The 57,004-nt window shown below is 69.3% G+C and carries 54 protein-coding genes and 2 riboswitches (2 of these 56 cut by a window edge); of the genes, 33 read left to right on the top strand and 21 right to left on the bottom strand.

Features of this window, described 5'->3' with window-relative positions; all coding sequences use genetic code 11:
• Positions 1–108, top strand: partial view of a hypothetical protein gene (locus EOV43_RS13975; RefSeq protein ID WP_206611335.1) — the 3' portion only. It extends 354 nt beyond the left edge of the window; the window shows 108 of its 462 coding nt (coding positions 355–462); its start codon lies off the left edge, out of view; the stop codon is at positions 106–108.
• 29 nt (positions 109–137) lie between these two features.
• Here the strand turns inward: EOV43_RS13975 and EOV43_RS13970 are convergent, their stop codons facing one another.
• The 5 genes from EOV43_RS13970 to EOV43_RS13950 all read right to left on the bottom strand — a co-directional run bounded on the left by EOV43_RS13970 (position 138) and on the right by EOV43_RS13950 (position 5,060).
• Positions 138–617: a hypothetical protein gene (locus EOV43_RS13970; RefSeq protein ID WP_128221836.1), complete on the bottom strand. Its 480-nt coding sequence runs from the start codon at positions 615–617 to the stop codon at positions 138–140.
• An 85-nt stretch (positions 618–702) separates the two neighbouring features.
• Positions 703–1,017 carry a DMT family transporter gene (locus EOV43_RS13965; RefSeq protein ID WP_128221835.1) on the bottom strand — a complete coding sequence of 105 codons (315 nt, stop codon included), beginning with the start codon at positions 1,015–1,017 and terminating at the stop codon, positions 703–705.
• A gap of 16 nt (positions 1,018–1,033) precedes the next feature.
• A riboswitch (guanidine-III (ykkC-III) riboswitch) is annotated at positions 1,034–1,098 on the bottom strand.
• Positions 1,099–1,155: 57 nt separating this feature from the next.
• Positions 1,156–1,995, bottom strand: a complete 840-nt coding sequence (locus EOV43_RS13960; RefSeq protein WP_164878660.1) for a helix-turn-helix transcriptional regulator — start codon at positions 1,993–1,995, stop codon at positions 1,156–1,158.
• Positions 1,996–2,146: 151 nt separating this feature from the next.
• On the bottom strand, positions 2,147–3,241 hold the full coding sequence (locus EOV43_RS13955) for a TY-Chap domain-containing protein (protein WP_128221833.1): 1,095 nt from the start codon (positions 3,239–3,241) through the stop codon (positions 2,147–2,149).
• A gap of 106 nt (positions 3,242–3,347) precedes the next feature.
• Positions 3,348–5,060, bottom strand: a complete 1,713-nt coding sequence (locus tag EOV43_RS13950) for a phytoene desaturase family protein (RefSeq protein WP_239022140.1) — start codon at positions 5,058–5,060, stop codon at positions 3,348–3,350.
• A 325-nt stretch (positions 5,061–5,385) separates the two neighbouring features.
• Here EOV43_RS13950 and EOV43_RS13945 point away from each other — a divergent pair, with 325 nt between their 5' ends.
• The 3 genes from EOV43_RS13945 to EOV43_RS13935 are packed head-to-tail and all read left to right on the top strand — an operon-like array spanning position 5,386 to position 9,294.
• A complete protein-coding gene (locus tag EOV43_RS13945) occupies positions 5,386–6,183 on the top strand; it encodes an HAD family hydrolase (protein ID WP_128221831.1) in 798 nt (265 codons plus the stop codon).
• On the top strand, positions 6,183–8,774 hold the full coding sequence (locus EOV43_RS13940; RefSeq protein ID WP_128221830.1) for a glycoside hydrolase family 65 protein: 2,592 nt from the start codon (positions 6,183–6,185) through the stop codon (positions 8,772–8,774). Before EOV43_RS13945 ends, EOV43_RS13940 begins: the two co-directional genes overlap by 1 nt.
• Before the next feature lie 31 nt (positions 8,775–8,805).
• Complete coding sequence (locus tag EOV43_RS13935) at positions 8,806–9,294, top strand: hypothetical protein (RefSeq protein ID WP_128221829.1); 489 nt, start codon at positions 8,806–8,808, stop codon at positions 9,292–9,294.
• A gap of 74 nt (positions 9,295–9,368) precedes the next feature.
• On the opposite strand, the gene cls is transcribed toward EOV43_RS13935, so the two are convergent.
• Together cls and EOV43_RS13925 are read right to left on the bottom strand one after the other, a co-directional pair.
• Positions 9,369–10,856 carry a cardiolipin synthase gene (cls, locus tag EOV43_RS13930; RefSeq protein ID WP_239022139.1) on the bottom strand — a complete coding sequence of 496 codons (1,488 nt, stop codon included), beginning with the start codon at positions 10,854–10,856 and terminating at the stop codon, positions 9,369–9,371.
• A gap of 84 nt (positions 10,857–10,940) precedes the next feature.
• A complete protein-coding gene (locus EOV43_RS13925) occupies positions 10,941–11,936 on the bottom strand; it encodes an alpha/beta hydrolase (protein ID WP_164878661.1) in 996 nt (331 codons plus the stop codon).
• Between the two features lie 202 nt (positions 11,937–12,138).
• Here EOV43_RS13925 and EOV43_RS13920 point away from each other — a divergent pair, with 202 nt between their 5' ends.
• Entirely contained in the window at positions 12,139–13,365 is a 1,227-nt protein-coding gene (locus EOV43_RS13920) for an oxygenase MpaB family protein (RefSeq protein WP_128221827.1), read from the top strand.
• A 122-nt stretch (positions 13,366–13,487) separates the two neighbouring features.
• On the opposite strand, the gene EOV43_RS13915 is transcribed toward EOV43_RS13920, so the two are convergent.
• Entirely contained in the window at positions 13,488–13,898 is a 411-nt protein-coding gene (locus tag EOV43_RS13915; RefSeq protein WP_128221826.1) for a RidA family protein, read from the bottom strand.
• A gap of 169 nt (positions 13,899–14,067) precedes the next feature.
• A riboswitch (TPP riboswitch) is annotated at positions 14,068–14,194 on the top strand.
• Between EOV43_RS13915 and EOV43_RS13910 the strand changes: the two genes are divergently transcribed.
• From EOV43_RS13910 to EOV43_RS13885, 6 genes are all read left to right on the top strand, one after another.
• Positions 14,186–15,271 carry a thiamine ABC transporter substrate-binding protein gene (locus tag EOV43_RS13910; protein WP_128221825.1) on the top strand — a complete coding sequence of 362 codons (1,086 nt, stop codon included), beginning with the start codon at positions 14,186–14,188 and terminating at the stop codon, positions 15,269–15,271. It overlaps the preceding riboswitch by 9 nt.
• A gap of 49 nt (positions 15,272–15,320) precedes the next feature.
• Positions 15,321–16,985 carry an ABC transporter permease gene (locus EOV43_RS13905; protein ID WP_239022138.1) on the top strand — a complete coding sequence of 555 codons (1,665 nt, stop codon included), beginning with the start codon at positions 15,321–15,323 and terminating at the stop codon, positions 16,983–16,985.
• Positions 16,985–18,049: an ABC transporter ATP-binding protein gene (locus EOV43_RS13900; RefSeq protein WP_128221824.1), complete on the top strand. Its 1,065-nt coding sequence runs from the start codon at positions 16,985–16,987 to the stop codon at positions 18,047–18,049. The genes EOV43_RS13905 and EOV43_RS13900 overlap by 1 nt, the downstream gene beginning before the upstream one ends.
• A 75-nt stretch (positions 18,050–18,124) precedes the next feature.
• The gene (locus tag EOV43_RS13895; protein ID WP_239022137.1) at positions 18,125–19,249 is read left to right on the top strand and encodes a phosphatase PAP2 family protein; all 1,125 of its coding nucleotides are present in this window, start codon (positions 18,125–18,127) and stop codon (positions 19,247–19,249) included.
• A 384-nt stretch (positions 19,250–19,633) separates the two neighbouring features.
• On the top strand, positions 19,634–20,503 hold the full coding sequence (locus EOV43_RS15595) for a C40 family peptidase (RefSeq protein WP_206611334.1): 870 nt from the start codon (positions 19,634–19,636) through the stop codon (positions 20,501–20,503).
• Positions 20,504–20,599: 96 nt separating this feature from the next.
• Positions 20,600–22,600 carry an acyl-CoA dehydrogenase family protein gene (locus EOV43_RS13885; protein ID WP_128221823.1) on the top strand — a complete coding sequence of 667 codons (2,001 nt, stop codon included), beginning with the start codon at positions 20,600–20,602 and terminating at the stop codon, positions 22,598–22,600.
• Between the two features lie 160 nt (positions 22,601–22,760).
• On the opposite strand, the gene EOV43_RS13880 is transcribed toward EOV43_RS13885, so the two are convergent.
• On the bottom strand, positions 22,761–23,246 hold the full coding sequence (locus tag EOV43_RS13880; RefSeq protein WP_128221822.1) for an inorganic diphosphatase: 486 nt from the start codon (positions 23,244–23,246) through the stop codon (positions 22,761–22,763).
• 194 nt (positions 23,247–23,440) lie between these two features.
• Here EOV43_RS13880 and dacB point away from each other — a divergent pair, with 194 nt between their 5' ends.
• The 11 genes from dacB (at position 23,441) to EOV43_RS13825 (ending at position 33,704) form a co-directional block, all read left to right on the top strand.
• On the top strand, positions 23,441–24,895 hold the full coding sequence (gene dacB, locus EOV43_RS13875) for a D-alanyl-D-alanine carboxypeptidase/D-alanyl-D-alanine endopeptidase (protein ID WP_164878662.1): 1,455 nt from the start codon (positions 23,441–23,443) through the stop codon (positions 24,893–24,895).
• A 39-nt stretch (positions 24,896–24,934) separates the two neighbouring features.
• Complete coding sequence (locus tag EOV43_RS13870) at positions 24,935–26,026, top strand: zinc-dependent metalloprotease (RefSeq protein WP_239022136.1); 1,092 nt, start codon at positions 24,935–24,937, stop codon at positions 26,024–26,026.
• Positions 26,023–27,036, top strand: coding sequence for a tRNA lysidine(34) synthetase TilS (gene tilS / locus EOV43_RS13865; RefSeq protein ID WP_128221820.1), 1,014 nt, complete (start codon positions 26,023–26,025; stop codon positions 27,034–27,036). Before EOV43_RS13870 ends, tilS begins: the two co-directional genes overlap by 4 nt.
• Positions 27,037–27,104: 68 nt before the next feature.
• Complete coding sequence (gene hpt, locus EOV43_RS13860) at positions 27,105–27,656, top strand: hypoxanthine phosphoribosyltransferase (RefSeq protein WP_128221819.1); 552 nt, start codon at positions 27,105–27,107, stop codon at positions 27,654–27,656.
• Positions 27,657–27,951: 295 nt separating this feature from the next.
• Entirely contained in the window at positions 27,952–30,012 is a 2,061-nt protein-coding gene (gene ftsH / locus EOV43_RS13855; RefSeq protein WP_378528876.1) for an ATP-dependent zinc metalloprotease FtsH, read from the top strand.
• Between the two features lie 5 nt (positions 30,013–30,017).
• Positions 30,018–30,635: a GTP cyclohydrolase I FolE gene (folE, locus tag EOV43_RS13850; protein WP_128221818.1), complete on the top strand. Its 618-nt coding sequence runs from the start codon at positions 30,018–30,020 to the stop codon at positions 30,633–30,635.
• A 4-nt stretch (positions 30,636–30,639) separates the two neighbouring features.
• Positions 30,640–31,503, top strand: a complete 864-nt coding sequence (gene folP, locus EOV43_RS13845; protein ID WP_465263383.1) for a dihydropteroate synthase — start codon at positions 30,640–30,642, stop codon at positions 31,501–31,503.
• Between the two features lie 60 nt (positions 31,504–31,563).
• Positions 31,564–31,995 carry a dihydroneopterin aldolase gene (folB, locus tag EOV43_RS13840; RefSeq protein ID WP_378528877.1) on the top strand — a complete coding sequence of 144 codons (432 nt, stop codon included), beginning with the start codon at positions 31,564–31,566 and terminating at the stop codon, positions 31,993–31,995.
• Positions 31,992–32,561, top strand: coding sequence for a 2-amino-4-hydroxy-6-hydroxymethyldihydropteridine diphosphokinase (gene folK / locus EOV43_RS13835; RefSeq protein WP_128221817.1), 570 nt, complete (start codon positions 31,992–31,994; stop codon positions 32,559–32,561). Before folB ends, folK begins: the two co-directional genes overlap by 4 nt.
• The gene (locus EOV43_RS13830) at positions 32,558–33,091 is read left to right on the top strand and encodes a DUF3180 domain-containing protein (RefSeq protein WP_164878663.1); all 534 of its coding nucleotides are present in this window, start codon (positions 32,558–32,560) and stop codon (positions 33,089–33,091) included. Before folK ends, EOV43_RS13830 begins: the two co-directional genes overlap by 4 nt.
• Positions 33,092–33,101: 10 nt before the next feature.
• Positions 33,102–33,704, top strand: a complete 603-nt coding sequence (locus tag EOV43_RS13825) for a hypothetical protein (RefSeq protein WP_128221815.1) — start codon at positions 33,102–33,104, stop codon at positions 33,702–33,704.
• A 227-nt stretch (positions 33,705–33,931) separates the two neighbouring features.
• Here the strand turns inward: EOV43_RS13825 and EOV43_RS13820 are convergent, their stop codons facing one another.
• The 3 genes from EOV43_RS13820 to EOV43_RS15485 form a co-directional block, all read right to left on the bottom strand.
• On the bottom strand, positions 33,932–35,116 hold the full coding sequence (locus tag EOV43_RS13820) for a glycosyltransferase family 2 protein (RefSeq protein ID WP_128221814.1): 1,185 nt from the start codon (positions 35,114–35,116) through the stop codon (positions 33,932–33,934).
• Between the two features lie 53 nt (positions 35,117–35,169).
• On the bottom strand, positions 35,170–35,619 hold the full coding sequence (locus EOV43_RS13815) for a hypothetical protein (RefSeq protein WP_128221813.1): 450 nt from the start codon (positions 35,617–35,619) through the stop codon (positions 35,170–35,172).
• Positions 35,620–35,726: 107 nt separating this feature from the next.
• Positions 35,727–35,894 carry a hypothetical protein gene (locus EOV43_RS15485; RefSeq protein ID WP_164878664.1) on the bottom strand — a complete coding sequence of 56 codons (168 nt, stop codon included), beginning with the start codon at positions 35,892–35,894 and terminating at the stop codon, positions 35,727–35,729.
• A 76-nt stretch (positions 35,895–35,970) separates the two neighbouring features.
• Here EOV43_RS15485 and EOV43_RS13810 point away from each other — a divergent pair, with 76 nt between their 5' ends.
• From EOV43_RS13810 to EOV43_RS13775, 8 genes are all read left to right on the top strand, one after another.
• Positions 35,971–36,882: a Rossmann-like and DUF2520 domain-containing protein gene (locus EOV43_RS13810; protein ID WP_128221812.1), complete on the top strand. Its 912-nt coding sequence runs from the start codon at positions 35,971–35,973 to the stop codon at positions 36,880–36,882.
• On the top strand, positions 36,879–37,847 hold the full coding sequence (panC, locus tag EOV43_RS13805) for a pantoate--beta-alanine ligase (protein WP_128221811.1): 969 nt from the start codon (positions 36,879–36,881) through the stop codon (positions 37,845–37,847). The genes EOV43_RS13810 and panC overlap by 4 nt, the downstream gene beginning before the upstream one ends.
• A gap of 37 nt (positions 37,848–37,884) precedes the next feature.
• On the top strand, positions 37,885–38,301 hold the full coding sequence (panD, locus tag EOV43_RS13800) for an aspartate 1-decarboxylase (protein WP_128221810.1): 417 nt from the start codon (positions 37,885–37,887) through the stop codon (positions 38,299–38,301).
• 100 nt (positions 38,302–38,401) lie between these two features.
• The gene (locus tag EOV43_RS13795) at positions 38,402–40,102 is read left to right on the top strand and encodes an L-aspartate oxidase (protein WP_128221809.1); all 1,701 of its coding nucleotides are present in this window, start codon (positions 38,402–38,404) and stop codon (positions 40,100–40,102) included.
• On the top strand, positions 40,099–41,088 hold the full coding sequence (gene nadC, locus EOV43_RS13790) for a carboxylating nicotinate-nucleotide diphosphorylase (protein ID WP_128221808.1): 990 nt from the start codon (positions 40,099–40,101) through the stop codon (positions 41,086–41,088). The genes EOV43_RS13795 and nadC overlap by 4 nt, the downstream gene beginning before the upstream one ends.
• The gene (locus tag EOV43_RS13785) at positions 41,088–41,873 is read left to right on the top strand and encodes a type III pantothenate kinase (RefSeq protein ID WP_128221807.1); all 786 of its coding nucleotides are present in this window, start codon (positions 41,088–41,090) and stop codon (positions 41,871–41,873) included. The genes nadC and EOV43_RS13785 overlap by 1 nt, the downstream gene beginning before the upstream one ends.
• A gap of 197 nt (positions 41,874–42,070) precedes the next feature.
• Complete coding sequence (locus EOV43_RS13780) at positions 42,071–42,406, top strand: histone-like nucleoid-structuring protein Lsr2 (protein ID WP_128221806.1); 336 nt, start codon at positions 42,071–42,073, stop codon at positions 42,404–42,406.
• A gap of 344 nt (positions 42,407–42,750) precedes the next feature.
• The gene (locus tag EOV43_RS13775; RefSeq protein WP_128221805.1) at positions 42,751–45,318 is read left to right on the top strand and encodes an ATP-dependent Clp protease ATP-binding subunit; all 2,568 of its coding nucleotides are present in this window, start codon (positions 42,751–42,753) and stop codon (positions 45,316–45,318) included.
• 153 nt (positions 45,319–45,471) lie between these two features.
• Here EOV43_RS13775 and EOV43_RS13770 read toward each other — a convergent pair whose 3' ends face one another.
• The gene (locus EOV43_RS13770) at positions 45,472–46,338 is read right to left on the bottom strand and encodes an HhH-GPD family protein (RefSeq protein WP_128221804.1); all 867 of its coding nucleotides are present in this window, start codon (positions 46,336–46,338) and stop codon (positions 45,472–45,474) included.
• A gap of 148 nt (positions 46,339–46,486) precedes the next feature.
• Between EOV43_RS13770 and EOV43_RS13765 the strand changes: the two genes are divergently transcribed.
• Positions 46,487–47,353, top strand: coding sequence for a hypothetical protein (locus EOV43_RS13765; protein WP_128221803.1), 867 nt, complete (start codon positions 46,487–46,489; stop codon positions 47,351–47,353).
• Between the two features lie 28 nt (positions 47,354–47,381).
• Here the strand turns inward: EOV43_RS13765 and disA are convergent, their stop codons facing one another.
• The 5 genes from disA to EOV43_RS13740 all read right to left on the bottom strand — a co-directional run bounded on the left by disA (position 47,382) and on the right by EOV43_RS13740 (position 52,413).
• The gene (gene disA / locus EOV43_RS13760; protein ID WP_378528882.1) at positions 47,382–48,467 is read right to left on the bottom strand and encodes a DNA integrity scanning diadenylate cyclase DisA; all 1,086 of its coding nucleotides are present in this window, start codon (positions 48,465–48,467) and stop codon (positions 47,382–47,384) included.
• 118 nt (positions 48,468–48,585) lie between these two features.
• Positions 48,586–49,980, bottom strand: a complete 1,395-nt coding sequence (gene radA, locus EOV43_RS13755; RefSeq protein ID WP_128221802.1) for a DNA repair protein RadA — start codon at positions 49,978–49,980, stop codon at positions 48,586–48,588.
• A gap of 70 nt (positions 49,981–50,050) precedes the next feature.
• On the bottom strand, positions 50,051–50,785 hold the full coding sequence (locus EOV43_RS13750; protein ID WP_128221801.1) for a class I SAM-dependent methyltransferase: 735 nt from the start codon (positions 50,783–50,785) through the stop codon (positions 50,051–50,053).
• Positions 50,786–50,810: 25 nt separating this feature from the next.
• Positions 50,811–51,449, bottom strand: coding sequence for a VOC family protein (locus tag EOV43_RS13745; RefSeq protein ID WP_128221800.1), 639 nt, complete (start codon positions 51,447–51,449; stop codon positions 50,811–50,813).
• A gap of 202 nt (positions 51,450–51,651) precedes the next feature.
• A complete protein-coding gene (locus EOV43_RS13740) occupies positions 51,652–52,413 on the bottom strand; it encodes a DUF3109 family protein (protein ID WP_128221799.1) in 762 nt (253 codons plus the stop codon).
• A gap of 47 nt (positions 52,414–52,460) precedes the next feature.
• Between EOV43_RS13740 and EOV43_RS13735 the strand changes: the two genes are divergently transcribed.
• Positions 52,461–53,390, top strand: a complete 930-nt coding sequence (locus tag EOV43_RS13735) for a Ppx/GppA family phosphatase (protein ID WP_128221798.1) — start codon at positions 52,461–52,463, stop codon at positions 53,388–53,390.
• A 61-nt stretch (positions 53,391–53,451) separates the two neighbouring features.
• The gene (locus tag EOV43_RS13730) at positions 53,452–54,243 is read left to right on the top strand and encodes a sugar phosphate isomerase/epimerase family protein (protein ID WP_239022135.1); all 792 of its coding nucleotides are present in this window, start codon (positions 53,452–53,454) and stop codon (positions 54,241–54,243) included.
• An 87-nt stretch (positions 54,244–54,330) separates the two neighbouring features.
• Here EOV43_RS13730 and EOV43_RS13725 read toward each other — a convergent pair whose 3' ends face one another.
• The 3 genes from EOV43_RS13725 to EOV43_RS13715 form a co-directional block, all read right to left on the bottom strand.
• Complete coding sequence (locus tag EOV43_RS13725) at positions 54,331–54,645, bottom strand: hypothetical protein (protein ID WP_128221796.1); 315 nt, start codon at positions 54,643–54,645, stop codon at positions 54,331–54,333.
• Positions 54,646–55,841: 1,196 nt separating this feature from the next.
• Positions 55,842–56,294, bottom strand: a complete 453-nt coding sequence (locus tag EOV43_RS13720) for a hypothetical protein (protein WP_128221795.1) — start codon at positions 56,292–56,294, stop codon at positions 55,842–55,844.
• A gap of 382 nt (positions 56,295–56,676) precedes the next feature.
• Positions 56,677–57,004 carry the 3' portion of a DUF6318 family protein gene (locus EOV43_RS13715; RefSeq protein WP_128221794.1) on the bottom strand. The gene runs 206 nt beyond the window's last position, so the window shows 328 of its 534 coding nt (coding positions 207–534); its start codon lies off the right edge, out of view; its stop codon occupies positions 56,677–56,679.

The raw sequence follows: 57,004 nt of genomic DNA, 5'->3' as shown, positions 1-57,004 counted from the left end.
CGCCGCGACCCCGACGGTCTGCTCAAGGCCGAGTCCGAGGACGACATCGAGAAGGCGCTCGCCGACTTCCAGGTCCCCGACTCGCTCGAGGGCCTCGAAGGGTTCTGACGCCTCAGGTCACTGCTGCTGGAGCAGTCTCAGGCGGGTTCGCCGATGGTGATCTTCAGTGGCGCCGGGGTCGCCGTGCCATCGCTGCCCTCGATGGTCGCGGTCACGGTGGTGACGGCCTGACGCCCCGCCTCCTCACGCCACCAGCACCAGCCGTTGGTGCTCTGGCCTGCACGGATGGTGCCACGCAGCAGGAACTCGGTGCTGGTGGAGACCTGGGTGAACCCTTCGAAGCCCGAGTAGGACATCAGCGAGGACGGGGTGTCCTCGTCCGGCACCGGGCTGAAGTTGAGCGTGACGGTGAGGTCCTCGGCGCTGGGGTTGGTGACGGTGATCTCGCCGGCCTCGTGCGGGTCGGTGCTCGAGGGGGTGAAGGCAACCTTCGCCTGCCCGGCCGAAGGAACGGTGGAGGTCGCGAACGCGGGGGCCGTCGCGGCCACGGTCACGGCGGGCATGGTCCAGGCTGCTGCACGCAACAGTTGACGGCGGGAGGTCTCGGATTTCGTCACACGAGCGATTTTGTCACCGTTCGCCGTCATTCGTGGACGGAATGCAGGGATTGCTCGTGTCCTGTTCGCGACACCCGAAACGTCTTCAGTGAGCCAGCTTGAGGCCGATGACGCAGCCGATCAGACCCACGATCAGGGCGATCTTGAGCAGACTCACGGTCTCGTCGCCGGTGGCCATCGCCCAGGTCACCGTCAGAGACGCACCGATCCCCACCCACACTGCGTACGCCGTCCCGATGGGCAGGGTGCGCATCGCGTAGGCCAGTCCGGCCATCGAGGCCAGGATCGCGACGCCGAAGACGACGCTCGGGCCGAGTTTGCTGAACCCTTCGGAGCGGCCCAGGGCCGTGGCCCACACGGCTTCCAGGACTCCGGAGATCACGAGAACGATCCAAGCCATGACGCTTCACCTCTTCGGTGGCCGTCTTGTCGCTGTCCGGGTACGGCTCGCCTCGTCCGGGGCGCCGGTGGCGGCACCGCTGTCGACGGTAGCAAAAAGGCCGCACCGGGTCATCCCGGTGCGGCCTCCTGCGTCAGGTCACTTGTCGAGCAGGCCCCACTGGACGGCGGTGCGGGCTGCGATGGTGCGGTTGGAGGCACCGAGCTTGCGCATCGTCGAACGCAGGTAGGCCTTGACCGTCTCGGGGCTGAGCCCGAGCTCGGCCGCGACCTCGACGTTGGTGGCACCGAAACCGACGATCCGCAGGACGTCGATCTCACGCGGGGTGAGCTCGGCGAAGTCGGGACGCTGCGGCGGCAGCGAGCCGCCGAGGTCGGCGTGGATCCGGTTGAGGCGCATCCGCATCGCGGGGTCCGGGGTCTCGGCGATCAGGCGCGCGAGGTCGGCCAGTGCGGCACGCGGGTTGGGTCCGGCGGGTGCGGGTTCGCCGCGCAGCGACTTCTCGACGTCGCGCTGCAAGCCACGTGCCACGGTGTGCGCGGAGCGGATCGCACGCATGCTGACGGGCTCGTTGTCGCGGTTACCGCCGTAGAGGACGCCCTGGACGAGGCCCTGGACCATCACCGGGACGGCGACCAAGGACGTCAGTCGTTCCTGGTCGACGATCACGGAGTCGAAGTCGTGGGTGATCTCGTCGTTGTCGGCGTAGAGGTCGACGCGCGCCTCCGTGCCCTCCTTGATGACGCGGCCACCGAGGCCACGTCCGGGCTCGATGACGAGCCCGTCGAGTCCGTCACCCTGGGCTCCGACGAGACGGCTGATCACCAGGCGTGCGCCGGTGCCGTCCCAGCGGATGGCGCCACCGAAGACGACCGGCAGTCCGCTGGCGCGGTGCAGTCGCTGGAGGCGTTCGGGGAGGAGTCGACAGATGAGCGCATGCGCTTCTTCGCGCTGCGACGGTCCCTGCGTCGTGGTCACCCGATTCATTTTGACCGCAAAGGGTCGCCCCGTCACTTCCGCGAGGCGGTTTTGGAAACATTCGTGCAACAACGGGACTCGGATCACACCCCGCTTGGGGGTGGCATCGCCTGAAGGCCTGTCCAGACGGACGTGTGTCGCTCACAATCCGTCAGCGGCGGACGGGTTCGAGCAGTGCCGGACGCGCCGAGGACAGTAGCGCGAGCCGGTCGGAGGCGCGCACCGAACGTCCCCCCACGTGCAGGGTGATCGCCAGGTGCTCCGGCGTCGCGACGCCGAACGTGGTGCGCAACGCTTCGACCGAACGGTCGACGTGCCGCGACAGGCCACTGAGGTCACCGAGCAGGACGTGGGCCTCGCCGGCGTCGGCGAGCTGCCAGCCGTGACGGACCAGACGACGTTGCGCGAGCTGGCCGGGACGCAGCTCCGGCAGCACCTGGTCGTTGCTGCTCAGCTCGGACTGCACCAGGCCGGAGTCGTAGGTGGCCAGGATCAACGTCGGACGTCCGGTGTCACGGGGGCAGCCCGAGACGGGGTCGAGGTAGGTCAGGGAGACGACGGTGCGGCCTTCCTCCGCCCGGTGCGTGGCGTCGGCCAGATGGACCCCGAGACGGCTGACCAGCGCCCGCCACGGATCGTCCAGGTCGTCGGCACCGTGTACTCGACGGGTGACGATCGTCTGCTCGTCGACCTGTTCCACCAGTTCGGCCAGCCCCGGGAGGTCGCTCACCTCCACCGTCGGTGAGGCGAACGGACCCTTCGGGAGGCCGAAGGAGTGCGGGAACCAGCCGTAGGCCTCGCGCACCTCGAACCGCCCGTCGGGGAACTCCCGCAGCAGTTCACGCACCGACTCGTGGTCGTCGGCCTGCACGGCGGCGTGCAGGCGCGGGAGCGGGGCGTCGGCCGTGGGCAGGACATGGTCCTGCGGGGACAAGGTGCGTCGGGCGAGGTCGACGGTGCCCGGCGTCAGGTCGCAGCGCTCCCCGCCGTCGACCGCGGTCACCACCACCGGGCCGTGCAGCACCGGCACCGGCCGCATCCGCAGGGCGTACATGAACTCGTGGGCGTCGATGTTGATCGCCCACTTCAAGGCCGAGGCGCGCGGGTTGACGTGCGCGAGGAGACCGTCGATCAGCTCGAACGAGTCGTAGGGCCCGCGCAGCAGATGGCCGAGTTCGTCGTCGGCCGCCGGGCACAGGTACGGACCCGTCCCCCCGGTGGTCATCACCAGAGCCGTCGCGCGCATGTGGGGGTGGTCCTGCCTCGTCGTTGAGCTGCACCTGGGCGGGGCCCCGTACAGCCGGACCCGCAGGCAGAACTCTAGGTCGCAGGCGCAGACCGGCGTGGCCGTTTCACCTCACCGGGTGACGGTCGGGACGCGTGTCCCGACGCACCACCGATCCCGGCTTGGAGACCACCAGCGGATCCCAATCGGGGCCGTCGACGGGCAGGACCTCGGGCCGCCCGTACCGCCGCCCGTCAGCCATCTCGGCGAACAGGTCGCGGCCCAGCACCGCGCCTGCCGTACCGGCGCCACCGTTGAGGGTGGAGACGATCCCGTGCATGTGCTTGGTGCCGGCGCCGGCCAGGAACAGTCCGGGGACCGGCGAGGTGACGTCGGGACGGAACGGACCGATCTGGTCCCACGTCATCTCCAGGCCGTAGACCGTGCCGTGGGTGGCCAGGGTGAAACGTTCCTGGGTGATCGGGGTGGAGGCCTCCACGTGCACCAGGTGCTCGCGCAGGTCCGGCACCACCAGGCAGGCGGTGTCGATGACGGCCTGGGTGATGCGTTCCTTCAGCTCCAGGTACTCGGGATGGCGGGAGTACTTCTCACCCGCGTGCGGGCCACCGGCGCGCAGGGACCACGCGTAGTACTGCGGCGGCGCGATCGTCACCAGTTCCAGCGTCGAGAAACCGGCCGGCGCGGTGTGGGTCGAGGTGGGGTCCTTGAGGGTGCCCGAGGTCATGAAGACCGGCACCTGCTCACCGATCCGGCCCTCGTAGGCCTCGGTGTAGAACGCCTCGAGGTCGGAGTGCGGGTAGATCCACTGCGTCGCGTTGGACAGCAGGTCCCGGACGTCGACGTCGAGCGCGAGGTAGACCGTCACCAGCGGCAGCGCGGGCGTCCAGTTCTCGGCCTTGCGCAGCAGCGGCTTCGGCAGGTGCTCGCGACCCACCAGGCCCAGGTAGGTGCGCTGCGGGTCGGCGTTGGAGACCACCGCCTCGGCGCGGATCTCGGTGCCGTCGAGCAGGGTGACGCCCACGGCGCGGCCCTTCTCGATCATGATCCGGTCCACCAGCGTCTTGGTGCGGACCTCGCCGCCGTGAGCCTGGATCACCTCGACCAGGCGGGCCGGGATCACCTGCCCGCCGCCGTGCGGGTACCAGGCGCCCGAGATCAGGTAGTGGTCGAGGAACCCGGCGTGCACGCCGACGGTCGCCTTCGACGGGGGCGCGGAGTAGTCGCCGCACTCGCCCGCGATCACCGTGCGCGCCACCTGCGAGAGCTGGTACTTGTCGAAGAGCGTCGCCAGTGGGCGCAGGCCCCAGCGCAGCAGTGACGGCGAGGAAAGGTTCTTGCGGACGCCGCCGAGGGGGCCACGCGGGGTGTCGCGCTTCATCTCGGTCGCGACCTGGCGCAACGTCGAGACGACGGCCCGGACGTTGGCGGCCTCGTCGGGGAAGGTCTCCTCCAGGCGTCGGGCATACGCGTCCCAGCCGGCGGGGACCCGGAAGCTCACCTCGGGGGTGGTGATGACGGAGAAGCCGTCGGGGTCGAGGCGGCACCACTCGATGCGGTCGTCGATGCCGAGGGCGCCCATCAGGGTGCGGACCTTGCCGCCCGGTTCGCACTCGCCGATGTAGTGGACGCCGACGTCGAACTCGAACTTGTTGCCCTTGCGACGGAACACCTGCGAGCAGCCGCCGACCACCTGGTTCTGCTCCAGCACGAGCACCTTCTGGCCGTTGGTGGCCAGGAACGCGGCGGTGGACAGGCCTCCCAGGCCCGAGCCCACCACGACGGTGTCGTAGTGCTTGTCGCTGCTGCTGGTGCCGATCACGCGTGCGCTCCGCTCGTCCGGGGTGTCCCTCCAGGGGACAGTGTGACCTGCGGCACCCGATGTGGCGACCGGACCCTGCTCACCCCCTGCGTCGCACCTCTGGGTCGCACCTCTGGCGGACGTCATCAGGATCGCGGGCCCAGAGCCGCGATTCCTATGACGTCCCGCCGCCGTGATCTCCGGGACGTCATAAGGATCGAGGGCTCAAGGACCCGATTCCTATGACGTCCCGGAGGTGGGGTGTGGGGGAGGGACGGTGTTGCAGGTGTGTGAACTCGCGTGGAACGCCCTCGCCCATCCACCAGCACCGATCTAGGGTCGGGGAATGAGCCAGACGGTGAACCTGCGGGTGGGTGCGTTCCTGTTCGACCTCGACGGGGTGTTGACCCCCACGGCCCAGGTGCACATGCGTGCCTGGGGCGAGATGTTCGACGAGTTCCTCACGCGTGACGACGTCGGGCTCGGCGGGGCGCTCGACGTCGACGCCCGCCCCTGGAGCGACGCCGACTACCACGCCCACGTCGACGGCAAGGCGCGCTTCGACGGGGTCCGCGACTTCCTCGCCACCCGCGGGATCGCGCTCCCGGAGGGCTCTCCCGACGACGGCCCCGGCGACGTCACCGTGCGTGGGCTCGGCGCCCGCAAGAACGACGCGTTCAACGCCGTCCTGGCCCGTGACGGGGTGCAGGCCTACCCCGGTTCGGTGCTGCTGCTCGACGCCCTGCGTGATGCCGGAACCCCGGTCGCGGTGGTGTCGTCCTCGCGCAACGCGCCCGTGGTGCTCGCCGCAGCCGGGCTCGCGGACCGGTTCGAAGTGGTCGTCACCGGCGCCACCGCCGAGGAGCGCGGGCTGCCCGGCAAACCTGCCCCCGACATGTTCCTGCACGCCGCGGCGCTGCTGGGGGTGCCGTCGGCCGACTGCGTCGTCGTCGAGGACGCCGTCTCGGGGGTCAAGGCCGGTGCCGCGGGCGGGTTCCGGGCCGTCGTCGGCGTGGACCGGGGTGCTGGCCCCGACGTGCTGTTCGCTGCCGGCGCCGACCTGGTGGTCTCCGACCTCGCCGAACTGCTGCCGGCCGACGTCGTCGCTGCCGCGCGTGCTGCCTCCGAGCAGGGAGAGGCCTGATGCGCACCGAGATCCCCGAGCACCGGTTCGGCTCCGACCCGTGGCGGCTGGTCCAGGAGGTCGTCGACCCGGCCCACTTCGGCACCGACGAGACCCTCTTCTCCCTCGGCAACGGCTACCTCGGGGTCCGGGCGACGCCCGAGGAGGGCCGCGTCGCGGTCGCACCCGGGACGTTCCTCAACGGCTTCCACGAGACCTGGCCGATCAAGCACGCCGAGGCCGCCTACGCCTTCGCCCGGACCGGTCAGACCATCCTCAACGCCCCCGACGCGACCGTGATGAAGGTGTACGTCGATGACGAGCCGCTCGTCATCGGTGAGTCCGAGGTCGAGACCTTCTCCCGCGTCCTCGACATGGAGGCGGGGCTGCTGCGTCGCTCGTTGGTGTGGCGCACCCCGTCGGGGCGTCGGGTGCGGGTGGAGTCCACCCGGATGGTGTCGATGGAGCAGCGCCACCTCTCGGTGCTCACGCTGGAGGTGACCGTCCTCGACGGCGACGCCCCGGTGGTCGTCTCCTCCCAACTCCTCAACCGCCAGGACGGACAGGACGACTACCACGTCAACCGCCCCGAGGACGGGGAGTTGCCGGTCGAGGCGCTCGCCGACCCGCGCAAGGCCGGTGCGTTGGAAGGACGTGTCCTGCACCCCGCGCACCACGGCCACGATGACGGACGTCTGGCGCTCGGCTTCGTCACCCACTCCTCCCAGGTCGCGGTCGCGGTGGCCGCCGAACACCGCGTCCACGGGGTCGCCGACGACGACCTCGACCTCCGTCTGGGTTCCTCCCACGACCGCGCCAAGGCCGTCTTCCGGTTCACCGGTCGTGAGGGCGCCCCGGTGCGGATCGAGAAGTTCGTCGTCCACCACACCGCTCCGGAGGTCGCCGCCGGAGAGCTCGCCGACCGGTGCGACCGCACCCTCGACCGGGCCCTGGAGGCCGGGGTCGAGGCGCTGCACGCCGAGCAGCGGGCCTGGTTCGACGGCTTCTGGGACGTCGCCGACGTCCGGGTGCAGACCGACGGCGCCGACGCCGACCAGGCCGGCCGCATGCAGCAGGCCGTCCGGTTCAACCTGTTCGCGCTGGTCCAGCAGTCCGCTCGCGCCGACGGCCTCGGGATCGCCGCCAAGGGTGTCAGCGGCTCCGGGTACGAGGGCCACTACTTCTGGGACACCGAGATCTACGTCGTCCCGTTCCTGACGTACACACTTCCGCACGCAGCCCGCAACGCCCTGCACTTCCGGCGCACGATGCTGCCCGCTGCCCGCAATCGGGCCGCAGAGATGGCGCAGTCCGGAGCCCTCTTCCCATGGCGCACCATCAACGGCGAGGAGGCCTCGGCCTACTACGCCGCCGGCACCGCCCAGATGCACATCAACGGCGACATCGTCTACGCGTTGATGAAGTACGTCCTCGCCTCGGGCGACATCGAGTTCCTGCGTGGCGAGGGCGCCGACATCCTCGTCGAGACCGCCCGGATGTGGCACGACCTCGGGTTCTTCTCCCGACGCGAGGGCAAGGAACGCTTCGAGATCCACTCCGTCACCGGACCCGACGAGTACACGACGGTGGTCAACAACAACCTCTTCACCAACCTGATGGCCCAGTTCAACCTGGAGGCCGCCTACCGGGTGCTGCGACGGATGCGGGTCAGTGACCCTGACGGGCACCGGATGCTGGTGGAGCGTCTCGGTGTCACCCGCGCCGAGGTGGACAGCTGGGAACGCTGCGCGACGTTGATGAAGATCCCGTTCGACGAAGGCCTCGGCGTCCACCCCCAGGACGACGCGTTCCTGGACCGCGAGGTGTGGGACCTGACCCGCACCCCACCGGAGAAGCGCCCACTGCTGCTCAACTACCACCCGCTGGTGATCTACCGCTTCCAGGTGCTCAAGCAGGCCGACGTCGTCCTGGCGTTGTTCCTGCACGGCGACCGCTTCACCTCCGAGCAGAAGCGTGCCGACTTCGAGTACTACGACCCGATCACCACCGGCGACTCCACGCTCTCGGCGGTCGTGCAGTCGATCATGGCCGCCGAGGTCGGGTACCACGAGGTGGCATCGGCGTACTTCGCCAAGGCTCTCGACACCGACCTCGGTGACCTGCACTCCAACACCGTCGACGGGATCCACGTCGCGTCCGCGGGCGGGGTGTGGAGCGGGCTCGTCTTCGGGTTCGGTGGCATGCGCGACCACGCCGTGCGGGACGAGAACCTGCCCGACTACGGAGCTCGCCTCGCCTTCGACCCACGTCTGCCTGCGGACTGGACGTCGTTGTCGTTCACCGTCGCGTGGAAGGGGTCGCGGCTCGACGTCGTGGTGCGTCAGGAGGCGATCGACCTGATGGTCCGCGACGGTGGTCGAGCGATGACGGTGTGGGTGCGCGGGAAGGCTGTCGAGGTCCTCCCGGGAGAGACCACGACGGTGCCGCTGGCAGACCACGGGCCGCGGATCGACGGGTTGCTGGGCGACAAGCCGCACATCGGTGGCCTGCGCGCCGACGGCTCGCGGATCACCGCCGGGGTGCCGAGCAGCGCCGAGGACCGTCACGAGACGCTGGACCCGTACGCGGACTGGCACGACCTCGCCGACTGATCGGTCAGGTTGTACGGGTTATTTTGGGGTGGTGACCCAGCACCTCACCGACATTCACCTCCAGGTCCTCGTCTTCATGTCCCTCTTGGGTGAGGCGACTGAGTACGACGTCGCGCACGTCAGCGACCTGCCCGCGGAGGACTGCGAGGCGGAGTTCCTCGACCTCGCCGCGACCGGCCTGGCCAAGTGGGGCGGCGGTTCGGCCGGGTGGCGGATCACCGACCTGGGCCGAGCCGAGCACGCCAAGCGGGTCCGTCGTGAACTCGACGCCCTCGAGCACGACGAACCCGGCACCGAGGCGCTCGTGCGCGCCACCCTGGACGCCGTCACCCGGGCCGGGGGCGACTCCGGCGACGACCAGGCGGCGGTGCTGGCTGCGACCGACGCGTTGGTGGCCCGGATGCGCCGCTTCGGCGCCTACTCGCGTCGTCTGGCCGCTGCCGCGCGCGGTGAGGGCGACGAGAAGTGGGCCGACGTCCGGGACATGCTCGTGACGGATCTCGAACTCACCCTCGGCTGACCCCTCCGCCACGAACCCCACCGGTTTGAGTCGTCATTTCGACGAAATCACGACTCAAACCGGTGGGGTCCGAGTCACTGCAGTGCGCTGGTGAGACGGAAGACGTTGTCGAGGTACTTCTGACGTCGGGGACGGCTCTCCCACGCCGCCAGCGTCAGCTCCCGCGACAGTTCGCGGTAGGTGTCCTCGACGCCCCGCATCGCGGTCACGGCCCGATCGTCGAAGAGCACCAGCGACAGTTCGTAGTTGAGCGCGAACGAACGCGGATCCATGTTGGAGGAGCCGATCACCGCGACGTCGTCGTCGACGCTGAAGTGCTTCGAGTGCAGGACGTACGGCTTGGGGTAGAGGTGGATCCGGACCCCGGCCTCCAGGAGTTCGCGGTAGTACGACGCCTGGGCGTGGCCCACCATGAACTGGTCGGCCTGCTCGCAGACGAAGAGCTCCACCTCGACGCCCCGTTGGGCCGCCGTCGTCACCGCGTAGAGCAGCGACTCGTCGGGCACGAAGTACGGGCTGGTGATCGAGAGACGTCGTTCGGCGGCGTACATCAGTGACGTGAACAGCCGCAGTGTGTTGTCGGTGGGGTAGCCCGGGCCCGAGGGCACCAGCTGGGTGGTGACCTCGCTGATTGCTCCGTCGAGTGCCGCCACCTGACCGGTCGCGCCCTGGTGGCGCACGTGCAGGACCTCGTCGGTCTCGACCCACCAGTCGGAGGCGAAGACGGCCTCCAACGACGCGACCGCCGGGCCCTCGAGTTCGACGACGAGCTCGACCCATTTCCGTCCGGCCTTGTGGTTCTTCGGCTTGTTGTAGCCGGGCTCGGTGAGGTTGAGCGACCCGGTGAACCCCACCTGTCCGTCGACGACGACGAGCTTGCGGTGGTTGCGCAGGTCGGGGCGGCGGAACTTCCCCTTGAGTGGCTTGATCGGCAGCATCGCGTGCCAGTCGATGCCGGCCTCGTCGAGGAACTTCACCATGTGTTCGTGCCCGGGGATCCCGCGTGAACCGATGTGGTCGAAGAGGAACCGCACCGTCACGCCGCGCTGCACGGCGTCGGCCAGCGCGGTGAAGAACGGGCGGGTCTCGTCGTCGAGGGCAGCGATGTAGAACTCGACGTCGACGTAGTGCTGGGCGGCCTCGACCCGACGGGTCATCGCGGCGAGTGCGGCGGTGTAGTCGGGCTCGAACCGGATCGTGTTGTCGGCCAGCAACGGGAGTGCTCCGAGCTGGCGGTTCAGGGCGACCGTGCCGTGCACGGCGGGCCGGAAGTGTGACGCGGTGGCGGGTTCGGGGACGTCCTCGGTCCGGCTGCGGATGAGTTCGTTGACCTGCGCGATCTTGTCGTGACGACGACGCCCCACCCGGTTGGTGCCGAAGAACGAGAACCCCAGCAGGCCGATGACGGGGTTGAGCAGCACCAGCAGCAGCCACGCCATGCCGGTGGACGGTTTGCGGCGCCCCGGGATCACCCCGAGCGCGACGAAGCGCATGGAGAGGTCCACCACCACCCAGGTGGCGGCGGCGAGGACGGGCCAGGTGGTCCAGTCGGACAGCTGCACGGCGCCGAGCCTAGGGGTGCGACGGCCTCGGCGGGGCGGCTGTGGCCGTTCCGTGCCCTCGCGCGAGCGGAGCGAGCGGGAACCTCAGGCCAGGAAGTCGAGCACCTGGGTGAACGCACGCCGTGCTTCGGGCACGAACGGCGGGAAGATCGAGTAGACGTGCAGCAGGTCCGGTTCCTCGATCGAGGTCAGGTTCCAGCCGGCCGCGTCGGCCCGCTTCTGCAGGAGTCGGCAGCCGGGCATCAACAGGTCGCGGGTGCCGTAGAGCTGCAGCGCGCGCGGCAGCCCGGTGAGGTCACCGAAGACGGGGGAGAGTTCCCACCGCGCGAGGTCGTCGCCGCCGGCCCACCATGCGGCCTGGACGTTGCCCTCGTCGATGTCGAGCCACGGGTCAACCTTCGCGACCTCGTACGTCTCTGGCGTGGAGACCGTCAGGTCCACCCACGGCGCGTGCAGCAGGAGTCGCTCCGGCTGCGGGCCGCCGTGGTCGCGCAGCCCCTGGGCGATCGAGAGCGCGTAGCCGCCGCCCGCGGAGTCGCCCGAGAGCGTGACCGGACGCTCGCCGACCCGGGACGCGTGTGCCGCCCACCGGGCAGCGGTCTCCACCAGCGCGGAGTGCGAGTCACGCCAGGTGTGCACGGGCGCGAGCGGGTAGTCGGGCAGCACGATCCGGGCGTCGAGAGCGTTCGCGAGCCGGCTCGTCCAGAGCAGGTGGAACGGGCTGAGTCCGGAGACGTAGCTGCCGCCGTGCAGGTGCATCACCGTGCGGGTGGGGGTGCGTCCCGCGGGCGCGAAGACGTAGGTGGGGAAGCCGGCGGAGTCGTCGACGACGAGGTCGAAACGACGGCGGAAGCCAGGGACGACGCCGGTGGGCAGGGGCCGGGGGCCGTGTGCGGTCTCGCGGATGTGGCGGGCGGTGAAGGCGCGCAGCATCGCGTCGGGGTCGGGGTCGGTGGTGCCGCGTCGCGGTCGGGACACGACGCGCCCGACGACGGCATGCGCACGGCTGGGGCGGGTGCGTCCGGCACGGCCCGCGGCGGGGGGTGCGTCGGGGGCGTTGCGTCGGGTCTCTCTGGCCACGACGACACCGTAGCGGCCGCTGATGCGGGGGCGTTTCGGTGAACAGTGAATCTTCTTGTTCATCATGAAAAAGGGTCATCCGAACAGTGCATATTCCGAAAAAAGTACATTGCGATTCACGTTCGGCCGCTGATAGTCCTGAAAAGGCGCATACGTATCCGCTCTCGCTTTGCTCCCTGACCGCTCTTTGAGGACGGAACACATGGAAGAACTCAGCAGACGCAATCTCCTGCGAGCCTCGGGGGCCGCAGCGGCCGTCGGGACCGTCGGCATGGCCGCGCCCACCTGGGCGTGGTCACCGGCCGGATCCCTCGCCGGAGCCAACGCCGGAACAGCCGCCCAGACCGACCCCAAGCACGTCTGGGACGACGAGGCCGACACCGTCGTCCGTGCCCTCTTCGAACGCGGTGAGGTCGCACGCGTCAACGACCTCCTCAAGAAGTGGGTCAAGAACAGCGACCCCCTGCCAGCCGGCCTCCCCGCCGACCTCGTCGCCTTCCTCGAGAAGGCCCGCAAACTTCCGTCGTGGGCGGACGAGAAGAAGCTCGCCGACGCCGTCACCTTCAACACCAAGCGCGGCCTCTACCTGGGTGTTCTGTACGGGTTCGTCTCCGGGATGGTCAGCACCGTCATTCCCCAGGAAGCCCTCGCCGTCTACTACTCCAAGGGCGGCTACAACCTGAAGGACCGCATCTCCAAGACCGCCAAGTTCGGCTACGACATCGGTTCACTCAACGCCTACAAACCCGGCGGCGAGATGATCGTGACCGCGGTCAAGACCCGCCTGGCCCACGCCGGTGTCCGGTACCTGCTGCCGCAGTCGCATACCTGGACCGGCCGTGCCCCCGAGGACGTCCCGATCTCCCAGGCCGACCTCCTCGTCACCTGGCACAGCCTGCCCACCCTCGTCATGCGGATGCTCAACGACTGGAAGGTGCCGATCCCGGCCAAGGAGTCCGAAGGGTTCCTGCACTCCTGGCAGGTCAGCGGCTACATGCTCGGACTCCGGGAGGAGTACATCCCCAAGAGCTGGGCCGCCGCGGAGGCGCAGGCCAAGATCGTCTTCGACCCGATCCTGCGTCCCACTCCTGAAGGTCTCAAGCTCGCCGACGCGCTCCTCGACCTCGGCAAGCAGATCGACGGCACGCTGCTGACCCGCGGCGTGCTCGAGGCCCTGACCCGCTACATGCTCGGTGAACAGATCGCGTCCTGGCTCAAGCTCACCCGGCAGCCGCTCTGGGACACGCTCCTGAAGGTGGCGTGGCGGCCGTTCGTCGCGGTCCGTGAAGGCATCCTGCCGCTGCCGTTCATGCCGGCGATGGCCTGGGCGTTCGACGAGATCCTGCGGCAGTTCGTCCTGCTGTACATGAGTGAGTTCCGCAAGATCCAGATCCAGATCCCGGTGGTCAACAACCCGGCGCACCCGTGAGGTCTGGGCCCTGAGGCTCTCGTGTCGGGGCTCGGGCTGAAGGCGAACGACAGGGCCCCCGGGGCGACCGGCATGGTCGTCCCAGGGGCCCTGGTTCTGCCCTGGTTCTGCTCGGGTCGTGCTCAGGCTGCGTCAGGGACGCAGGCGATCACCTTGATCTCGACGAGCTGGCCGGGGAAGGTCAACTCGGTGATGCCGATCGCGGTCCAGGCCGGGGGAACGTCCTGACGCGGGATGAACTTGTCCTTGACCGCGAGGAACGTGGGCAACTGCTCCTGCAGGTCGACGTGGAAGGTGGTCATCTCGACGATGTCCTCGTAGCCGCAGCCGGCGGCGGCCAGCACCTTGCCGACGTTCTCCCACGCCGCGGTGATGTGGTCCTCGAGCGAGGAGTCGATGACGTTCATCTCGGAGTCGCGTCCCACCTGACCAGCGGCGTAGACCATCTGGCCGACCTTGACCGCGGGGGCGTAGTTGAAGCGCTCGACGAGGTGGGCCATCTCTTCGGGGCAGACGAGTTCGCGCTGGGCCATGGGAGGGTCCTTTCGGTGGGGGGCACCCGGTGGAGGAGAACCGGACGAAAGAATTGTTGAACTTTGATGTTTCAACAATGTTGTGGCTCTGGTCCGGTTGCATGAACACTCCCCGCGTCCGGTGAACAACCCGTTTCCGGCGGGCCCGAGGCCCACGGCTAGGGTGTGCGGCAACAGACAGGGGAGCACGTCGGCCGGCAACGGTCGGCCAAGCGTGCTGAGAGTGCGGAACCGCCGCAGACCCTCCGAACCTGATCCGGTTAGCACCGGCGATAGGGAGTCCATCGATGACCGTGCGCACGCATGCCCACCTTCGTCCCACCGGCCGTCTCGCGGCCCTCACCGCCACGCTCGTCGCGGCCACGCTGTCCGTCAGCGGGTGCAGCGTCCTCGGCGGCAACGACGGCGACGCGCCGCAGGAGAACGTCGTCAGCCTCCTCACCCACGAGTCGTTCGAACTGCCCGACGACGTGATCGCGGAGTTCGAGTCGACCACCGGCCTGGAGCTCCGGGTGATCGCCGCAGGCGACGCCGGGTCGATCGCCACCGAGCTCGCACTCAACCCCGACAACCCGCGAGGCGACGTCGTCTTCGGGATCGACACCACCTTCGCCTCCCGGGTCCTCGACGCCGGCGCGTTCGCCGCTCACGGCGTCACCCTCCCGGCGGGCGCGGAGAAGTACGCGCTCGCCGAGGGTGCCGACCGTCTCGTCCCCGTCGACGAGGCCAACGTCTGCGTCAACGTCGACACCGACTGGTTCACGAAGCAGAAGATCGAGCCCCCGAAGACGCTCGACGACCTCCTCGACCCCACCTACCGCGACCTGCTCGTGGTGCCGGGCGCGAGCACGTCGTCTCCGGGTCTGTCGTTCCTGCTCGCCACGATCGCCGCGCAGGGCGACGACTGGCAGGAGTACTGGGCCGGCCTCCTCGGCAACGGCGCGAAGGTCGTCGACGGCTGGACCGAGGCCTACTACACCGACTTCACCGCCGCGTCGGAGAAGGGCAACCGGCCGATCGTCGTCTCCTACGACTCCTCGCCCGCCTTCACCCTCGACGGCGACCGCAGCACCACCGCGGCACTGCTCGACACCTGCTTCGCGCAGGTCGAGTACGCCGGAGTCCTCCGCGGCGCCGAGCACCCCGAGAACGCGAAGAAGCTGCTGGATTTCCTGCTCAGCAAGGACGTCCAGGACGTCCTCCCGGACTCGATGTACGTCTTCCCGGTCTCCGACGACGCGACCCTGCCCGCCGACTGGGCCAAGCACGCCGTTCAGCCGGACCCCGAGAAGGTGCTGGCCGTCAGCCCTGCCGAGATCGCTGAGAACCGCGAGACCTGGCTGCGGGCCTGGAACGACGTCGTCACCCGCTGACGACGCGCTCGACATCGGTGACGGCCCCGATCCGTGATGGTCTGGTGACGTGAACGCACCCCTCGGGTGGCGTCGTCCACTCACGTTCGTCGTTCTGGCGGCCCTCCCGGTCGCGGTGCTGGGGATCTTCTTCCTCCTGCCCGTGGCCGGGATGGTCGCCCAGGGCTTCGTCGTCGACGGCTCCTTCACCCTCGCCCCGGCGCTCGACGTCCTGACCCGCGAACGCACCGGGCGGGTCCTGGCCACGACGCTCGGACTCGCGGTCGCGGGCACGTCCTTCTCGTTGCTGTTGGGGCTGCCCGCGGCGTACTGCCTGAGCCGCCTCGATCTGCCCGGACGACGGGCGTTGCGGTCACTGCTGCTGGTGCCGTTCGTGCTGCCCACCGTGGTGGTGGGCGCGGCGTTCCGGCAGTTGCTGGGGGAGGGCGGTCCGCTCGGGTTCCTCGGGGTCGACGGCACCCTGACCGCGATCGTGCTCGGCCTGGCCTTCTTCAACGCCTCGGTGGTGATCCGCACTGTCGGTGCGGCCTGGGAGTCGCTCGACCCGCGTCCTGCCGAGGCCGCTGCAGCGCTGGGGGCGACCCCGCTGCAGGTGCTGCGGACGGTGACATGGCCGTCGCTGCGCCCTTCGGTGGTCTCCGCCGCGTCGGTGGTCTTCCTCTTCTGTGCGACCGCGTTCGGCATCGTCCTGACCTTGGGCGGCGTGCGGTACTCGACGGTGGAGACCGAGATCTACCTGCTCACCACCACCCTCTTCGATCTCCCCGGTGCGGCTGCGCTGTCGGTGGTGCAGTTGCTGGTGGTGACGGTGCTGCTCCTGGTCAGCGCCAAGGCCCGGGTCCCGGCGGCCCGGGTCCAGCGCCGCAGCGTCGCGCCGCGTCGTCCGTCCCGGCGCGACCTGCCGGCGCTCGTCGTGACCGCGCTCCTGCTGCTCCTCGTCCTGGCCCCGCTCTTCGCGCTGCTCCAGGGGTCGCTGCGGGTCAACACACCTGAGGGCTACGTCTGGGGGCTCGACAACTACCGCGCGCTGGCCGGGTCCGGTCCGGCTGCACCCACCCTCGCGGCCCCGGTGCTCGACGCGCTCGGCACCTCGCTGCGCACCGCCGTCGACGCGACCTGGATGGCGCTGCTGCTGGGAGCACTGGTCGCGCTGGTCGCGACCCGCCCCTCGCGCACCCGCGGTGAACGACGCGCCCGCGCCGTCCTGGACGGCCTCTTCATGCTGCCGCTCGGCGTCTCCGCGGTGACGCTCGGTTTCGGTCTGCTGATCACCCTCGACGAACCGCCGCTGGACCTGCGCAACTCGCCGCTGCTGGTGCCGCTGGCCCAGGCGCTGGTGGCGTTGCCGCTGGTGGTGCGGGTCCTGGTGCCGGTGCTCTCCGGGATCGACGACCGGCAACGTCAGGCCGCCGCCTCGCTGGGGGCAGGCCCGTTGCGAACGCTGGCCACCGTCGACCTGCCAGTGGTCTGGAAGCCGCTGCTGGCAGCCAGCGGGTTCGCGTTCGCGACGTCGCTGGGCGAGTTCGGTGCCACGTCGTTCCTGGCCCGCGGCGACGACGTCACGCTACCGCTGGTGATCTTCCGGCTCCTGGGGCAACCCGGTGCGAGCAACTATGGCACCGCGCTCGCGGCCGCCGTCGTCCTGGCCGTCGTGACCGCGACGGTGATGTCCCTCGTCGAGCGCCTGCGGGTGCCGGCCCAAGGAGCGTTCTGATGAGTGCCGATCACCCTGCTGATGACGCGGCTCCGACGGGTGTTGTTCCGCCGGAGGTGGCTCTGGCCGTCGAGCACGTCAACGTCGCCTACGACGGCGCCGACTTCGTCCGTGACGTCTCCCTGACATTGCCGCGCGGCGAGGTGCTGGCCGTGCTCGGCCCGTCGGGCTCGGGGAAGTCGACGTTGCTGCGAGCGGTCGCCGGCCTCGAACCCGTCACCGCCGGTCGGGTCACCTTCGACGGTGACGACCTCGCTCGCGTCCCCACCCACCGTCGCGGGTTCGCGCTGATGTTCCAGGACGGTCAGCTCTTCGACCACCTCGACGTCGCCGGCAACGTCGGTTACGCCCTGGGGCTGCGTCGGGTGCCGAAGGCGAAGGTCGCCGCCCGCGTCACCGAACTCCTCGACCTCGTGGGGCTCGCCGGCTACGGCTCGCGTCGCCCGGCCCAGCTCTCGGGCGGCGAACGTCAGCGCGTCGCCCTGGCCCGCGCCCTGGCGGTCGAGCCGCGACTGTTGCTGCTCGACGAACCTCTCTCCGCCCTCGACGCGGCACTGCGCGAGAGCCTCGCCGACGACCTGCGTCGGATCCTGCGGGCCTCGGGGACGACGGCCGTCATGGTCACCCACGACCACGAGGAGGCGTTCGCGGTCGCCGACCGGCTCGCGGTCCTCTTCGACGGACACCTCGAGCAGGAGGGGCCGATCGCACAGGTGTGGGCTGCTCCTGCAACGCCGCGCGCGGCAGCGTTCCTGGGATACGCCCACGTCCTGCGTGACGACGCGGCCCGCACCGTCGCGGCAGCGGCCGGCGTCGCCCTCGGACCGGCCGGGGTGCTCGCGGTGCGTCGTTCGGCGCTGCGCCTCATGGAGCCCGGGCGTCCGGGAGCGGCGCTGGAGGCGCAGGTGACGGCGTTGGCCTCCACGCCGGAGCAGGTCCGACTGCGGGTCGAGGTGGACGGCGCCGGGAGCCTCGACGCGGTCGCCCCGCTGGATGCCGGAGCGGTGGTGGGCGCGCAGGTCCGGCTGCGGGTCGACGTGAACCGGGTCGCCGTCGTCGGCTGAGCCGCGCGCCACACCTCTTCTCCTGCGTGGTCGAGGACACCCTCGGGCTCACCCCTGCACCCTTAGACTGACGGGGTGTACCGCCGTGCCTCCGTCGTCATGCTGGCGACCACCGCCTTGATAGGCCTCACCGCGCTGTTCTGCTCCTTGTGGCTGGACCGCGCCCTCGTCGACCCGGACGGCTTCCTCGGCCCGAGCTGGGTGCGACTGCCGATGCTGATCCTGTTCGCCCTGGTGGCCGACATGGTTCCGCAGTTCTTCTGGAAGGGGCGTGCCCGTCCCGGTCCCGGGTGGGCTGCGATCAAGGCGCGCTGGAAGGAGCACTGGACCAAGGAGCGTTGGGCCCTGGTGGTCCTGGGCATCGCCTGCTTCTACATCACCTACGTCTCCTACCGGAACGTGAAGTCGTACCTGCCGTTCATCATGGGTGAGGACAAGTACGACCGTGAGTTGCACGTCCTCGACCGGGCGCTCTTCTTCGGCCACGAGCCGGCGACGGTGCTGCACGACGTCCTGGGCACCGGCATCGCGGCGCACATCCTCTCGACCATCTACGTGACGTTCCTGCCGCTGGTCGCGGTGATGGTGGCGATCTACGCGGTGTGGTCGAAGAACATCCGCTTCGGCTACTGGTTCGTGGGCGGCCAGGTCCTGATCTGGACCCTCGGCACCGCGATGTACTACTGCCTGCCCACCCTGGGCCCCGGCTACCGCTACCCGTGGCTGTACTCCGACCTCCCGACGACGGGGGCCGGCGACCTGCTCGACGCCCTCTTCTACGGCCGCGCCAAGATCACCCACGGCGGGGTGGACGACGCGGTCCAGTCGATCGCCGCGTTTGCGTCGCTGCACACCGGCGTGACCCTGATCTGGGCGCTGATGATCCAGTACACGACGAAGTCGTTGGTCCTGAAGATCATCGCGTGGGGCAACTTCGTCATCACCGTCGTGGCGACCCTGTACTTCGGTTGGCACTACATCGCCGACGACATCGCCGGTGCCGCGATCGCGATGGTCTCCTTCCTGATCGCCGGGTGGGCTGCGGGGATCACGTTCACCAAGGAGGGGCTCAACGTCCCCAACCGGGCCGAGCGTGCGATCGAGAAGCAGCTCAAGGCCGAGCGCAAGGCGGAGCGTGCAGCCGAGAAGGCCGAGAAGGCTGCTGCCTCTGCGAAGTCGGAGAGCGCCGGCGTCAGCTGAGTTCTGTTCCGCGGCTCTCGTGAGCAGTGCTGGACCCCGTTTCCCCGTCTGGGGGAGCGGGGTCCAGACATTTCCGGGGACCTTTTTTCGTGCCTTCGCTCGGAGGGAGTCCCGGGGGAGTGGTGAGGATCGGCGCAGGTCACCGCGTAATGACACGCGTGTAACTCGAAAACTACACCGATGTAGTCCGTCAAGGGGACACGCCGTAGGGGCGAGATTTCTTCAGTAAAGATGTGGTCGATGGGGCGTGAGCGACCTAGCGTTCTCCATGTTGCACCGGATGGTGGGGAAGCCGTTCGAGTGCGCATCCGCCGCGGCGGGCCCCCACGCAAGTGACCCCAGGGCCTGCCGCGGCATCCAACTTCTCAGGAGCGAGGTGACGCCGTGCAGGACCTGCACCAGTGCGAGCCGGAGCTCCGAGCCAGCGCCGCCACCCGCTCTGCCCGACGCCCGCTGCGTCGCCTCGCCGCTGCAGTCGCAGTCCTGGCGCTGGCGGCCGGCACCGTCCAGACGATCGGCCTCGGAACCACTGCCCCGAACGCTGAGGCCCAGCGGGCAGAGTTCGAGCGTCCCACCGCTGCCCAGGTGCTCGCTCGCGGCACCGTCGCGGCACCGTCCGAAGCCCTCGCCCTCGTCCAGGACCGTCCCGAAGTGGCCCGCGCCGTCCTGGCCCGCATCGCCCGCCAGCGCGACAGCGTGAAGACCCTCGCCAAACGTCCCGCGGCCCGCACCGGACTCGGCCTGCTCGAAGCCATCGCGCAGATCCCCGTCGCCGGTGCGCAGCCGCAGTCGATCGCCGACGACGGCGCCGGCGTCGGACTCAGCCTGGCCGACATGGCGACCTACGGCGTCCCCTACGAGGCCCCCGCGACCGAGGCCAAGGCCACCGCGTCGGCCGCCAAGGCGATCGCCTTCGCCGCGGCCCAGATCGGCGACCCCTACCTCTACGGCGCCACCGGCCCTGACGCCTGGGACTGCTCCGGCCTCACCGGTGCGGCGTGGAAGGCCGGCGGCAAGACCCTGGCGCGTCGTTCCGTCGACCAGTACCTCGCCTCGACGCCCGTCGCAGCCACGGCGCTGCGCCCCGGTGACCTCGTCTTCTGGGCCAACGACCCCGCGAAGCCGTCGACGATCTTCCACGTCGCTCTCTACGTCGGCGACGGCCAGATCATCCACGCCCCGCGCACCGGGCGCCCTGTGGTCAAGGAATCGATCGGCTACTGGCGCCCGGCCGACTTCCACGGCCGTCCCTGACGCTCGGCGTCCAGCGGAGCCCGGGTGCAGGACTTCGGGTGCAGGAGTCGCACGTCACCCTCCCCGATCGGGGGGAGGAGCGGTTAGCCTCCGTGCATGAGTGACGAGAACGCCGCCGTCCGTCCGACCGACACCGCTGCCGACGCTCCTGCAGCCACTACGCCGCGGCCCGACGTCGCATCCCTCACCGCGCTCCTCGACGGTGAGTACGCAGCCGTCCGCCAGAGGGTTCGCGAGGTCCTGCCCGAGCACGCCGACCTCCTCGCCGAGGCCGAGACGTTGCCCAAGGAGGCGTTCCGCGAACGGGTCAAGGAGACTGTCCTCGACCTCACTGCTGACGGCCACACGGTGCTCGGCCTGCCCACCGCGTACGGCGGAGGCGGCGACATCGGGGCGTCGATCGCCGCGTTCGAGACCCTCGCCAACGGCGACCTGTCGGTGATGACGAAGGTCGGCGTCCAGTTCGGCCTCTTCGGCGGCGCGATCCTGCAGCTCGGCACCGCGAAGCACCACGACCGGTGGATGGCCGACATCGTCGGCGGACGTCTCCTGGGTTGCTTCGCGATGACGGAGACCGGCCACGGCTCCGACGTCGCCTCGGTCGGCACGGTGGCTCGCTACGACGCCGCCACCGACGAGTTCGTCGTCACCACCCCCGACGACGCCTCGCGCAAGGACTACATCGGCAACGCTGCCGCCCACGGTGAGCTCGCCGTCGTCTTCGCCCAGCTCGAGGTCAACGGCGAACGCCACGGCGTGCACGCCCTCGTCGTCCCGATCCGCGTCGACGGCCAGCCCGCTCCGGGCGTCCGGATCGAGGACTGCGGCCACAAGCTGGGCCTCAACGGCGTCGACAACGGACGCCTCTGGTTCGACGACGTCCGGGTCCCGCGGGAGAACCTGCTCGACCGCTTCGCCTCGGTCAGTGCCGAGGGCGTCTACTCCTCGCCGATCGAGTCCCAGGGACGCCGCTTCTTCACCATGCTCGGCACGCTCGTGCAGGGCCGCGTCTCCGTCGGCGGCGCCGGCGTGACGGCGTCGAAGGTCGCGCTGACGATCGCGGTGAACTACGCCGACCGTCGTCGTCAGTTCGAGGCGGGGGAGAAGGGCGTCGAGCAGCTCCTCCTCGACTATGGCATGCACCAGCGTCGCCTGCTGCCGCTGATCGCGCGCACCTACGCCCTCAACTTCGCCCAGGAGGTCTTGGTCGGCAACCTGCACAGCGTCTTCACCGCCAGCGCGAACGGCCAGGAGGTCGACGAGAAGGACCGCAAGCTGTTGGAGTCCCGTGCGGCGGGCACGAAGGCGCTGGCCACCTGGCACGCCACCCGCACCATCCAGGAGTGCCGCGAGGCGTGCGGCGGAGCGGGGTACCTGAGCGTCAACCGGTTCGCGGCGCTCAAGGCCGACACCGACGTCTTCACGACGTTCGAGGGCGACAACCACGTCCTGCTGCAGCTGGTCGCCAAGGGCCTGCTCACCGACTACTCCGGCGGATTCAGCAACCTCGACCAGTTCGGGATGGTGAAGTTCGTGGCGGGCCTCGCCGTCGACACCGTCGTGGAGAGGACCGCTGCCCGACGCCTCCTGGAGCGGGTCAAGGACGTCCTGCCCGGCGGCAAGGAGGACCACTGGGACGTCGAGGCCGGGATCCTCGACACCGACTACCAGCTGGCGATGTTCCGGTTCCGCGAGGAACACCTCGTCGAGACCGCTGCCCGACGGATCCAGGGTGGGGTGAAGGCCGGACGTAACCCCGGGGAGGTCTTCTCCGACGTCCAGGACCACGTCCTGGCCACGGCCCGCGCCCACGTCGAGCGACTGGTGTTCGAGGCGTTCGTCGACAAGGTCAAGGCGATGGAAGACGGCGACGAGCGCTACGCGATGGAGCTGCTCCTCGACCTGCACGCCCTCTCGACGATCGAGGCCGACCGCGCCTGGTTCATCGAGCACGGCCGCCTCTCGACGCCGCGTTCGAAGCAGATCACCGTCGAGGTCAACAACCTGTGCCGCAAGGTCCGCCCGATCGCCACCGACCTGGTCGACGCGTTCGCGGTGCCCGAGGAACTGCTCCGCGCCGAGGCCCTGCGTTCCTGACGCTCGCTCGCTCCGCTCGCTGGCGCAATTGTCGGATTGATGCCACTGCCACGGCGTGTCAGCGCATCAATCCGACAGTTCCGCGGGAAATCCGCGGGCACAAGCCACGAGGGCCCCGCACACCGAAGTGTGCGGAGCCCTCGTCGTCAGGCTGTGGGTCTCAGTGACCGGCCTCGGCGAAGCGCTTGCGGGAGGCCTCGATCTCGGCCTCGGCCTCGGCCTTGCCGACCCAGTCGGCGCCGATGACGTGCTTGTTCGGCTCGAGGTCCTTGTAACGCTCGAAGAAGTGCTTGATCGCGTCCAGCTCGAACTGGGAGACGTCGCTCAGGTCCTGGATGTGGTCGAAACGCACGTCGGTGGGGACGCAGAGAACCTTGTCGTCGCCGCCGGCCTCGTCGACCATCTTGAACATGCCGATGGCGCGAGCCTCGACCAGGACACCCGGGAAGACCGACTGCGGCAGGAGCAGCATGGCGTCCAGCGGGTCGCCGTCGTTGCCGAGGGTGTCCTCGATGTAGCCGTAGTCGGTCGGGTAACCGAAGGAAGTGAAGAGGTAACGGTCCAGGCGGACACGCCCGGTCTCGTGGTCGACCTCGTACTTGTTGCGGTCGCCCTTGGCGATCTCGACCGTGACGTCGAACGACATGCTTCTTTCACCTCAGTCATCGTGTGTTGCAAAGAATGGGGGCGGCGTCGCGAACGCTCCGGTGCGGAGCCTCGTGCGTCACCTGCCGTGGAACCCGCACCTGCTCCGGAGGATCTCCGCATGGGGTGTCGAGGCACAGCCATCGTCCAGTCTCGCGCACAATGGCCCCCAGAACACACTCGAAGGGGACATTCGTGAGCCGACGTGACCAACGGAACGGTACGCGCGGGAGTCGTCGCGCCCCGAGACGGGTCGCGATCTGGGCGCCCACGGTGCTGGTGGTCGGTGTCCTCGGTGTCGCTGTCGCCGCGGACCACTTCGCCTGGGGGCCCCGCTATCTGGGGTGGACGAGCGACGCCGTGAGCGACGGCCCCGTCGCCGCACCTGAGATCCTCGGCCTCGGCGCGGTGCCCACGGCACCTGCTGTCGCCGACGAAGCACCCGAGGCCGCGCTCGACGCGGCAGCGATCCGCAAGGCCACCCGTTCGGCGCTGCGCGACGACTCCCTGGGCAAGCACGTGGTTTCCCTCGTTGCGACGCTGGACGGCACCCCCGTCTTCTCCTCCGGGGACGACCGGCTCACGCCCGCGTCCACCGCAAAGATCCTCACCGGTGTCGCTGCCCTGGAGACCCTGGGGCCCGACCACCGCTTCACCACGAGCGTCGAGGTCGGTGCCGACGTCGACGAGATCGTCCTGGTCGGCGGCGGAGACCCCTACCTCCGCGCCGAGCCCGCCCCGAACGGTTCGTTCCCCGAGCAGGCCGACCTGACGACGCTCGCGTTCGAGACCGCCACCGCGCTCACTGAACGTGGCACTACGTCGGTCAAGCTCTCCTACGACGCCTCCCTCTTCACCGGTCCGGCCGACAACCCCGAGTGGGAGGCCGGTTACGTCGGTGAGGAGGTCGTCTCCCCGATCAGTGCGCTCTGGGTCGATCGCGGCGTCGATCCCGACTCCGGACGACGCGTCCCCGATTCCGCCGCCGCGGCAGCCCAGGTCTTCGCCGACGCACTGGAGAAGCGGGGCGTCTCCGTCTCCGGTCCGCAGTCCGGTGAGGTCGCCGCCGACGCCGAGGTGCTGGCCAGCGTCGACTCCGCACCCGTCTCCCAGATCGTCGAGCGGGTCCTGGAGGTCTCCGACAACGAGGGCGCCGAGGTGCTCTCGCGCCACGTCGGGATCGCGGTCGAGGACGACGGCTCGTTCGTCGCCGGCTCGGAGTCGGTGCTGTCCACCCTGACCGAGCTGGGCGTCGACGTCTCCGGTGACGTCCTCCTCGACGGCTCCGGCCTCTCCCGCAAGAACCACCTCAGCGCCACCACGCTCGTCGCGGCGCTGGCCCTGGCTGCCTCCGACGACGACCCCCGCCTGCGTCCGGCCATCGACGGCCTGCCGGTGGCCGGGTTCACCGGATCGCTGAACAGCCGCTTCGACGTCGCCGCCGACGACGGTCTGGGCAAGGTCCGCGCCAAGACCGGCACGCTGACCGGCGTCCACGTCCTGGCCGGCATCACCACCGATGCAGCCGGCGTCCCGATGCTGTTCGTCGTCGGTGCCGACAAGGTCCCGGTCGAGAAGACGCTGCAGGCCCGCGCCACCCTCGACCAGTTCGCCGCCGCGCTCGCCGGCTGCGTCTGCTCACCTTCCTGAGCAGCCCCGCGCTGACCCGGTGCCAGATACTGTCGGGGCATGAGTGAGCGCAGCGCCACCGACCAGCCGTCGATGATCGACTGGGACTTCGCCGTCAGCTTCGGTGCGCGCACCGCGAAGCGGCCACCGGAGATCACCCCCGAGGACGCTGCCCAGGCGGTCGCCGAGCTCCGTGCCGGAGCGGCGCGTTCGGCCGAGCTCGTCAACGACTGGTGCGAACTCGGTGGGGAGGTCGGTCTCGCCCCGCTCCTCGTCGTCGACCGTGAGGGATGGATCCGAGCCAACGCGAGCACGTTCGCGATGATGACCGAGCCGATGGTCGACCGGATCACCTCGAAGTCCGCGCGCCGCGGCATCACCCACGCCATCGGTTCCAAGGCCACCGGCGGCGAGGTCGGCGCCCTGCTCGGTTTCCTGTCCTCGCGGATCCTGGGCCAGTTCGACCCCTTCCACGGTGAGCACGGCAGGCTGATGCTGGTCGCTCCCAACGTCGTCCAGGTGGAACGCGACCTCGACGTCGACCCGGCTGTCTTCCGCCTCTGGGTCTGCCTCCACGAAGAGGCCCACCGGGTGCAGTTCACCTCGGTGCCGTGGCTGGCCGACCACGTCCGTGGCCTCGTGCAGCGCCTCACCGAGACCGTCGACACCTCGTCCTTCACGCCCGAGAAGATCAAGGACGTCCTCGCCACCGTGCGCGGCAACGCCGAGCGTCCCAGTGGCGGTCTCGCCGAGGCGCTCTCCTCGCCCGCGCAACGTGCGCTGATCGACGAGGTCACCGGCGTGATGTCGTTGCTGGAGGGCCACGCCGACTTCGTGATGGACGCCGTGGGCAACGAGGCGATCGGCCCCGACGCGGTCGCCGTGGTGCGCGCCAAGTTCAACGAACGACGCAAGGGCCTGGGCAGCATCGACAAACTGGTGCGACGCCTCCTGGGACTCGAGGCCAAGGCCGCCCAGTACCGCGACGGGTACCGCTTCGTGGAGACCGTCGTCGGGCAGGTCGGCAAGGACGGTTTCAACGCCGTCTTCAGCAGCCCCGAGACGTTGCCGAGCAAGGCCGAGATCCTCGACCCGGACGCCTGGATCGCCCGGATCCACCCCCAGAACGCAGAACAGGAGCAGTCCGAGTGACGCTGCAGTCCGACGTCGCCGCGGTGCGGTTGGCCGTTCGTCGTGAACTCACCGACCTCGAGGCCGCCCGCGGCCCGTCCGCCCTCGACGGTGCCGCCGGCGACCCTGTCGTCGTGGTTGCCGTCAGCGGGGGAGCGGACTCGCTCGCACTGCTCGCCGCGACCGTCTTCGAGACCCGCCGCAGCGCGTGGAAGGTGGTCGGCGCGACCGTCGACCACGGCCTCCAGGACGGCTCCGCGGAGCAGGCCCAGAAGGTGCTCGCCCAGATGCGGGCGATCGGGGTCGACGAGACCGTCGGGATCCGGGTCCAGGTCGAAGGTGCAGGTCAGGGTCCCGAAGCCGCGGCCCGTCAGGCCAGGTACGCCGTCCTCGACCAGGTTGCGGAGAAGTTCTCCGCCGACGCCGTCTTCCTGGGTCACACCCTCGACGACCAGGCCGAGACCGTCCTGCTGGGGCTGACGCGCGGCTCGGGCGGCAGGTCGATCGCCGGCATGCGCCCCGGCTTCGACCGCTACCGGCGTCCGCTGCTCGGCATCCGCCGCAGCCAGACCGAGGCGGCCTGCCGCCACGAGGAGCTCGACTTCTGGTCCGACCCCCACAACACCGACCCGCGCTACCTGCGCTCGCGGGTGCGGATGGACGTCCTGCCGGTGCTGGAGCGCGAGCTCGGTCCCGGCGTCGCGGAGACGCTGGCCCGCACCGCGGAGTCGTTGCGGGTCGACATGGAGGCCCTCGACGCGATGGCCGACAACTGGCTGCGACAGCCCGACGCCCTCGCCGTCGACGGGCTGTCGCAATTGCCTGCGGCCCTGCGCCGACGGGTGTTGCGCAGCGCCGCGGTGGCGTCCGGTGCGATTGATGCCGAACTGTTCCACGGTCACGTCCTGGCACTGGAGGAACTGGTCACCGCATGGCGTGGCCAGCGGTGGATCGACCTGCCCGGGCACCTGCGCGGCCTGCGTCGTGACGGGGTCGTGATCTTCGAGCGGGCACCGTCGCTCGACTCCTGAGCCACACCGGAGCGGGACAGGGCCCGCCCGCTCGGCAGCGCCGCGGGGGTGGCGGTATCGTCGGAGTCATGGAGTCCTCCCACGTAGAGAACGACCTGGTGAACATCCTCTTCACCGAGGAGCAGATCCAGGCTCGCCTGGCCGAGATGGCCGAGCAGATCACCGCCGACTACGAGGGACGCGACCTGGTGGTCGTCGGTGTCCTTCGCGGCGCCGTCATGGTCATGGCTGACCTGTCCCGCGCGATGCCGCGTCACATCGAGATGGACTGGATGGCCATCTCCTCGTACGGATCGGGCACCAAGTCCTCCGGCGTCGTGCGCATCCTCAAGGACCTCGACAGCGACATCTCGGGACGCGACGTCCTGATCGTCGACGAGATCATCGACACCGGTCTCACCCTGTCCTGGCTGGTCAACTCGCTGCGCAACCGCGGCCCGCGCTCGGTGGAGATCGCCACCCTGCTGCGCAAGCCCGAGGCGCTGGCGATGCCGGTCGAGCCGAAGTACGTCGGCTGGGACATCCCCAACGAGTTCGTCGTCGGCTACGGCCTCGACTACAACGAGAAGTACCGCAACATGCGCGACATCGGCACCCTCGCGCCCCACGTCTACTCCTGATCCCTCGCGGATCACCGGCTCCGCACGAGCCGTTCCCCCCTCCTGTCAGCACCCCGTCCGGTTCGCCGGGCGGGGTGCTGTCGTCTTCCGGGACGGCCAGGGCACTGCCGCGGAGGTTGATCCGAGTGTGGCGAACCGTGCTTCGCCGTGGTGTCGGGGCAGCAAGATTTCGGCTCGCCTGCGAGACTGGGAGGGTGCGCCGACCCTGTCGTGCTGCGCGGGGGTCACTGTCGGTGCCCCGGTGTAGCGTCGCCGGAGTCGGACGAGTGGTTGAACCCGGAGTGGAAAGAAGCCTGTGAAGCGCATTTTCAAGGGCCCCTGGTTGTGGATGGTCATCGCGGCGCTCGGCGTCCTGCTGGCCATCCAGTTGTTCGCGCCCGACGACGGGTACGACGAGGTGACCACCTCTGAGATGAACTCGTTCATCGCCGAGGGCAAGGTCAAGGAGATCACCTTCGTCGACGGCGACCAGGAGATTGAGGCGACCCTCCACAAGGACGCCCGCAAGGGCTCCGAGAAGGTCCGCTCCTACTGGCTGACCTCCACCCAGGACGACATCGAGCGCGCCGTCCAGGAGCAGTTCGAGGCCGGCAAGGTCGAGAAGTACAACACCGAGGTCCCGCAGGCCAGCCTGCTCGGATCGCTGCTGATGACTCTTCTCCCGTTCGCGCTGATCGTGCTCCTGTTCATCTTCCTGATGAACCAGGCCCAGGGCGGTGGCGGCCGCGGCGTCATGCAGTTCGGCAAGTCCAAGGCCAAGCTCATCACCAAGGACATGCCCCAGACCACGTTCGCCGACGTGGCCGGCGCCGAGGAGGCGCTCGAGGAGCTCGCGGAGATCAAGGAGTTCCTCGCCGAGCCCGCGAAGTTCCAGGCCGTCGGCGCCAAGATCCCCAAGGGCGTCCTGCTCTACGGCCCCCCCGGCACCGGAAAGACGCTGCTCGCACGCGCCGTCGCCGGTGAGGCCGGCGTGCCGTTCTACACGATGTCCGGCTCCGACTTCGTCGAGATGTTCGTCGGTGTCGGTGCCTCCCGTGTCCGCGACCTGTTCGAGCAGGCCAAGGAGAACGCCCCCGCGATCGTCTTCATCGACGAGATCGACGCCGTGGGTCGTCACCGTGGCGCCGGCATGGGTGGCGGTCACGACGAGCGCGAGCAGACCCTCAACCAGCTGCTCGTCGAGATGGACGGCTTCGACGTCCGCGGTGGCGTCATCCTGATCGCCGCGACCAACCGTCCCGACGTCCTCGACCCCGCACTGCTGCGTCCGGGCCGCTTCGACCGCCAGATCCAGGTCGACGCCCCCAACCTCGACGGCCGTCACAAGATCCTCCAGGTCCACGCCAAGGGCAAGCCGATCGGCCCCGACGTCGACCTGCAGACCGTCGCGCGTCGCACCCCCGGCTTCACCGGTGCCGACCTCGCGAACGTCCTCAACGAGGCCGCGCTGCTCACCGCCCGCAGCGGCGCCGACCTGATCACCAAGGACTTCCTCGACGAGGCGATCGACCGCGTCATCGCCGGTCCGCAGCGTCGCACCCGGATCATGAGCGACCACGAGAAGCTCGTGACCGCGTACCACGAGGGCGGCCACGCCCTGGTCGCAGCGGCCCTTCCCGGCACCGACCCGGTCCACAAGGTCACGATCCTCCCGCGCGGTCGCGCGCTGGGCTACACGATGGTGCTGCCCGACGAGGACAAGTACTCCCAGACCCGCTCCGAGCTGCTCGACAAGCTCGCCTACATGCTCGGTGGCCGCGCCGCCGAGGAGCTCGTCTTCCACGACCCCACCACGGGCGCCGGCAACGACATCGAGAAGGCCACCGGCACTGCCCGAGCGATGGTCACCGAGTACGGCATGACCTCCTCCCTGGGCGCGGTGAAGCTCGGTTCCAACAACTCCGAGCCGTTCCTGGGCCGCGACATGGGTCACTCCCGCGACTACTCCGAAGCCGTCGCCGCACAGGTCGACCTCGAGGTCCGGACCCTGCTCACCGACGCCCACCACGAGGCGTTCGAGATCCTCGTCGAGAACCGCGACGTCCTCGACGCCCTCGTCCTGGAACTCCTCGACAAGGAGACTCTCGACAAGGCGCAGGTCGCGAAGATCTTCGAGCCGCTGCGGCGTCGTCCTGCGCGTCCGGCCTGGACGGGTTCGGAGCGCCGTGTGCCCTCCACCCTGCCGCCGGTCGAGGTCCCGCAGTACGTCCGTGACCGCGACGCCGCCCTCGCTGCGGCCGCCAACCCCAACGCTGTCGTCCTCGACAAGGGTCAGGACGAGGCGGCTGACGTGATCACCCCTCCCGGCCCGGACGGTGACGTCCACGGCGGTCCGGCCCCGACCCAGGAGTCCTGAACCCCATGACCGACCCGATCGGCCTTCCCGACCGCGACCCTGCGGACATTCCCGAGTTCGACCACGCCCGCGCCGAGGCGGCAGTGCGTGAGCTGCTGGCCGCGATGGGCGAGGACGTCACCCGCGAGGGCCTGCACGACACCCCGGCCCGCGTCGCGCGTGCGTATGCCGAGCTCACCCAGGGGCTGCGTCAGCGTCCCGAGGACGTCCTGACCACCACCTTCGACCTCGGTCACGACGAGATGGTGCTGGTCAAGGACATCGAGCTGTGGTCGATGTGCGAGCACCACCTGGTGCCGTTCCACGGCGTCGCGCACGTCGGGTACATCCCTTCGGCGACGGGCAAGATCACCGGCCTGTCCAAGATGGCCCGCCTGGTCGACGTGTACTCGCGTCGTCCGCAGGTCCAGGAGCGACTCACCACCCAGATCGCCGAGGCGATGGTGGAGATCCTCGAAGCGCGTGGCGTGATCGTGGTGATCGAGGCCGAACACCTCTGCATGACGATGCGCGGCGTCCGCAAGGCCGGCGCCCGCACCATCACCTCCGCGGTCCGTGGCCAGATGCGTGACGCGGCCACCCGCTCCGAGGCGATGGCCCTGATCATGAATCACCCGCGCTGACCCGGTGACCGAGCAGACCCTCCCTTCCTTGCCTGTCCCGGGGCTTCCCGGGCCGGTGGTGATGGGCATCGTCAACGTCACCCCTGACTCGTTCTCCGACGGTGGCCGCTTCGCCCACACCGAGGCGGCGGTGGCCCACGGCCTCGAGCTGATGGCTGCCGGTGCCGACGTCCTCGACATCGGTGGGGAGTCCACCCGCCCGGGCGCGACCCGCCCGGTGCTGGAGGAGGAACTGGACCGCGTCGTCCCCGTCATCACTGCCCTGGCTGCGGCCGGTGCGGTGATCTCGGTCGACACGATGCGTTCCGAGGTCGCGGCTGCTGCCGTGGCTGCGGGCGCAGCTGTCGTCAACGACGTCTCCGGGGGTCTTGCCGACCCCGAGATCCTCGACGTCGCCGCCTCCACCGGTGCGCTCTACCTGGGCATGCATTGGCGGGCGCACTCCACCGACATGCAGTCCGAGGCGTTCACCCACTACGACGGCGGCGTCGTCGCGGGAGTGCGTCGTGAGCTGGAGTCGCGTCTGGAGGCGTACCGCGCCGCCGGGATCGCCGAGGACCGGATCATCCTCGATCCCGGCCTGGGCTTCGCGAAGACCGCCGACGACAACTGGCTCCTGGTCGAGGCACTCGACGAGATCGAGTCGTTGGGGTTCCCGCTGCTGGTGGGCGCGTCGCGCAAGAGCTTCCTCGGCGCGTTGCTCGCCGACGCCGACGGCACCCCCCGTCCCGTCTCAGGACGGGAGCACGCCGGCGCAGCACTCACCCTCCTGCTCGCCCAACGCGGCGTGTGGGGCGTGCGGGTCCACGACGTCACCGCCACCCAGGACGTGTTGAAGGTCTGGCGCCGGGTCGCAGCCCTCACGTAGTTTTCTCGGACGGTCATCGACCGTCCCCCCTTGCCCCCCGTCGAGAAAGAGGCGCCAGCAGTGTGTGAAGAAGCCTTGCGCGACGAGCACGGACCGGACGAACACAGCGTTGACGAACACAGCGTCGACGAACTGACCGTGACCGGCATCGAGTGCTACGGCCACCACGGTGTCTTCGACTTCGAACGTCGCGAAGGCCAGATCTTCGTCGTCGACCTCACCCTCGGCATCGACACCCGCCCGGCCGCGGCGAGCGACGACCTGGCCGAAACGGTCCACTACGGCGAGCTCGTCGACGCGGTGAAGTCCGCTGTCGAGCGTGACCCCGTGGACCTCATCGAGACCGTCGCGCAGCGGATCGCCGACGTGGCGCTCACCTACAGCCGTGTTGAATGGGTCCGTGTGACCCTGCACAAGCCGGACGCGCCCATCCAGGCGACCTTCGGTGACGTGACGTTGAGCATCACCAGGAAGCAGAGGACGAAGAAGTGACCGAATCGCCCAACCCGCACCTGATCGACACCGACGCCCTGACCGGCGAGATGCACCCGATCCGTCGGGGTGTCATCTCCCTGGGCTCCAACCTCGGCGAACGCCGCGCTGCTCTGCAGGGCGCGATCAACGCCCTGGGTGACACCCCGGACCTGTGGCTGACTGACGTCTCCCCGGTCTACGAGACCGCGCCGGTCGGTGCGCCCGAGGGTTCGCCGTCGTACCTCAACGCCGTGGTCCTGATCGACACGACGCTCCCGGCCCGTCGTCTGCTCGAGCGTTGCCTGAGCATCGAGGAGGCCTTCGACCGTGAGCGCAGCGAGGTGCGCAACGCGCCCCGCACCCTCGACGTCGACATCGTTCAGCTCGGTGAGCGTCGTTCCAACACCGAGGCGCTCCAGCTGCCCCACCCGCGCGCCCACGAGCGTGCCTTCGTGCTGCAGCCGTGGCTCGACCTGGAGGCCGACGCACTGCTCGTCGACCACGGCCCGGTGGCCGAACTGATCGAAGCGACCGACCGCACCGGTGTGGTGCTGCGCGAGGACATCGTCCTCGAACTTCCGTGAGGGACTCCCACCTGCCGCCGCACGGCGATCCCGACCACGCCTCAGGCCAGACGCCCGGCGAGGAGTCCGACGACTACTCGCCGGGGCGCCTGAGCCCGATCGGCTGGGCGACGTTGGTCGCCGCGGTGGTCCTGGGCGGTGTGCTCGGGTGGGGCTGGCGGGTCCTGGCCGACTCCCTCGGTGACGCCCGTCCGGTCGGATGGCTGCCGGTGCTGGGGCTCTGGTTCATCGGCGCGGTGCTCGTGGGGGTTGCCCGCGTGACCCGCCGGGCAGTGCGTGGCAGGGCAACCCTGGATCCCGAACGCATGGTGAACCGGCTGGTACTGGGACGCGCGTGCGCGGTGGCCGGTGCACTTCTCGCAGGGGGACACGTCGGCTTCGGCCTGACGTGGCTCTCCGGCAGCCCGGACCTGCGTCTGGAGCGTGTGGGCGTGGCCCTGCTCGCGGCGCTGGGCGCTCTCAGTGTGACGGCCGGTGGAAAGTTGCTCGAAATTGCGTGTCGAATACCACGAGGACACGGCGCCCCCTAGCCTGTAGGGCATGACTTCCCCGACCGCCGCCACTTCCGTCTCCCGACGCCGTCAGCGGAGCACCCGTGTGACCGTCGCCGTCGCGCTGATCGCGCTCGCCGCTGTCGTCGTCCTGGGCTCTGTCGCCTCGGGCAACAATGCGCTGGTGGTCGTGTCGGCGTTCGTCGCCGTCGCGTTGGGCGCCGGCTCGGTGAAGATCACCCACTCCGAGCTGCTGCAGACCCGTCGCGACGCCGCCGAGGATCGCGCCAAGCAGGCAGCGGCCTACCGCGACATCACTGCGCGCCGGGCGAAGGAGAACATGGAGTTCGCCGAGACGATGCAGGCCCGCATCGCTGCGCGTCAGGAAGTCATCTCCCAGCTCGAGACCGAGCTCAGCAAGGCTCTGGAGCGTGCTGCCACTGCGACGCTGAAGATGAACTCCGAGGCCCGTCGTGCCGACCTGTCGGAGAAGGCCCACAAGGAGCTCGCGCTCCAGCTGGACGAGTCCGACACCCGCGCGGCCGAGGCGATCGTCCGCGTTGCCGAGCTCGAGGCCGAGATCGACACCCTGCGTTCCGAGCTGGACTCCTGGAAGACCGCTGCTCGTCAGGAGAAGCGCAAGGGCGCCTGAGCCCCCGCTCCGCCCCGCAGCACCCGAAGTCATACGCCGAAGGCCCCCGGATCTCTCCGGGGGCCTTCGGCATTTCCGCCCACTTCCCCCGGACGTCATAAGAATCGAGGCCCACAGGCCACGATCTTTATGACGTCCCGCAGTGGCGTTGCTCGGACGTCATAAGGATCCGGGGTCAGAACCCACGATTCTTATGACGTCCGCGGGGCGAAGCGTCGGGGGAGGCGTCAGGAGACGCGGATCTCCCACTCACGCAGGACGTCGACGTCAGCGGGAAGCGTCTTCAGGTCCAGGACGTCGGCAGGTAGAGCCAGACGCAGGCCGTCGGCGGAGTGCGGCAGCGCGTCGGCGCCCACCTGTTCGACGTAGGAGACCAAGCGTTCGGCGTCGGCACGTCGTCCCTGCTGCACCAGCCATCCGGTGATCCGCTCGTGCGGCACCAGGATCGAGTCGAGCAGGGAACGCTCGCCCCAGATCCGGGTCAGGCCGCCGTGGAGCTCGGTCCACCACTCGTCGTCGGCGCCGGGGATCTGGGAGAAGTACATCCAGAGGTCGCCGGGCAGGATCTTCGTCCAGAACACCTCGGTGACGTGGGCGTCGCCGTGCGCCTCCACCGACGCGACCGTCCACTCCTTGGTGCGCCAACGGTCCAGCAGGTCGGCGACGGTGTGGCGCTGCTGCGTGATCGAGGTGCCGTCGGTGCGGATCACCCAGTCGTAGACCACGTGCGTGGTGACGTCGAAGGTGCCAGCCAGGAAGGCGCGGGTGGTGGTGGGCTGGTCCTCGTAGCGGATCCGCTCGGGCCACGAGAGGCGCTCGGCGTCCCAGAACCGACGACGCCACAGCTTGGTGACCGCGAAGACGTCACCGAGCATCTCGCAGTGGTCCTCGATCCGGATCCGACGACGCGGCTCGGAGTGCAGGTTCGCCAACCACTCCGGGACGAACGTGCCCTCACCGGCCGGAGGCTCGGCCTCGACCCGCTGCAGCACGGCGGCGACGAAGTCCGAACCGGACTCCTCAGCGGTGGCGACGAGGTGTTCGAGAGCGTCGGGCGCGAGGACGTCGTCGGAGTCGAGGTAGGCCAGGTACTCGCCCTTCACGGCCTTCGTGCCGCGGTTGCGGGCCGCCCCCAGGCCACCGTTGTCGGTGTGCAGGACGGTGATCCGCCTGTCCTGGGCGGCGTAGGCGTCGGCGATCTCACCGGAGCGGTCGGGGGACCCGTCGTCGACGACGACGCATCGCCAGTGCGGGTACGTCTGGGCGATCAGCGAGTCCAGGGTCGCGGCGAGGTAGGCCTCGACGCCGTAGGCCGGAACGACGACGCCGACCGTCGGCTTGAGGGCCCGGCGCACCACGCGGGTGACCATGCGCGGGCGACCGTCGGGGTGACGCGGGAGCTCGAAGACCATGCCGCGAGATTACCGCTCCGCCGTGGCGGAGCAGGAACGTCAGCGGGGCGTGCTCAGGCGAGCACCTGGGCCGTGACGGTGGCCAGCGCTGAGACGCCGACGGTCATTGCGAGGAACCAACGGTCGCGCCGGCTGCTGTCCCTCCACAAGGCGGCGGTACCCGCGAGGAGCAGCACGATCCCTAGGGCCACCGCGACCACGCCCGGCACCTCGCCGAGGTCCTCGGGCAGGGCGACGGAGTAGACGAGCCAGATCACGACTGCGACAGCCATCACCGTCAGGACATGGCGCGTGGTCAGGCGGGTTCCGGGGCGCCGGGGCCACAGGGTCGCCATCGTGGCGATGAGGAACAGTCCGACCATGTGGGTGGTCACGGTGACCGTCGACCCGGAACGCTCACTCAGACTCATCAGGCACCACAGGATGCCGGCGAGGGCGAGCACGTAGCCGATCGCCTGACGAGCCGGGAGGAAGGAAGGGCTTGAGGTCCGGGTCGAGTTCACGGGGGGGATTCTCCCCGCGTCCAGGTGTCGCCGTCCGGTGAACCGGGGATCCCAGCCCCTTCCGGAAGTCGGTCCGCTCCCGGTCCGCCAGAGAGATCGGTGCGCTGTCACTCGTCGTCGGCGCGACTGCCTGCGGAAACGAGGTCGGCGTACGCGGTCGGTTGCTTGCGGTTGGCTCCGGTCACGTCACCGAGCCGTCCGGACCAGTGGTCCAGGTCACACCCCCTGCGGGTGTTGCCCCGGAACAGGCAGGCGTAGCGTCTACGTTGACCCATCAGTCAGAGCGAATCGTCTGGTACCCACACCGGCCCCGTCAGGGGTGGTCGGAGGGACTGGAACGGGAGGCCTTGAATGAGCACCACCTTCACGGTGGGCGTGGTCGGTGCCGGCCGAGTCGGCGCCGTCCTGTCCGCTGCCCTGCGCGCTGCAGGCCACGACGTCGTGGCTGCTGCGGGAGAGTCCGACGCTTCGCGCGCCCGGATCGACGCGCTGCTGCCCGGCGTACCCACGGCCAAGCCCAGCGACGTCGCGCGTGCTGCCGACCTGCTGCTCCTGACGGTCCCCGACGACATGCTCGGCAACGTCGTCACCGTCCTGGCCGACTCCGGCGCGATCCGCGAGGGCCAGGTCGTCGTGCACACCTCGGGCCGCCACGGTCTCTCCGTGCTCGCGCCGGCCGAGGCGCTCGGCGCCCGCGTCGTCGCGCTCCACCCCGCGATGACGTTCACCGGCACCGACGTCGACCTCCCGCGCCTGACCGGCTGCGTCTTCGGCGTCACCACCCGACCCACCGAACGCGACCTCGCGATGCAGCTCGTCGCCGACCTCGGCGGACGGCTGATGTGGGTCGACGAAGAGCGCCGCACCCTCTACCACGCAGGTCTCGCGCACGGCGCGAACCACCTCGTCACCCTCGTCACCGAGGCGATGGAGATCCTGCGCGCTGCCGGGGCGGACGACCCCGCCGGCACCCTGCGTCCGTTGCTCACCGCAGCGCTCGACAACGCCCTCGACGCCGGCGACGCCGCGTTGACCGGCCCGATCGTGCGTGGCGACGTCCAGACCGTCGCCGCCCACCTGGACGACATCTCGTCCAACGCCCCGCAGACGCTCACGTCGTACCTGGCTATGGCTCGCGCCACGCTGAGCCGCGTCGTCACCGACGGACGTCTGCTTCCCATCCGCGCCGCCCGCATCTCCGAGCTGCTCGACGCAGCCGAACGCGGTGAGCTGCGCGCCGTCACCCCCGAGGAGATCCGGTGACCACCCAGACCCAGACCCAGACCCAGGCCCAGGACCCGGCCCAGAGCCAGTCTTCCGCCGCCACGCTCCCCAAGGTCGCCCGTTCGCGCGCCGAGCTCGCCGAGTTCCTGGCACCCGCCCGTGCCGCCGGCGCCAAGGTCGGCCTGGTGCCCACCATGGGTGCCCTGCACGAGGGCCACGGCTCGCTGATGACCGAGGCCCGCGCCCGCGTCGGCGAGACCGGCCAGGTCGTGGTGTCGATCTTCGTCAACCCGCTGCAGTTCGCGCCCGGCGAGGACCTCGACCGCTACCCCCGCACTCTGGACGCCGACCTCGAGCTCGCCGGCGCCCGTGGCGTCGACATCGTCTTCGCGCCCACCGCCGAGGAGGTCTACCCCGGCGGCGTCCGTGCCGGCGAGACCGACGAGCAGATCACCGTCGAGCCGGGCCCGCTCGGTTCCGTCCTCGAAGGCGCCACCCGCCCGATCCACTTCCGTGGCGTCCTCACCGTCGTTGCGAAGCTGTTCGGCCTGGTGCGTCCCGACGTCGCCGTCTTCGGCCAGAAGGACTACCAGCAGCTGGTCCTGATCCGCGCGATGGCGCAGAACCTCTGCATGGGTATCGACGTCGTCGGCGCCGAGACCGTCCGCGAGGACGACGGCCTGGCGAAGTCCAGCCGCAACCGCTACCTCACCCCCGAACAGCGCACCGCGTCCCTCGCGCTCAGCCGCGTCCTGCGTGCCGCCCAGAACGGCGCCCGCCACGGCCTGGAGACCGCTCTGCTGGAGGCCCGCGCCGAGCTGCGCAGCGCCCACAAGGTGGACCTCGACTACCTCGAGATCCGCCTCCCGGACCTCTCCCCGGTCCCCGCCGACGTGGCCCCCGGCACCGAGGCCCGGATCCTGATCGCGGCGCGCGTCGGCGCGACCCGCCTGATCGACAACATGCCCCTGGTGATCGGCGCCCCCGCGCCGGCCCAGGCCTGAGACACCGCTTCCCAGCAGCACCCCTAAGGAGAAACCCATGCTGCGCACGATGATGAAGTCCAAGATCCACCGCGCGACCGTCACCCAGGCCGACCTGCACTACGTCGGCTCCGTGACCGTCGACGAGGACCTGCTGGACGCCTCCGACATCCTGCCGGGCGAGCTCGTCCACATCGTCGACATCGACAACGGTGCCCGACTGGAGACGTACACGATCGCCGGCGAGCGTGGCTCCGGCATCATCGGCATCAACGGTGCCGCGGCCCGACTGGTGCACCCCGGCGACCTGGTCATCCTGATCGCCTACGGCCAGATGGAGACCGCCGAGGCCAAGGCCTACGAGCCCAAGGTCGTCTTCGTCGACCGCGACAACAAGATCATGGGCACCTCCGCGGACCCGGCCGACACCTTCGGTGCCGACGACCTGGTGCGCGGCGACCTCGCCGCCCGTTGAACTGCTCGCTGACACCTTCCCCGCACCACTGATCCGATCCCCGCTGACGCCTCCGGCCCCGGCCGGACGCGTGGCGGGGCCGACCAGAGCTGAGTAGACCTTGCTCCCGCACCGTCTGACCGCCCCCACCCCCGGGTGGACCACGCAGGCCGACGTCGTCGTCGTCGGCTCCGGCATCGCCGGCCTCACCGCCGCTCTGCGGATCGAGGCGGCCGACCCGGCGCTGAAGGTCCTCGTGGTCACCAAGGACGTCCTGTCCGCGGGGTCCACGCAGTGGGCGCAGGGCGGCATCGCCGCAGCCCTCGGCCCCGGAGACACCCCCGAGCAGCACGAGCACGACACCCTCGTCGCCGGCGCGGGTGCCTGCGACCTCGACGCCGTGCGCGCCCTGGTCACCGAGGGCCCCGACGCGGTGCGCGAACTCATCGCGCTCGGCACCGTCTTCGACTCCCACGACGGCCACCTGTCGCTGACCCGCGAGGGCGGCCACCACCGTGACCGGATCGCGCACGCCGGCGGCGACGCCACGGGCGCCGAGATCCAGCGCGCCCTGATCGCCGCGGTGCACCGCACCGACGACATCGAGGTGATCGAGCACGCCCTGGCTGTCGACCTCCTGCTCGCCGCCGACGGTGGCGTCGCCGGGATCACCCTGCACGTGATGGGGGAGGGGCAGCGCGACGGCGTCGGTGCCGTCCACTGTCGAGCGGTCGTCCTCGCCTCCGGCGGCCTCGGCCAGGTCTTCAGTCAGACCACCAACCCGCGGGTCTCCACCGGAGACGGCATGGCGGTGGCACTGCGCGCCGGCGCGACCCTGCGTGACCTCGAGTTCGTCCAGTTCCACCCCACCGTCATGTACCTCGGCGACGGTGCCCGCGGTCAGCAGCCGCTGATCTCCGAGGCCGTCCGCGGCGAGGGCGCGTTCCTCGTCGACTTCGACGGCAACCGGTTCATGCAGGGCGTCCACGAGCTCGCCGACCTTGCCCCGCGCGACGTCGTTGCCAAGGCGATCCACCGCCGGATGGAGGAGACGCAGAAGCCGCACATGTGGCTCGACGCCCGTCACCTCGGCGCGGAGTTCTGGGAGCACCGGTTCCCGACGATCCTCGCCACCTGCCGCCAGCACGGCATCGATCCGGCCGTCGACCTGATCCCCGTCGCCCCTGCCCAGCACTACGCATCGGGTGGCGTCCGCACCGACATCCACGGCCGCGCCGACGTCCCCGGGCTCTACGCCACCGGCGAGGTCGCCTGCTCGGGCGTGCACGGCGCCAACCGTCTGGCGTCCAACTCGTTGCTCGAAGGCCTCGTCTTCGCGCGCCGGATCGCCGCCGTCCTGCCCGACGAACTGCGTCCCTGGGCCGACGTCGCCGACGCCCGCGAACCGTCCGGCCTGGTGCCGGGGGAGTCCCGCACGGTGATCCAGGAAGTCATGACGTCGAAGGTCGGCGTGCTGCGCACCGCGGAGGGGCTGGCCGACGCCGTCACGGCGCTCGGCGCGATCGGTGCCGACCGCGACGCCTCCCCGCAGCTGGAGGCCTGGGAGGCCACCAATCTGCTGACCGTTTCCACCGCGCTCGCACTCGCCGCGCAGGCCCGCGAGGAGACCCGCGGTTCGCACTGGCGTGAGGACCACCCTGACCGCGACGACGTCGCCTGGGCCGGCAACCTCGACACCCGTCTGGTCGGCAACGCCGAAAGCCTGCGCCTGGAGACGACGTTCTCCGCGGCCCGTGCCACCGACACCACCGACCACGTCCCGGGCAGCCTGATCGCGCCCGTCACCGAAGGAGTCCGATGACCCAGCACTCCCACGGCGGAGCGCCGAGCGCCGGCACCCACGCCGCCGCGTCCCGTCTGCCGTCGTTCGCCGACACCTCCGCGCTCGGTGCCGACCTGAGGGCCGAGCTGGAGGCCGCCGGCCTCGACCCCGAGGCGCAACTGCGCCACATCCGGGTCGCGCTCGAGGAGGACCTCCCGCTTGACGCTGCCCTGGGCGCCGCTGCCGGTCTCGACACCACTTCGGTCGCCACCTTGGGCGAGGCGCAGACGGCGGTCGCGCATTTCAACGCCCGCGAACCCGGCGTCGTCTCCGGTCTCGGGGTCGCGGCGCTGGTCTTCGCCGAGGTCATGGGCGACACCGTCACGATCTCCCACCGCGTCGCCGACGGCACCCGCGTCGCGGCGGGGGACCGCGTGATGACGGTCGCCGGCCCGGTCCGCGGCCTGCTGACCGCCGAACGCACCGCCCTCAACTTCGCCTCGCACCTCTCGGCCGTCTCCACCGCGACCTCGCACTGGGTCGATGCGTTGGAGGGGACGAAGGCGAAGGTCCTCGACACCCGTAAGACGCTGCCGGGCTGGCGAGCCCTGCAGAAGTACGCCGTGCGGATGGGCGGCGGCGTCAACCACCGCTTCTCGCTCTCCGACATGGCGATGGTCAAGGACAACCACGTTGCAGCTGCCGGCGGCCACGTCCCCGCGCTGGAGGCCGTCCGCCGCACGTTCCCCGGTCTGCCGGTGGAGGTCGAGGTGGACACCCTCGACGCCCTGCGGGACCTGCTCGAGGTGGGCGTCGAACGCGTCCTGCTCGACAACATGTCGACCGACGCCATGCGTGAGGCGGTCGAGATCGCTGCGGGCCGCACCGTCCTGGAGGCGTCGGGCGGCCTGACGCTGGAGCGTGCCCGTGAGGTCGCCGAGACCGGCGTCGACTTCATCTCCGTCGGCGCGCTGACCCACTCGGTCGTCGTCTTCGACCTCGGGCTGGACCTGCAGGAGGACTGATGCCTCTCGTCACGGCCGACATCGGCAACGGACACACCACCCTCGGCGTGCTCGACGGCGACGAGGTCGTGGCGACGTGGCGTGTCTCCACCGACGAACGACGTACCGCGGACGAGTGGGCCGTGCTGCTGCGTGGACTGCTCGCCGAGTCCGACGCCGTCGACCTGCGTGACGTGCGTGGTTTCTCCGTCTGCTCGGCGGTTCCGTCGGTGCTGGCGGAATGGCGTCAGATGCTGAATTCCCACTTCGGCGGAATTGCGGCCGTCGTGGTTGAGCCCGGGGTTCGCACCGGAATCGGTGTCATGACCGACAACCCACGCGAGGTGGGAAGTGACCGCATCGTGAATGCGGTCGCCGCGGCGCACTATTTCGGTGGCCCGGCGGTGGTGGTCGACTTCGGCACCGCCACCACGTTTGACGTCGTGAACGCGCGTGGGGCCTATGTCGGCGGCGCGATTGCACCCGGTGTGCAGATCTCCCTGGAGGCATTGGGGCGTCGCGGGGCGCAGTTGCGGATGGTCGAATTGAAGCGTCCGCGTCAGGTCATTGCACGCAACACCGTCGAGGCACTTCAGTCGGGTCTTCTTTTCGGTCTGGCGGCCCAGGTCGACGGAATGGTGGCCCGCATTGCCGAAGAGCTCGGTGAACAGGTCGATGATCTCGCCGTCGTGGCCACCGGCCATCTTGCCCCGCTGGTCTACGACGAATGCCGAGTCTTCACCGATCATGAGCCGTGGCTGACGTTGCAGGGTCTTCGACTCGTCTTCGAGCGCAACGCACGCTGAGAATGCTTCCCTTTCGGGCCGCCGCGGCCGGAATGGTTGAGAAGCCCGCTCTCGGGGAATAGCAGGTCACGGGTGTCGCTGAATTGTGACCGGGTGGACCGAACCACCGTGGTGAACGAGTCCGGGACCTTCTCGTGGGCCTCGGAATGTGTTTCAATTCCGGGGTAGGTAATTCTTTTGCGCAGGGAGAAAAGCAAATGGCTCAGAAGGTCACGATCGTCCTCGTTGACGACATCGACGGTGGCGAGGCAACCCAGACCGTTTCTTTCGGTCTCGACGGCACCTCGTACGAAATCGACCTGAACGACGACAACGCTGAACTGCTGCGCGAGGCGATTGCTCCGTTCGTCGGCCACGCCCGCAAGGTCACCGGCGCTCCCGCCAAGCGCGGCGGATCCAAGAAGTCGGCTGCCTCCAACGACGGCCCGACCCCCAAGGAGATCCGCGCCTGGGCGATCGCGAACGGCCACGAGCTCTCCGAGCGCGGCCGCGTCCCCGAGGAGATCCGCGCCGCCTACGAGGCCGCGCACTGATCGTCGCTCGCGAGCACTCCGCGTGAGTGCTGCACCACGAGCGCAGGGCTCGTCGCCGCACCTCGGCGACGGGCCCTGATCCACTCCCCACAAGCCCCCGTTGGGGCCGCCCTCCGGCCGCTGAAGTGAGTGCGGAGTCACGGGGGAGTCCTCGCCGACTCCTGTGTGACGACGACCCTGTTCGCTGACAGCGGATGGAGATGGGTCGTTCAGGCGGGAACACGTAGGCTTGGCTGATAGTTGGAAGAGGCGTCCACCCGGATGCACCCACGACCACCGCACTGGCAGGGTGGGAGCAGAGGCGGACGAGATCCACCTGTGCACGGACAAGAATCGAGGCGCACATGTTCGAGCGGTTCACCGACCGAGCCCGACGAGTTGTCGTGCTGGCCCAAGAAGAGGCCCGCATGCTCTCGCACAACTACATCGGGACCGAGCACATCCTGCTCGGCCTCATCCACGAGGGCGAAGGCGTCGCCGCCAAGGCGCTCGAGTCGCTCGACATCTCCCTCGAGGCCGTGCGCGCCCAGGTCGAGGAGATCATCGGTCAGGGCCAGCAGGCCCCGTCCGGCCACATCCCCTTCACCCCGCGCGCGAAGAAGGTGCTCGAGCTGTCCCTGCGCGAGGCGCTGCAGCTCGGCCACTCCTACATCGGCACCGAGCACATCCTGCTCGGCCTGATCCGCGAGGGCGAGGGCGTCGCCGCGCAGGTCCTGCAGAAGCTGGGCGCTGACCTCAACCGCGTCCGCCAGCAGGTCATCCAGCTGCTCTCCGGCTTCCAGGGCAAGGAGGCGGCCGGTGCCGCCGCCGGCGCGAGCTCCACCGCTGCCGCGGAGACCCCGTCGTCGTCGCTCGTCCTCGACCAGTTCGGTCGCAACCTCACGCAGGCTGCCCGCGAGGGCAAGCTCGACCCGGTCATCGGGCGTGAGAAGGAGATCGAGCGCGTGATGCAGGTGCTCTCGCGCCGCACCAAGAACAACCCCGTTCTCATCGGTGAGCCCGGCGTCGGCAAGACCACCGTCGTCGAGGGTCTCGCGCAGGACATCGTCAAGGGCAACGTCCCCGACACCCTGCACGACAAGCAGATCTACACCCTCGACCTCGGTTCGCTGGTCGCTGGTTCCCGCTACCGCGGTGACTTCGAGGAGCGCCTCAAGAAGGTGCTCAAGGAGATCAAGACCCGCGGCGACATCGTCCTGTTCATCGACGAGATCCACACCCTCGTCGGTGCGGGTGCCGCCGAGGGTGCGATCGACGCCGCCAGCATCCTCAAGCCGATGCTGGCCCGCGGTGAGCTGCAGACCATCGGTGCCACCACCCTGGACGAGTACCGCAAGCACCTCGAGAAGGACGCCGCTCTCGAGCGTCGTTTCCAGCCGATCCAGGTGGCTGAGCCCTCCATCGCCAACACGATCGAGATGCTCAAGGGCCTGCGTGACCGCTACGAGGCGCACCACCGCGTCACCATCACCGACGAGGCCTTGGTCTCGGCGGCGACGCTGGCCGACCGCTACATCTCCGACCGCTTCCTCCCGGACAAGGCGATCGACCTGATCGACGAGGCCGGTTCGCGTCTGCGCATCCGTCGTATGACTGCTCCCGCCGACCTGCGCGAGTTCGACGACAAGATCGCCGAGGTGCGGGTCCGCAAGGAAGCCGCCATCGACGGTCAGGACTTCGAGGCCGCCGCGCGTCTGCGTGACGAGGAGAAGCAGCTCACCGCCGCCAAGGCCGAGCGTGAGAAGCAGTGGCGCTCCAACGACCTCGACGAGATCGCCGAGGTCGACGAGGAGCTCATCGCCGAGGTGCTGGCCGTCGCGACCGGCATCCCGATTGTGAAGCTCTCGGAGGAGGAGTCCACCCGTCTGCTCAAGATGGAGGACGAGCTCCACAAGCGCGTCATCGGTCAGGACGAGGCCGTCAAGGCGCTCTCCCGTGCGATCCGTCGTACCCGTGCCGGTCTGAAGGACCCCAAGCGCCCCGGCGGTTCGTTCATCTTCGCCGGTCCGTCCGGTGTCGGTAAGACCTGGCTGTCCAAGACGCTCGCCGAGTTCCTCTTCGGCGACGAGGACTCCCTGATCCAGCTCGACATGTCGGAGTTCTCCGAGAAGCACACCGTCTCGCGCCTCTTCGGTTCGCCCCCCGGCTACGTGGGGTACGAGGAGGGCGGCCAGCTCACCGAGAAGGTGCGCCGCAAGCCGTTCTCCGTCGTCCTCTTCGACGAGGTCGAGAAGGCCCACCCGGACATCTTCAACTCGCTGCTGCAGATCCTCGAGGAAGGTCGCCTGACCGACTCGCAGGGCCGCGTCGTCGACTTCAAGAACACCGTCATCATCATGACGACGAACCTTGGCTCGCGCGACATCAGCAAGGGCATGAGCCTGGGCTTCGGCAACACCGGAGACTCCCAGTCCACCTACGAGAAGATGAAGAACAAGGTCGCCGAGGAGCTCAAGCAGCACTTCCGCCCCGAGTTCCTCAACCGTGTCGACGAGACGATCGTCTTCCCGCCGCTGACGCAGGAGCAGATCGTCGCGATGGTCGACAACATGATCGCGTCGGTCGACAAGCGTCTCCGCGACCGCGACATGACGATCGAGGTCACCGACCGCGCCAAGGCCGTCCTGGCCCAGCGTGGCTTCGACCCGGTCCTGGGTGCCCGCCCGCTGCGCCGCACGGTCCAGCGCGAGATCGAGGACGTCCTGGCCGAGAAGATGCTCTACGGCGAGGTCGGCCCCGGCCAGATCGTGCTCGTGGACATCGACGGCGAGGGCAAGGACGCGAAGTTCACCTTCCTCGGCCAGAAGAACTCCGTCATCCCCGACGTCCCGCCGCTCGAGGTGGCCGACGTCGTCGACGCTCCGGAGTTCCCCTCGCTCGAGAAGAACGACGAGTCCGGCGACGAGGCCTGAGCCTCACCTGACTCCACACCGAAGGCCCGGTCCCCGCGAGGGGACCGGGCCTTCGGCCGTTCCTGGGCTCTCACCCCGTTCAGGACCCCGCGGACGTCATAGGAATCGTGGGCCGTAGGCCCCGATTCCTATGACGTCCGGGAGAAGAACACCTCAGGGGAGGGCGTAGGTCTCGTCGCCGGCGCGGACCATCAGCCCGTCGGCCAGGAGCGAGTCGATGCAACGTTCGCGTTGGTCGGTGCGTTCCCACGCCGTGACCAGGCTGGTGACGTGCACGGGACCCTCGGAGCCGCGCAGCACGGCCATCAGCCGTCCACGGCACTGTCGGTCGGTGCCGTCCCAGGCCTGTCCCTTGCGCGGCGGTCCGTCGTAGGCCGGGCGGCCTGCCGTCAGCCAGGCGCACTCCTGGGCGATCGGGCACTCGCCGCAACGGGCCTCCTTCGCGGTGCACACCAGTGCACCCAGCTCCATCACCGCGACTGCCCAGGTGGCAGCGGTGGGGGCGTCGTCGGGCACGAGGTCACTGGCCAGGTCGCGTTCCGCGCGGGTGGGGGAGGTCGTCGGGAACTCGACGCCGCTGACGGCCCGGGCGAAGACGCGCCGCACGTTGGTGTCCAGGACGACGTGGCGGCGTCCGTAGGCGAAGGAGGCGATCGCGGCGGCGGTGTAGTCACCGACGCCGGGCAGGGCGAGCAGGTCGTCGTAGTCGGCCGGCACGACGTTGTCGTGCTGCTCGGCGATCGCGGTCGCGGCACCGTGCAGGCGCAGGGCTCGACGCGGGTAGCCCAGACGTCCCCACATCCGGACCGCCTCACCCGTGGACTCCGCGGCGAGGTCGGCGGGCGTGGGCCAGCGCTCCATCCACTGTTCCCAGACCGGGAGGACGCGCGCAACAGGAGTCTGCTGGAGCATGAACTCGCTGACCATCACCGACCAGGCGCTCGCCTCGGGGCGACGCCAAGGGAGGTCGCGTTGGTTCGCGTCGTACCAGGCCAGGACCGGGGCGTGCAGGGTGCTCATCGCCGTCGATGCTAACCGTGCGCACGGGCAGGACCGTTGTCGTGGAAGGTGCCCGATCGGCCCCCTCCGGACGATCTTTCGGGGTGGAGATCGTGTGACACCGGAGTGCCTGCGCGGCTTGGGCGGTGACGGTGACTAACGTGACCCCATGACTGCGCTGACCTCCCCCACGGGTCCGTTGCCGGCACGCGTCTACTGGGTGCGCCGCATGATGGTGTTCGGCACCCTGTTCCTCGTCGTCTTCGGGACAGCGAGGATCTTCGCGACCAGCGACGACTCTGACGCCAGCGACGTCGCGCAGGTCGCCCGGACGAGCGACCCGGCGACGCAGGCTGCTGGAGAGAAGGCAGCTGGAGAGAAGGCAGCTGGTGGGGGAGAGGCGCCCGCACCCAGCGGCGCCCCGGCGCCGAGCGACGGCACTCAGCCCGCCGCCTCCACCGTCGCAGGGACCACGCCGGCTTCGACGGAGCCGACCCCGACGCCCACCGAAACCCCCAAGCCGCTTCCGAGTGGTGAGTGCAAGCCGGCCGAGGTGAAGGTCGTGCCTGAGTCCCCGGCCCTGCGCACCACGTTGAAGGTGACGTTCGGCCTGACGCTCACCAGCACCACGGTGCCGGCGTGCACGTTCACGGTCTCGCCCGACACGGTCACGATGAAGATCGACTCCGGTCAGCGCAACCGTCCCGACGTCGTGTGGCAGTCGCAGTACTGCACCGATGCCATCCCCACCCAGGAGATCACGGTCTACAAGGACCACGAGACCACCGTCCCGGTCGTGTGGAGCGGTCGCCGTTCGGACAAGACCTGCTCCACCGACACCTCGTGGGCCAAGTCGGGCTGGTACCACGCGCAGGCAGCGACCTACGGTGGTGAGCCGTCCGACATCCAGTTCGAGCTGACCCGCCTGCAGCCGGTCACCGTGACGCACACGGTCACGCCGAAGCCCCAGCCCTCGCCGTCCTCACCGACCGCCTCGGAGGCCGGCGAAGGCGCCGTGGAGCCTGCTGACCGCTGACCTGCTGCGTCGTCAGGGAGCCGGTGGCTCAGACGTAGCGTTCGAGGATGCTCGACTCGGCCAGACGCGAGAGGCCTTCGCGGACCGAGCGGGCACGGAGTTCACCGACGCCGTCGACGGCCTGGAGGTCGTCGATGCCGGCCGACAGGAGCTGCTGCAGGCCACCGAAGTGCTCGACGAGACGGTCCACGACCGTGCCGGGCAGACGCGGGACCTTGGCGAGCAGACGGTAGCCGCGCGGGGCCACGGCACCGTCGAGGTGGTCGGCGGCACCCATGCCGAGCGCCTTGGCCACGGCGGCGGGGTCGACGAGCTCGGTCGCGGAGAGCGCCCCGAGGGAGCTGAGGACGTCCGCGGGCTCCTTGGCCTTCTTGCCGGTGGGGAGGTAGTCGCGGATGACGAGTTCACGGTCGGCGTCGACGCCGGTCACGAGCTCCTCCAACTGCAGCGACAGCAGACGACCCTCGGTGCCGAGTTCGAGCACGTAGTCCTCGATCTCCGCGCCGATCCGGGTCACCATCTCGAGGCGCTGGACCACGACGGCGACGTCGCGCACGGTGACGAGGTCCTCGATCTCGAGGGCGGACAGCGTGGAGGCCACCTCGTCGAGACGCATCTTGTAGCGCTCGAGGGTGGCGAGGGCCTGGTTGGCGCGCGACAGGATCTGGCCGGAGTCCTCGAGCACGTAGCGGGTCTCACCGACGTAGACGGCAATGATCTGCATCGACTGGGACACCGAGATCACCGGGAAACCGGTCTGCTTGGCGACGCGGTCGGCGGTGCGGTGCCGGGTGCCGGTCTCCTCGGAGTGGATCGTGTGATCGGGCATCAGGTGAACGTTGGCGCGGTGGATGCGCGAGACGTCCTTGTCGATGACGATCGCGCCGTCCATCTTGGCGAGCTCACGCAGACCGGTGGCCGAGAACGGGACGTCGAGGGTGAAACCACCCGTGGAGATGGACTCGACGAGCTTGTCGTAGCCGAACACGATCAGTGCACCGGTACGGCCACGCAGGATGCGGTCGAGGCCGTCTCGGAGGGAGGTACCCGGGGCGATCGAGGCGAGCGTTGCTCGCAGTCGCAGACTCTCTTCGCTGCGCTCGATGTTGACCACGCGGATCCTCCCGTTCTGGGCGTTGCGCCCACCTGCTGTCGCGCTGTCGTCGTGCCAGGGACACGAGTCGGCGCGCACGCGTCAACACGCCATCCTCAGTGTAGGGGAGAAAGGCGACTCACTGCTGGCGGGTCAGGCGCAGCAACGTCAGAGCGTGCAACACGTTGGCGACGTCGAGGACCTGCATCCCGTCGACGGTCCACGACTCAGGGCGTCGGGGCCCGTTCTGGCGTCCGCGTTCGGTGGGGACGACCGCGACCTTGAAGCCCAGACGGGCGGCCTCGGCGACGCGTTGGGGGAGGTCCCGGACACGGCGCAGTTCGCCGGCCAGACCGATCTCCCCCATCGCGACGACGCCCATCGGTGCGGCGATGTTGAAGCAGGCTCCGGCCACCGCGACCGCGACGGCGAGGTCGCTGGCGGGCTCCACGAGCTTGGCGCCGCCGACGGTGGAGACGAAGACGTCGTGCTGGTGCAGGCGAATGCCGCAGTGCTGCTGGAGCACCGCCAGGACCATCGAGAGACGTGAGGAGTCGATGCCCGAGGTGGTGCGACGGGGACGCTCGGAGGTGGTGGGGGTGACGAGCGCCTGCACCTCGGCGAGCATCGGTCGTCGGCCTTCCATCGTCACCGCGACGCAGGTGCCGGGAACCTGGACGGAGTGGTGCTCGACGAAGAGGCCGGTGGGGTCGGAGACGGCGGTGATGCCGGCCGCGCCGAGGTCGAAGCAGCCGACCTCGTCGATCGGGCCGAAGCGGTTCTTCATGGCTCGGACCATGCGGAAACGGGAGTTGCGGTCGCCCTCGAAGTGCAGGACGACGTCGACCAGGTGCTCCAGGACGCGCGGCCCCGCGATCGAGCCCTCCTTGGTGACGTGGCCGACCAGCACGGTGGTGATGTTGCGGGTCTTGGCGGTGCGCACCAGTGCGGCGGCGACCTCCTTGACCTGGCTGACGCCGCCGGGGACACCCTCGGTGCCGGAGGCGTTGATGGTCTGCACGGAGTCGACCACCAGCAGGGTGGGCCGTACCGCCTCGATGTGGCTCAGGAGCGCGCCGAGATCGGTCTCTGCGGCGAGGTAGAGCTCGTCGTGGACGGAGTGGGTGCGGTCGGCGCGCAGCCGCACCTGGGAGGCCGACTCCTCGCCCGTGACGTAGAGGACGCGCTCGCGCTGCTGGGCGGTCTTGGCGGCCACCTCGAGCAGCAAGGTCGACTTGCCGACGCCGGGCTCGCCGGCCAACAGGATCGCGGCGCCGGGGACCAAGCCGCCGCCCAGGACGCGGTCGAGCTCGGGCACGCCGCTGGTGCGGAACTCGGAGTCCTTGACCGAGACCTGACCGATCGGGACGGCAGGCGTCGTCACCGGGGCGGCAGGGGTGCGTCCGGCAGGCGCGTTGGCAGCCTCGGCCACCGACCCCCAGGCCTGGCACTCGCCACAGCGACCGACCCACTTGGCCGTCTCCCAACCGCACTCGGAACAGCGGTAGACGGCGCGCACCCGGGCTTTGCTCATGGGAGCACGCTAGGCGACGGCACCGACACCTTCGTGGCCAGCGGTGTGGTGGACGTGCTCAGAAGGACGCTCAGAAGTCCTTGGAGAAGAGGTTGACCGCGTAGTCCACGCGCAGGCCGTCGGGGGAGTCCCCGTGACGGGCGCGCCACTGCGCGAGCACGGCGTCGGCGGTCGCGGGGTCGAACTCGATCCGCACGACGGCCTCGAGGTCCTCCCACGACTCGAAGCCCCAGTCCATGTCGACACTGCGACGCGTCCAGCCCTGGGCCGACCAGAACCGTTCGACCTCGTCGGCGTCGTAGCCGGCGTAGCCGCGACGGAACCACTCGCCGAACGTCGAGCGGGTGGCGTCGTTGTCGATCACCATCGCGGTGCCACCGCGACGCACGACGCGGGCGAGTTCGGCCAGGCCGGGCTCTGCGCCGGGGCCGAAGAAGTAGGCCCACCGCACGTGCACGACGTCGACGGAGTCGTCGGGCAGCGGGATCGACTGGGCGGTGCCCTGCAGCACTGAGACGTGCGGGATCCGACGGGTGCGTCGGCGGGCCAGCCCGACCAGTGGCGGGTGCGGCTCGATGCCGATCACCTGCGCGGCCTCCTCGGCGAAGAACGGCAGGTGGAAGCCGGAGCCGCAGCCCAGGTCGAGGACGGTGCGTCCCCGCCAGGAGGCGGTCTCGCGCAGGGCTGCTTCGAGACGGCCGTCAGGGTCGACGGCCCGGTTCTCCACCTCGTAGGTGGAGGTGTGGTGCCAGATGTTCGGGCTCGGGCGCACCCCGGCAGGCGCGGTGGCCCGAAAACCCGTCATCGTGGAACCTGTGCGACGCAGTGCGTCAGATGCGGACGAGGCCGTTGCGCGTGTGGAACTGCGCAGCCATCAGGCCGGGGGTGCCGTTGGGGGCGATCCAGTTGACCGAGACGTCCTTGAGCGGGCGGTCGACGGGCTCGCCGAGCCAGTCGGAGACACGCTGCGGGTCGCCGGCGATGTCCAGGGCGGTGAGCGCGATGGAGCCGTCGCCACCGGTGGAGGGGTGCAGGTCGAGTCCGGTCTCCCAGTGCACGAAGAACGGCAGCTGGGCGTCGGCGATCAGGCCGTTGACGCCGATCTGCTTCCAGCGGAGCTCCTCGCCGTCGAAACGACGACGGTTGCCGGGGACTGCTTCGCGGCCGAGACGGGTCTCGACTGCTCCGAGGTCCTTGACCGCGACGACCCAGCCGAGCCAACCGCCACCGAGCGCGGAGCGCTGGCGCACTGCCTGACCGAACGGGGCCTTGTCGGAGGCCGGGTGGTCGAGGACCTCCACGACTTCCAGGTAGACCGTGTTCGCCAGGGCGAGGGTCATGTTGCGGGTTCCGAAACGGGGGTGGACGCCACCGTCGACGAATTCTCCGCCGAGAAGTTCGCCAATGCGAGCTGCAGTGGCGGCGAGTCCGTCGGGGCCGGCGGCGTAGGAGAGGTGGTCCAGGCGCATGCCAAGCATTGAACCCACCCGGCTGCGGGCATGCAACGTCGGGGTCGATCTCTCTTGATGTCGAGGTTCTCCGCGTCAAGAGGTCGTGGGTGATCGTGACCATGATTTCACGCACAGTGGAACGCTGTCTCAGTTTGTACCGAAAAATCCCAGTGCGTGCTCATCGCCGCAGGTCAGGGCGGAAATGTTCCCATCTGGAAGGTCAGTGGCGCGAGGCAGGATGGATCGCAAGGAGCGACCGTGAACGCAGGCGGTCGTCACACAGGCGAACCAGCTCTGCGTACGCCTCGGCGCCCATCAGCTCGGTCAATTCGTCCTCGTGGGTGACGTAGACCGGATCGGGTGCGACGTGCGCGTCGGTGTTGCCGGTGCAGTACCAGTCGAGGTCGTGGCCGCCCGGTCCCCAGCCCGAACGCTCGTACTCGCCGATCGAGATCTCCAGGTACGAGGTGTCGTCGCCGACCTCGACCGTCCGGTACGTCCGGCGGATCGGGAGCTGCCAGCACACGTCCGGCTTCGTCTCCAGGTGCTTGAGTCCGAGGTCGAGCGCGAGCCCGTGCAACGCACACCCCGCACGGTCGCCGAACGACGGCCGGTTGGAGAAGACGCACGCCGGCTGACCCTCGAAGTCGGAGACGGCGGTCTTGCGGTCGCCGTCGTCGTCGATCTCGACCCAGTCCTCGACGCGGACCTCGCGGCCCGGGTGCTGCTGCCACGTCTGCGGCGTCAACTGCGCCACGAACCCGGCGACGCGTTCCTCGTCCTCGTCGTCGGAGAAGTGCGCGCCCAGCGTGCAGCAGCCCACGTCGGGGGAGGTGTCGTAGATGCCTGCGCACCCCGAACCGAAGATGCAGGTCCAGGATGACGTCAGCCACGTCAGGTCGCAGCGGAACATCTGCTCGGAGTCGGCGGGGTCGCGGAACTCGACCCAGACACGGGGGAACACGGGGTCGACTTCAGGCACCCCCACATCGTAGGTCGCGGAGGCTCGGCGGCAGGTAGCGTGGCGGCATGCGTCTGGGAGTCCTCGACATCGGCTCGAACACCGGTCACCTGCTCGTGGTCGACGCCCGGGGCGGCGCCGCGCCGCTGCCCGCCGCCTCCTACAAGGAGCCGTTGCGTCTGGCCGAACACATCGAGGACGGCCACGTCACCCGCGTCGGGATCGAGGCGCTCACCGAGTTCACCCGGCACGCGATGCGGTTCGCCGTCGAACGCGGTTGCGTGGAGACGATGGCGTTCGCGACCTCCGCGGTGCGCGAGGCCGACAACACCGACGAGGTGCTCGACGCCGTGCAGGCCGAGACCGGGACCCGTATCCACGTCCTGTCAGGTGAGGACGAGGCCCGGCTGACGTTCCTCGCGGTGCGGCGCTGGTTCGGCTGGTCGGCCGGACGTCTGGCCGTCTTCGACATAGGCGGCGGCTCCCTGGAGATCGCCGGTGGGCCGGACGAGTCGCCCGACGTCGCGTGGTCGGTGCCACTGGGAGCCGCACGGCTGGCACGACGGTGGTCGACGTGGGACCTCACCGCCGACCGTGTCGAGGACCTGCGTCTGCAGTTGCGGGCTGAACTGGCGAGAGATGCCGGGGACCTGCTGCGAGGCGGACGCCCCGACCGGGCTGCCGCCACCTCCAAGACGTTCCGCACCCTGGCCCGGATCTGTGGGGCGGCACCGTCGTCGGAAGGCTCGCTGGTGCCCCGGGTGCTGCGCCGCGACGACCTGCGAGCCTGGGTGCCACGACTCGTGGCGATGCCGCCCGAAGAACTCCCCAGCCTCCCCGGCGTCTCGACCGGACGCAGCCACCAGGTGGTGCCGGGTGCGTTGGTCGCCGAGGCCGTCATGGACGTCTTCGACGTCGAAGAACTGGAGATCTGCCCGTGGGCGCTGCGCGAAGGCGTCATCCTCGAGCGGTTCGACCAGATCTCGGTGCTGGACTGACGCTGCCCCGCGGGTGAGGGTGGTGGGTACGACGACGAAAGGGATGTGAGTGGCGCTCGGAGTGGGACTGTCCACCATCTCGGTGTTCCCCGAATCGACCGCAGCCGGATTCGGGTACGCCGCCGAGCTCGGCTACGACTCCGTCGAGGTGATGGTAGGGATGGACCGCCTCGCCCAGCAGGCCTCTGCCCTGGCCCAGCTCGTCGATCACCACCAGATGCCGGTCAGCGCGGTGCATGCCCCGTGCCTGCTGTGGACCCAACGCGTCTGGGGCACCGAACCGTGGGGCAAGCTCGAACGCTCCGCGAAGCTCGCCCAGGTGTTGGGGGCGCCCAGTGTCGTCGTGCACCCGCCGTTCCGGTGGCAGAAGGAGTACGCCGCCGGGTTCGCCGGCGGGATCGCACGGCTGGAGGACGAGACCGGCATCGACTTCTGCGTCGAGAACATGTACCCGTGGCGGGCGACCGCCCGCGGCCGTGACCTGCGCGGGATGGAGATGTACCTGCCGCACTGGGACACCTCACTCGGGCCGTACGCCCACACCACGATCGACGTCTCCCATGCCGCGATCGCCGGTGACGACGTGATCGCGATGGCGGAACGGATGGGGTCGAGGTTGCAGCACATCCACCTGACCGACGGGACCGGCAGCGCCAAGGACGAACACCTCGTGCCGGGCCGGGGGCACATGCAGGTCGACGCGTTCCTGCGGCACCTCGTGGCGACCGGTTTCGACGGGAACGTGGTCGTGGAGATCACCACGCGCAAGGCCGACTCCCGTGAGGAGCGGCTGGCTGACCTGCGTGAGTCGCTGGAGTTCGCCCGCGAGCACCTGGGGCTCGTGCGGACCTGAACGCAGACCGTAGCCAAACATGCAAAGGTCCGTCAGAACGGCCCTGGAAGGCGCTGAACAGCACCTTTGCATGTTTGGTTACGCAGGTCAGCGGGTGAGGTGGATGACGGCTTCGTGGACGTCGAGGTTGAGTGCGTTGCCGGTGACGGTGTGGGTGGTGGGGATGGTCTGCCATGCGCCGTCGGCGAGTTTCCAGCGTCCGGTGTAGGTGACGTCGACGCGTGGGTTGAGGTTCTGCCCTGCGTGTGGGTAGGCGTGGCTGATGGTGCCGTCGGTTCCGGGGTGGGTGGTGGTGTCGGTGGTGTTGTCGCCCCAGTGCCAGGTCCATGACTTCGGGGTGGCTTCGATGGTGACGGCTTGTCCGAGGAGGGTGAAGTCCTTGGTGATGGGGCCGGGGTTCACCGTGGTTGCGGTGGTGGTTTTGTTGACGAGGGTGAGGCCGTGGGAGGGGTCGAGGGTGAGTTCAGCGCCAGGCCAGGAGTACGAGCGGAAAGCCTCGGCAGCCTCCGATTCTGTCGGGCCACCTTCAGGGGGATCGGTGCCAAGGCCACATTGGGGCACGCTTGCCAGTTCGCGGTCCCGGGGATCTTCGGAGTGAATCGTTAGTCGCAGGTAGAAGGTGTTGGGGTTTCCTTCGCTGTCTGTGCATGCGGATCCCGCAGAACACTCGACGTGTATGAAGAAGCCGCCCGTTCGCTGAGCGCAAGCGGGAACCAAGGAAACCTTCGGGTATTCGCGGGGCTGGCCGTTAGGCGCTGGCGCACGATCGGTGGCATCCCTGCTGGGCGTGGTGCATCTGGCGTGGGCACTGATCCACAGAGTTCCCTGCGAGCAGCGAGCCTGAGGCGTGGAGGGTGCGGGGTCAGCGCGCATGGAATCTGAAGGTTCGCTTGCAGAGGCAGGCCACGCGTAAGCCATGGCGACGGCGGACGAGGTCAGTGCTATCAGGGTGGTCTTTGCCGCCAGGGAAGGGACGCTCATGATGCACTTCCCTGCAACAAGAAATTGCGTACGAGAAGTCGCCCCTCAACGCGCTTGAGTTGAACAGCTATGCCTTGGGTTCCCCCGTCGAATTCCGTCGGTTCGGACCCTGATTCTTCATACAGAGTCCACCGAGGTGACGAGATCTGGAGCATGTGCCATCGCTCTTCCTCCAGCGAGAAAGGGACGACGGAGTCGACGGTCAATTCCACGCCTTGAGCTCGCCCTCCTGCGGAGTAGGTCTCGGCGACTCTGTTGGCCCAGGCGATGCACGGCTGGCAGTCGCCGGTGGTCAATGCCAGGTACTGCGTGGAGTCTCCAGTGTTCTGCATGCGTGAATCTGCCTTGACCCACTTACGTATCGCCTTTTCCGGTGTGTCGCTCGGAAGGGATTCGCCGGCTGTCGCAGTCGCACTGGGCGTCGGGGTGGTGGAGGGCGCAGGCGGTTCAGTTTTCGGCTCAGCCTCTGCGCTGCACGCTCCCAGCAGCGCGACAGCGCTGAGTGCTGCGATCAACCTCTTCATCCCCATGACCCCTCCCGAGTGCTCCCGGCGCCGAAGGTAGCGGTTCTGGACCGTGACGCGGCAGCGTGTCCGCGGTGCCTGTGGAGAGGCAGGTCAGCGGGTGAGGTGGATGACGGCTTCGTGGACGTCGAGGTTGAGTGCGTTGCCGGTGACGGTGTGGGTGGTGGGGATGGTCTGCCATGCGCCGTCGGCGAGTTTCCAGCGTCCGGTGTAGGTGACGTCGACGCGTGGGTTGAGGTTCTGCCCTGCGCGTGGGTAGGCGTGGCTGATGGTGCCGTCGGTTCCGGGGTGGGTGGTGGTTTCGGTGGTGTTGTCGCCCCAGTGCCAGGTCCATGACTTCGGGGTGGCTTCGATGGTGACGGCTTGTCCGAGGAGGGTGAAGTCCTTGGTGATGGGGCCGGGGTTCACCGTGGTTGCGGTGGTGGTTTTGTTGACGAGGGTGAGGCCGTGGGAGGGGTCGAGGGTGAGTGCGGCTTTGGGCCAGGAATGGTTCTCGAAGGCAAGCAGTGCTTCGCGGGGATCGAACTCATTGGGACCCTGCGGCATGCATGCGACTGTTCCTGCACGCCACGCTCCGTAGGAGCCGGTGGCCGCGTCGTAATCGCGGAAGTCCACGTAGTGCGGGCCCAAGATTCGACCGGGTGTGTGCAGGCAGTTCCTTGCACACTCTTGGAATTCTTGGTCGGAGAGTTCGTCAAAGTCGCACATCGGCCGGTACAGAGTCTGGGTGGGCTCGGGGATATTCCCCCGCGAGGGGGTTGCGCCTGGGAATCGCTTGGCTTGTCGCTCTCTGGCTTTCGTCTCAATCAAGTTGGGGTTTGAAAACTCGAGGTCTCGGGCTCTGTCGCTTGCGTGGGCGGCCGGGGCCACCAAGACGGTTGCTAGGGCACTGAGGCTGAGTGCGGCCTTGGGAATCGATCCGCGCATGTCACGAATCCATGGATGCGAGAAGCCACTCGTTGTCTTGGTGGGTAAGGAACAATGTGTATCTGACTCTGGAAACCCCCGTTGACTCAGTTCGGGGATCTTCGTCGCCGTAGAAGAGCACGGTCGGGGGAGTTTCCGAGAGGACGCTGAAAGCGCGAGCATTCTTGTCGAGGCCCTCAGTGGGAAGTTCCTTGCACTCGATGATTCGTTCGGGTCCGGTCTGAATCTCTCCGCCCGCGGCCCAGACTTCATCGATCACTTCGATGATGAGTTCACAGAATGAACAGGCCGGCGTGATCAAGGACTTAAGGCGTTCTGTGTTTCCTGTG

The sequence above is a fragment of the Nocardioides yefusunii genome, assembly GCF_004014875.1.
In the GTDB taxonomy this organism is placed as follows: Bacteria; Actinomycetota; Actinomycetes; order Propionibacteriales; family Nocardioidaceae; genus Nocardioides; species Nocardioides yefusunii.
Note: the sequence above shows the minus strand (reverse complement) of the source record. Positions and strands in the feature narration are given on the sequence as shown.

Bases quoted from the DNA above. Each gene is read 5' to 3' on its own strand.
- EOV43_RS13965 (WP_128221835.1), bottom strand. From the start codon at position 1,017: ATGGCTTGGATCGTTCTCGTGATCTCCGGAGTCCTGGAAGCCGTGTGG.
- EOV43_RS13955 (WP_128221833.1), bottom strand. From the start codon at position 3,241: ATGCGCGCGACGGCTCTGGTGATGACCACCGGGGGGACGGGTCCGTAC.
- EOV43_RS13945 (WP_128221831.1), top strand. From the start codon at position 5,386: ATGAGCCAGACGGTGAACCTGCGGGTGGGTGCGTTCCTGTTCGACCTC.
- EOV43_RS13940 (WP_128221830.1), top strand. From the start codon at position 6,183: ATGCGCACCGAGATCCCCGAGCACCGGTTCGGCTCCGACCCGTGGCGG.
- EOV43_RS13920 (WP_128221827.1), top strand. From the start codon at position 12,139: ATGGAAGAACTCAGCAGACGCAATCTCCTGCGAGCCTCGGGGGCCGCA.
- EOV43_RS13915 (WP_128221826.1), bottom strand. From the start codon at position 13,898: ATGGCCCAGCGCGAACTCGTCTGCCCCGAAGAGATGGCCCACCTCGTC.
- EOV43_RS13910 (WP_128221825.1), top strand. From the start codon at position 14,186: ATGACCGTGCGCACGCATGCCCACCTTCGTCCCACCGGCCGTCTCGCG.
- EOV43_RS13900 (WP_128221824.1), top strand. From the start codon at position 16,985: ATGAGTGCCGATCACCCTGCTGATGACGCGGCTCCGACGGGTGTTGTT.
- EOV43_RS13885 (WP_128221823.1), top strand. From the start codon at position 20,600: ATGAGTGACGAGAACGCCGCCGTCCGTCCGACCGACACCGCTGCCGAC.
- EOV43_RS13880 (WP_128221822.1), bottom strand. From the start codon at position 23,246: ATGTCGTTCGACGTCACGGTCGAGATCGCCAAGGGCGACCGCAACAAG.
- EOV43_RS13870 (WP_239022136.1), top strand. From the start codon at position 24,935: ATGAGTGAGCGCAGCGCCACCGACCAGCCGTCGATGATCGACTGGGAC.
- hpt (WP_128221819.1), top strand. From the start codon at position 27,105: ATGGAGTCCTCCCACGTAGAGAACGACCTGGTGAACATCCTCTTCACC.
- folE (WP_128221818.1), top strand. From the start codon at position 30,018: ATGACCGACCCGATCGGCCTTCCCGACCGCGACCCTGCGGACATTCCC.
- EOV43_RS13825 (WP_128221815.1), top strand. From the start codon at position 33,102: ATGACTTCCCCGACCGCCGCCACTTCCGTCTCCCGACGCCGTCAGCGG.
- EOV43_RS13820 (WP_128221814.1), bottom strand. From the start codon at position 35,116: ATGGTCTTCGAGCTCCCGCGTCACCCCGACGGTCGCCCGCGCATGGTC.
- EOV43_RS15485 (WP_164878664.1), bottom strand. From the start codon at position 35,894: ATGGGTCAACGTAGACGCTACGCCTGCCTGTTCCGGGGCAACACCCGC.
- EOV43_RS13810 (WP_128221812.1), top strand. From the start codon at position 35,971: ATGAGCACCACCTTCACGGTGGGCGTGGTCGGTGCCGGCCGAGTCGGC.
- panD (WP_128221810.1), top strand. From the start codon at position 37,885: ATGCTGCGCACGATGATGAAGTCCAAGATCCACCGCGCGACCGTCACC.
- nadC (WP_128221808.1), top strand. From the start codon at position 40,099: ATGACCCAGCACTCCCACGGCGGAGCGCCGAGCGCCGGCACCCACGCC.
- EOV43_RS13785 (WP_128221807.1), top strand. From the start codon at position 41,088: ATGCCTCTCGTCACGGCCGACATCGGCAACGGACACACCACCCTCGGC.
- EOV43_RS13780 (WP_128221806.1), top strand. From the start codon at position 42,071: ATGGCTCAGAAGGTCACGATCGTCCTCGTTGACGACATCGACGGTGGC.
- EOV43_RS13775 (WP_128221805.1), top strand. From the start codon at position 42,751: ATGTTCGAGCGGTTCACCGACCGAGCCCGACGAGTTGTCGTGCTGGCC.
- EOV43_RS13770 (WP_128221804.1), bottom strand. From the start codon at position 46,338: ATGAGCACCCTGCACGCCCCGGTCCTGGCCTGGTACGACGCGAACCAA.
- EOV43_RS13765 (WP_128221803.1), top strand. From the start codon at position 46,487: ATGACTGCGCTGACCTCCCCCACGGGTCCGTTGCCGGCACGCGTCTAC.
- radA (WP_128221802.1), bottom strand. From the start codon at position 49,980: ATGAGCAAAGCCCGGGTGCGCGCCGTCTACCGCTGTTCCGAGTGCGGT.
- EOV43_RS13750 (WP_128221801.1), bottom strand. From the start codon at position 50,785: ATGACGGGTTTTCGGGCCACCGCGCCTGCCGGGGTGCGCCCGAGCCCG.
- EOV43_RS13745 (WP_128221800.1), bottom strand. From the start codon at position 51,449: ATGCGCCTGGACCACCTCTCCTACGCCGCCGGCCCCGACGGACTCGCC.
- EOV43_RS13735 (WP_128221798.1), top strand. From the start codon at position 52,461: ATGCGTCTGGGAGTCCTCGACATCGGCTCGAACACCGGTCACCTGCTC.
- EOV43_RS13720 (WP_128221795.1), bottom strand. From the start codon at position 56,294: ATGCCGCAGGGTCCCAATGAGTTCGATCCCCGCGAAGCACTGCTTGCC.